General features: G+C 53.7%; 51 protein-coding genes and 1 pseudogene (2 of these 52 only partly in view). 34 read left to right on the top strand and 18 right to left on the bottom strand.

The annotated features are described in order from the left end of the window. Nucleotides 1-873: the 5' portion of a glutathione S-transferase family protein gene (locus ACZZ0G_RS17100; protein WP_463556913.1), read on the bottom strand. Its footprint begins 63 nt before the window's first position; the window shows 873 of its 936 coding nt (coding positions 1-873); its start codon is at nucleotides 871-873; the stop codon falls past the left edge of the window. Nucleotides 874-1,105: 232 nt separating this feature from the next. Here ACZZ0G_RS17100 and ACZZ0G_RS17095 point away from each other — a divergent pair, with 232 nt between their 5' ends. Genes ACZZ0G_RS17095 through ACZZ0G_RS17080 form a run of 4 tightly spaced genes read left to right on the top strand, consistent with a single transcriptional unit; the run spans nucleotide 1,106 to nucleotide 6,226 of the window. Further along, on the top strand, nucleotides 1,106-2,257 hold the full coding sequence (locus ACZZ0G_RS17095; RefSeq protein ID WP_463556912.1) for a tyrosine-type recombinase/integrase: 1,152 nt from the start codon (nucleotides 1,106-1,108) through the stop codon (nucleotides 2,255-2,257). Beyond that, complete coding sequence (locus ACZZ0G_RS17090; protein WP_463556911.1) at nucleotides 2,254-3,921, top strand: hypothetical protein; 1,668 nt, start codon at nucleotides 2,254-2,256, stop codon at nucleotides 3,919-3,921. The genes ACZZ0G_RS17095 and ACZZ0G_RS17090 overlap by 4 nt, the downstream gene beginning before the upstream one ends. Next, on the top strand, nucleotides 3,918-5,801 hold the full coding sequence (locus ACZZ0G_RS17085; protein WP_463556910.1) for a site-specific integrase: 1,884 nt from the start codon (nucleotides 3,918-3,920) through the stop codon (nucleotides 5,799-5,801). Before ACZZ0G_RS17090 ends, ACZZ0G_RS17085 begins: the two co-directional genes overlap by 4 nt. After that, on the top strand, nucleotides 5,798-6,226 hold the full coding sequence (locus tag ACZZ0G_RS17080; protein WP_463556909.1) for a TetR family transcriptional regulator: 429 nt from the start codon (nucleotides 5,798-5,800) through the stop codon (nucleotides 6,224-6,226). The genes ACZZ0G_RS17085 and ACZZ0G_RS17080 overlap by 4 nt, the downstream gene beginning before the upstream one ends. A 125-nt stretch (nucleotides 6,227-6,351) precedes the next feature. On the opposite strand, the gene ACZZ0G_RS17075 is transcribed toward ACZZ0G_RS17080, so the two are convergent. Together ACZZ0G_RS17075 and ACZZ0G_RS17070 are read right to left on the bottom strand one after the other, a co-directional pair. Then, complete coding sequence (locus ACZZ0G_RS17075; protein WP_463556908.1) at nucleotides 6,352-7,179, bottom strand: hypothetical protein; 828 nt, start codon at nucleotides 7,177-7,179, stop codon at nucleotides 6,352-6,354. Nucleotides 7,180-7,285: 106 nt separating this feature from the next. After that, the gene (locus tag ACZZ0G_RS17070; protein ID WP_463556907.1) at nucleotides 7,286-7,579 is read right to left on the bottom strand and encodes a hypothetical protein; all 294 of its coding nucleotides are present in this window, start codon (nucleotides 7,577-7,579) and stop codon (nucleotides 7,286-7,288) included. Nucleotides 7,580-7,683: 104 nt separating this feature from the next. Here ACZZ0G_RS17070 and ACZZ0G_RS17065 point away from each other — a divergent pair, with 104 nt between their 5' ends. From ACZZ0G_RS17065 to ACZZ0G_RS17045, 5 genes are all read left to right on the top strand, one after another. Continuing rightward, nucleotides 7,684-7,899, top strand: a complete 216-nt coding sequence (locus tag ACZZ0G_RS17065; protein ID WP_463556906.1) for a hypothetical protein — start codon at nucleotides 7,684-7,686, stop codon at nucleotides 7,897-7,899. Between the two features lie 405 nt (nucleotides 7,900-8,304). After that, nucleotides 8,305-11,670, top strand: a complete 3,366-nt coding sequence (locus ACZZ0G_RS17060; RefSeq protein WP_463556905.1) for a histidine kinase — start codon at nucleotides 8,305-8,307, stop codon at nucleotides 11,668-11,670. Next, nucleotides 11,618-12,058: a response regulator gene (locus ACZZ0G_RS17055; RefSeq protein ID WP_463556904.1), complete on the top strand. Its 441-nt coding sequence runs from the start codon at nucleotides 11,618-11,620 to the stop codon at nucleotides 12,056-12,058. The genes ACZZ0G_RS17060 and ACZZ0G_RS17055 overlap by 53 nt, the downstream gene beginning before the upstream one ends. Nucleotides 12,059-12,071: 13 nt before the next feature. Further along, the gene (locus tag ACZZ0G_RS17050) at nucleotides 12,072-13,235 is read left to right on the top strand and encodes a hypothetical protein (RefSeq protein ID WP_463556903.1); all 1,164 of its coding nucleotides are present in this window, start codon (nucleotides 12,072-12,074) and stop codon (nucleotides 13,233-13,235) included. 267 nt (nucleotides 13,236-13,502) lie between these two features. Further along, a complete protein-coding gene (locus ACZZ0G_RS17045; RefSeq protein WP_463556902.1) occupies nucleotides 13,503-13,991 on the top strand; it encodes a hypothetical protein in 489 nt (162 codons plus the stop codon). A 319-nt stretch (nucleotides 13,992-14,310) separates the two neighbouring features. Here the strand turns inward: ACZZ0G_RS17045 and ACZZ0G_RS17040 are convergent, their stop codons facing one another. The 4 genes from ACZZ0G_RS17040 to ACZZ0G_RS17025 all read right to left on the bottom strand — a co-directional run bounded on the left by ACZZ0G_RS17040 (nucleotide 14,311) and on the right by ACZZ0G_RS17025 (nucleotide 17,305). Continuing rightward, complete coding sequence (locus ACZZ0G_RS17040) at nucleotides 14,311-14,613, bottom strand: GIY-YIG nuclease family protein (RefSeq protein WP_463556901.1); 303 nt, start codon at nucleotides 14,611-14,613, stop codon at nucleotides 14,311-14,313. Nucleotides 14,614-14,652: 39 nt separating this feature from the next. Next, entirely contained in the window at nucleotides 14,653-15,123 is a 471-nt protein-coding gene (locus ACZZ0G_RS17035) for a nuclear transport factor 2 family protein (protein WP_077571232.1), read from the bottom strand. Nucleotides 15,124-15,360: 237 nt separating this feature from the next. After that, nucleotides 15,361-16,656, bottom strand: coding sequence for a CynX/NimT family MFS transporter (locus ACZZ0G_RS17030; RefSeq protein WP_463556900.1), 1,296 nt, complete (start codon nucleotides 16,654-16,656; stop codon nucleotides 15,361-15,363). Beyond that, the gene (locus ACZZ0G_RS17025; RefSeq protein ID WP_463556899.1) at nucleotides 16,646-17,305 is read right to left on the bottom strand and encodes a FadR/GntR family transcriptional regulator; all 660 of its coding nucleotides are present in this window, start codon (nucleotides 17,303-17,305) and stop codon (nucleotides 16,646-16,648) included. Before ACZZ0G_RS17025 ends, ACZZ0G_RS17030 begins: the two co-directional genes overlap by 11 nt. 166 nt (nucleotides 17,306-17,471) lie before the next feature. Between ACZZ0G_RS17025 and ACZZ0G_RS17020 the strand changes: the two genes are divergently transcribed. Beyond that, complete coding sequence (locus ACZZ0G_RS17020; RefSeq protein ID WP_463556898.1) at nucleotides 17,472-17,783, top strand: type II toxin-antitoxin system MqsR family toxin; 312 nt, start codon at nucleotides 17,472-17,474, stop codon at nucleotides 17,781-17,783. Beyond that, nucleotides 17,780-18,265, top strand: a complete 486-nt coding sequence (locus ACZZ0G_RS17015; protein WP_134174754.1) for a type II TA system antitoxin MqsA family protein — start codon at nucleotides 17,780-17,782, stop codon at nucleotides 18,263-18,265. The genes ACZZ0G_RS17020 and ACZZ0G_RS17015 overlap by 4 nt, the downstream gene beginning before the upstream one ends. A 52-nt stretch (nucleotides 18,266-18,317) precedes the next feature. Here the strand turns inward: ACZZ0G_RS17015 and ACZZ0G_RS17010 are convergent, their stop codons facing one another. The 4 genes from ACZZ0G_RS17010 to ACZZ0G_RS16995 form a co-directional block, all read right to left on the bottom strand. Further along, nucleotides 18,318-19,082: an amino acid ABC transporter ATP-binding protein gene (locus ACZZ0G_RS17010; RefSeq protein WP_008080191.1), complete on the bottom strand. Its 765-nt coding sequence runs from the start codon at nucleotides 19,080-19,082 to the stop codon at nucleotides 18,318-18,320. 13 nt (nucleotides 19,083-19,095) lie between these two features. Then, nucleotides 19,096-20,190: an amino acid ABC transporter permease gene (locus ACZZ0G_RS17005; RefSeq protein WP_007949911.1), complete on the bottom strand. Its 1,095-nt coding sequence runs from the start codon at nucleotides 20,188-20,190 to the stop codon at nucleotides 19,096-19,098. A 10-nt stretch (nucleotides 20,191-20,200) separates the two neighbouring features. Further along, the gene (locus ACZZ0G_RS17000) at nucleotides 20,201-21,382 is read right to left on the bottom strand and encodes an amino acid ABC transporter permease (RefSeq protein WP_134174752.1); all 1,182 of its coding nucleotides are present in this window, start codon (nucleotides 21,380-21,382) and stop codon (nucleotides 20,201-20,203) included. 66 nt (nucleotides 21,383-21,448) lie between these two features. Beyond that, entirely contained in the window at nucleotides 21,449-22,480 is a 1,032-nt protein-coding gene (locus ACZZ0G_RS16995) for an amino acid ABC transporter substrate-binding protein (protein WP_007914328.1), read from the bottom strand. Nucleotides 22,481-22,948: 468 nt separating this feature from the next. Between ACZZ0G_RS16995 and ACZZ0G_RS16990 the strand changes: the two genes are divergently transcribed. The 5 genes from ACZZ0G_RS16990 (at nucleotide 22,949) to ACZZ0G_RS16970 (ending at nucleotide 28,260) form a co-directional block, all read left to right on the top strand. Beyond that, complete coding sequence (locus tag ACZZ0G_RS16990) at nucleotides 22,949-23,605, top strand: alpha/beta hydrolase (RefSeq protein WP_463556897.1); 657 nt, start codon at nucleotides 22,949-22,951, stop codon at nucleotides 23,603-23,605. A gap of 97 nt (nucleotides 23,606-23,702) precedes the next feature. Then, nucleotides 23,703-25,181 carry an ATP-dependent RNA helicase RhlB gene (gene rhlB, locus ACZZ0G_RS16985; protein ID WP_463556896.1) on the top strand — a complete coding sequence of 493 codons (1,479 nt, stop codon included), beginning with the start codon at nucleotides 23,703-23,705 and terminating at the stop codon, nucleotides 25,179-25,181. Nucleotides 25,182-25,317: 136 nt separating this feature from the next. Further along, nucleotides 25,318-26,262, top strand: a complete 945-nt coding sequence (locus tag ACZZ0G_RS16980; protein WP_463556895.1) for an ornithine cyclodeaminase family protein — start codon at nucleotides 25,318-25,320, stop codon at nucleotides 26,260-26,262. Nucleotides 26,263-26,412: 150 nt separating this feature from the next. Then, on the top strand, nucleotides 26,413-27,540 hold the full coding sequence (locus ACZZ0G_RS16975; RefSeq protein ID WP_463556894.1) for an NAD(P)/FAD-dependent oxidoreductase: 1,128 nt from the start codon (nucleotides 26,413-26,415) through the stop codon (nucleotides 27,538-27,540). Between the two features lie 93 nt (nucleotides 27,541-27,633). After that, on the top strand, nucleotides 27,634-28,260 hold the full coding sequence (locus ACZZ0G_RS16970; RefSeq protein ID WP_463556893.1) for a helix-turn-helix transcriptional regulator: 627 nt from the start codon (nucleotides 27,634-27,636) through the stop codon (nucleotides 28,258-28,260). Between the two features lie 107 nt (nucleotides 28,261-28,367). On the opposite strand, the gene ACZZ0G_RS16965 is transcribed toward ACZZ0G_RS16970, so the two are convergent. The 5 genes and pseudogenes from ACZZ0G_RS16965 to ACZZ0G_RS16945 all read right to left on the bottom strand — a co-directional run. Next, nucleotides 28,368-29,144 (bottom strand): ABC transporter substrate-binding protein, encoded by a 777-nt coding sequence (locus ACZZ0G_RS16965; protein ID WP_463556892.1) that lies wholly within the window; start codon nucleotides 29,142-29,144, stop codon nucleotides 28,368-28,370. A 284-nt stretch (nucleotides 29,145-29,428) separates the two neighbouring features. Continuing rightward, on the bottom strand, nucleotides 29,429-29,881 hold the full coding sequence (gene moaE, locus ACZZ0G_RS16960; protein WP_016771590.1) for a molybdopterin synthase catalytic subunit MoaE: 453 nt from the start codon (nucleotides 29,879-29,881) through the stop codon (nucleotides 29,429-29,431). A gap of 3 nt (nucleotides 29,882-29,884) precedes the next feature. Next, nucleotides 29,885-30,127: a MoaD/ThiS family protein gene (locus tag ACZZ0G_RS16955; RefSeq protein ID WP_016985014.1), complete on the bottom strand. Its 243-nt coding sequence runs from the start codon at nucleotides 30,125-30,127 to the stop codon at nucleotides 29,885-29,887. After that, nucleotides 30,124-30,597, bottom strand: a complete 474-nt coding sequence (gene moaC, locus ACZZ0G_RS16950; protein ID WP_016985015.1) for a cyclic pyranopterin monophosphate synthase MoaC — start codon at nucleotides 30,595-30,597, stop codon at nucleotides 30,124-30,126. Before moaC ends, ACZZ0G_RS16955 begins: the two co-directional genes overlap by 4 nt. A gap of 187 nt (nucleotides 30,598-30,784) precedes the next feature. Beyond that, nucleotides 30,785-31,045: pseudogene (locus ACZZ0G_RS16945) on the bottom strand (PhoH family protein); the annotation flags it as partial. Nucleotides 31,046-31,525: 480 nt separating this feature from the next. Between ACZZ0G_RS16945 and ACZZ0G_RS16940 the strand changes: the two are divergent. The 5 genes from ACZZ0G_RS16940 to ACZZ0G_RS16920 all read left to right on the top strand — a co-directional run bounded on the left by ACZZ0G_RS16940 (nucleotide 31,526) and on the right by ACZZ0G_RS16920 (nucleotide 37,276). Beyond that, nucleotides 31,526-32,638, top strand: coding sequence for a SagB/ThcOx family dehydrogenase (locus ACZZ0G_RS16940; RefSeq protein WP_463556891.1), 1,113 nt, complete (start codon nucleotides 31,526-31,528; stop codon nucleotides 32,636-32,638). A gap of 24 nt (nucleotides 32,639-32,662) precedes the next feature. Further along, nucleotides 32,663-33,424 (top strand): hypothetical protein, encoded by a 762-nt coding sequence (locus ACZZ0G_RS16935; RefSeq protein WP_463556890.1) that lies wholly within the window; start codon nucleotides 32,663-32,665, stop codon nucleotides 33,422-33,424. Between the two features lie 140 nt (nucleotides 33,425-33,564). Next, entirely contained in the window at nucleotides 33,565-34,497 is a 933-nt protein-coding gene (locus tag ACZZ0G_RS16930) for a class I SAM-dependent methyltransferase (protein ID WP_463556889.1), read from the top strand. Next, nucleotides 34,494-36,056, top strand: a complete 1,563-nt coding sequence (locus ACZZ0G_RS16925) for a carbamoyltransferase C-terminal domain-containing protein (RefSeq protein WP_463556888.1) — start codon at nucleotides 34,494-34,496, stop codon at nucleotides 36,054-36,056. Before ACZZ0G_RS16930 ends, ACZZ0G_RS16925 begins: the two co-directional genes overlap by 4 nt. Further along, entirely contained in the window at nucleotides 36,053-37,276 is a 1,224-nt protein-coding gene (locus ACZZ0G_RS16920) for an MFS transporter (RefSeq protein ID WP_463556887.1), read from the top strand. The genes ACZZ0G_RS16925 and ACZZ0G_RS16920 overlap by 4 nt, the downstream gene beginning before the upstream one ends. A 192-nt stretch (nucleotides 37,277-37,468) precedes the next feature. On the opposite strand, the gene ACZZ0G_RS16915 is transcribed toward ACZZ0G_RS16920, so the two are convergent. After that, entirely contained in the window at nucleotides 37,469-38,863 is a 1,395-nt protein-coding gene (locus ACZZ0G_RS16915) for a PhoH family protein (protein ID WP_463556886.1), read from the bottom strand. Between the two features lie 337 nt (nucleotides 38,864-39,200). After that, complete coding sequence (locus ACZZ0G_RS16910; protein WP_463556885.1) at nucleotides 39,201-40,325, bottom strand: polysaccharide deacetylase family protein; 1,125 nt, start codon at nucleotides 40,323-40,325, stop codon at nucleotides 39,201-39,203. A gap of 327 nt (nucleotides 40,326-40,652) precedes the next feature. Here ACZZ0G_RS16910 and yaaA point away from each other — a divergent pair, with 327 nt between their 5' ends. The 13 genes from yaaA to ACZZ0G_RS16845 all read left to right on the top strand — a co-directional run. Further along, nucleotides 40,653-41,432, top strand: coding sequence for a peroxide stress protein YaaA (gene yaaA, locus ACZZ0G_RS16905; RefSeq protein ID WP_463556884.1), 780 nt, complete (start codon nucleotides 40,653-40,655; stop codon nucleotides 41,430-41,432). 810 nt (nucleotides 41,433-42,242) lie between these two features. After that, the gene (locus tag ACZZ0G_RS16900; RefSeq protein WP_008087506.1) at nucleotides 42,243-43,559 is read left to right on the top strand and encodes a nucleotide sugar dehydrogenase; all 1,317 of its coding nucleotides are present in this window, start codon (nucleotides 42,243-42,245) and stop codon (nucleotides 43,557-43,559) included. Nucleotides 43,560-43,657: 98 nt separating this feature from the next. Further along, nucleotides 43,658-45,139 (top strand): mannuronan synthase, encoded by a 1,482-nt coding sequence (gene alg8, locus ACZZ0G_RS16895; protein ID WP_463556883.1) that lies wholly within the window; start codon nucleotides 43,658-43,660, stop codon nucleotides 45,137-45,139. A gap of 35 nt (nucleotides 45,140-45,174) precedes the next feature. Then, nucleotides 45,175-46,344: a PilZ domain-containing protein gene (locus tag ACZZ0G_RS16890; protein WP_463556882.1), complete on the top strand. Its 1,170-nt coding sequence runs from the start codon at nucleotides 45,175-45,177 to the stop codon at nucleotides 46,342-46,344. A 9-nt stretch (nucleotides 46,345-46,353) separates the two neighbouring features. Next, entirely contained in the window at nucleotides 46,354-47,865 is a 1,512-nt protein-coding gene (gene algK / locus ACZZ0G_RS16885; RefSeq protein ID WP_463556881.1) for an alginate biosynthesis TPR repeat lipoprotein AlgK, read from the top strand. After that, nucleotides 47,862-49,343, top strand: a complete 1,482-nt coding sequence (locus tag ACZZ0G_RS16880; protein WP_463556880.1) for an alginate export family protein — start codon at nucleotides 47,862-47,864, stop codon at nucleotides 49,341-49,343. The genes algK and ACZZ0G_RS16880 overlap by 4 nt, the downstream gene beginning before the upstream one ends. Nucleotides 49,344-49,369: 26 nt before the next feature. Next, nucleotides 49,370-50,956, top strand: coding sequence for a mannuronan 5-epimerase AlgG (algG, locus tag ACZZ0G_RS16875; RefSeq protein ID WP_463556879.1), 1,587 nt, complete (start codon nucleotides 49,370-49,372; stop codon nucleotides 50,954-50,956). A 10-nt stretch (nucleotides 50,957-50,966) separates the two neighbouring features. Continuing rightward, nucleotides 50,967-52,427: an alginate O-acetyltransferase gene (locus ACZZ0G_RS16870; protein ID WP_273914216.1), complete on the top strand. Its 1,461-nt coding sequence runs from the start codon at nucleotides 50,967-50,969 to the stop codon at nucleotides 52,425-52,427. A gap of 8 nt (nucleotides 52,428-52,435) precedes the next feature. Next, nucleotides 52,436-53,560, top strand: a complete 1,125-nt coding sequence (locus ACZZ0G_RS16865) for a mannuronate-specific alginate lyase (RefSeq protein WP_463556878.1) — start codon at nucleotides 52,436-52,438, stop codon at nucleotides 53,558-53,560. 382 nt (nucleotides 53,561-53,942) lie between these two features. Beyond that, nucleotides 53,943-55,508, top strand: coding sequence for an MBOAT family O-acyltransferase (locus ACZZ0G_RS16860; protein ID WP_463556877.1), 1,566 nt, complete (start codon nucleotides 53,943-53,945; stop codon nucleotides 55,506-55,508). Nucleotides 55,509-55,518: 10 nt separating this feature from the next. Beyond that, a complete protein-coding gene (locus tag ACZZ0G_RS16855; RefSeq protein WP_463556876.1) occupies nucleotides 55,519-56,694 on the top strand; it encodes an alginate O-acetyltransferase in 1,176 nt (391 codons plus the stop codon). A 14-nt stretch (nucleotides 56,695-56,708) separates the two neighbouring features. Next, nucleotides 56,709-57,365, top strand: coding sequence for an alginate O-acetyltransferase AlgF (locus ACZZ0G_RS16850; RefSeq protein WP_003221835.1), 657 nt, complete (start codon nucleotides 56,709-56,711; stop codon nucleotides 57,363-57,365). Nucleotides 57,366-57,467: 102 nt separating this feature from the next. Beyond that, a protein-coding gene (locus ACZZ0G_RS16845) for a mannose-1-phosphate guanylyltransferase/mannose-6-phosphate isomerase (RefSeq protein WP_463556875.1) crosses the window boundary here: on the top strand, nucleotides 57,468-57,671 show its 5' portion. 1,248 nt of this gene lie beyond the right edge of the window; the window shows 204 of its 1,452 coding nt (coding positions 1-204); it begins with the start codon at nucleotides 57,468-57,470; its stop codon lies beyond the right edge, outside the window.

The following is a 57,671-nucleotide window of genomic DNA, read 5'->3' as shown; positions in this document are numbered from 1 at the left end:
GTCTTCGCGACGAATGATCAACTCTTCACTGCCGGCAAACAGCAACTCACCCACCACCGGATCAACCCCGTAATCCGTCGCGGCAATCGCCACCTGCTGACCAGCCTTGAATCCATTCGGATCTACGAACTGCTCGTCTGGCAATCCCGCCGGTGTCGCATTGCGTGCAACTTCCAGCGCCTCTTCCGAAGTCATCGCACTCGCCGCGCCATGGCCAAAGCCCAGCACTCGGCCCAACCAGGCCGCAACAGCCGGATACTCATCCACCAGCGGTGCCGTGACATGAGTTGCTTTCAGGAACCACATGGGATGCGCCAGGGCAAAGTCGGCAATCGACGGTTCGCCGAACAGGAAGTCGCCCTGCTCGCGCTGCAACTGCTGCTCCAGGCGAGCCATGATCGTCGGCCATTGATGTTTGGCTTGTTCGACAGACAACCGCGTGGCGCTGCCACCACTGAACAGACCGGCGCGGTCGGCAATAAAAGCCTTGATCGCTTCCGGCGGCAACTTGGCGAAACGCACCGCCACCGACTCCGGCTGGAACACCAGACTCACCGCATGTTGAAACACCACCGAATCAGCCCAAGTGGCAAAACTCGCGGAGGTGAACTCCTGACCTTCAGGGAAGAACGCCGGCAACGCCTTTTCCTGCTCCAGACGACGGGCGATCAGCGAAGTGTCGCAATAGATGTCAGCGCCAATCTGCAGCACCGGTGTCTTGCGGTAGCCACCGGTCAGAGCCGTCAGATCCGGTTTCGGCATTACCGGCGAGATATGCACCGAGCGCCACGACAAGCCTTTGAAGCCCAGCAGCAGGCGGGCCTTCTCGGCAAATGGGGAGGTCGGGTAATGATGCAGAATCAACTCGGACATGCTCGGCTCCGCCGCTCAGAAAGTGAGCTGGCAGCTTAGCGTGCATTTGCTTAGCAGCCTACAGATCTGCCTGATGATCTGACACCTTGCAGGCGTTAAATTCGCACTATATTAGGTTTTACAGCTGAGCGGCTCGCAGCTTCAGATGGCGATTTACGGAAGATGAGATAGCGCTGAGTCCGTTAAAGCACGATAAAAAGGCCGGAGTCTGCGTCATTGCGGGGAATTGCGGATGGAGCTTGTAACATCAAAGAAGAATTTAGTAATCGCAGGGCAACCATACGAGGGCTTCCCTATTCTTCTTTGGAGCTCGATGGAGAGTTGCGTTCCGGTAAATAAATTTTTTCGCCACTACCTGCTCCGCGGCGCAATAGGATCTAAGCGTTCGTGGCTTAGCATCGGGCGCGCCCTCTACGATTTCTTCAGTTTCCTTCAAGCGCATGAATTGGACTGGCGCGATGTTGATCGTGGCGAGGCGAAGAGCCTAGTGGCAGCCTATCGGGACTATTGCCTGATGACGTGCAAATTAGCACTCACCACCACTCGTCAGCGGCTGACTTATATCTGCAAATTCTACGAGTACGCCCTAAAAGAGGGGTGGGTGAAACGACGTCCCTTTGCTCTTGAAGAACGCACCGTAAGGCGCAAACCAGGCTTCTTAGCACATCTCGATACTAATGGTGGCAGGGTCATGGCGAACAACGTGATGCCCCGAACTGACAGGACTCTGCCAAAGTTCCTTCATATATCCGAAATACAATCACTACTGGCCGCAACGGAAAACCCACATCACCGAATGATGATGCGACTGGCTCTACATACTGGCTTGCGCCGTGAAGAAATCGCCTCCTTCCCGCTCGCCTATGTCTTCGATCCGGACAAGGCCAAAGGAACCGAGCGCAACATTCGAATTCGGCTCGATCCGTTCGATGGCAGCGGCATGGTGACCAAAGGTAGTAAGTCGCGAACTATTTTCGTCAGCAGGCAGTTCATGGGCGAACTCTATCGCTATATGACGAAGATGCGAGGTGAGCGCTCATTGGTAAACAACCGCTCGCCACAATCGCTGTTCCTCAACCATTGTGGAAAATCCTATAGTGCCGACGGCAAGAGCCTCAACCGGATAATTAAAATTTGCGGAAAACGGGCTGGAATTAACGTCCATATGCACATGCTCCGGCATTCATACGCAACCCATACCTTAGTCAGCCTCCAGCGCAACCCTGCGAGCGGGCTAGAGCCATTGGTATTTGTTCAACGCCAACTTGGGCACAGTTCAATCCAAACGACCATGGTTTACCTTCACTTAGTAAACGAAATGGCAGACGAGGCAGTGTTGGCGTATGACGATGAACTGAACGCGTTGGCGGAGGCTCTACTATGAGCAAACGCAAAGTTTTTACTAAGACCGACATAGGCGTCCCCGAGATCGATCATACCCACGATTTGAAAGGGAATGTGGTTATTTTGTCCGATGTAGTACCTCCTACCAACACCCGAGTTAAATTCGGAAGAAACGCCTCAAGTCGTCGTAGTTTTGATTTTGCTCGTTGGTACGGCGTAGGCATTGACCCCATTACCTACGCATGCCAACGCCAGGTTGAGCGCTTCTTAGTTGGCCAAGAAGGCGCTCCCACCCGAAGCAGCGTGGCCAACATTTGTCACGCGGGACTAAACAAATTCCTCGAATTTTGCGCATTACGCAGTAGCGCTCTTTGCCGTAATTTGGCCTTATCCGACGTCAATCGAAACTTGATTGATGGTTTTCTCGCTCACTTAGCACTGCAAACTGTAGTTGTTATTACACAGAAAACTTATTACACAAAAACCAAGTCGGTGTTGGTAGCCCTGGGACAGCGCGGGCTAATACCTCTGGTCATCTCCGGTGATGATGCAACCTTTCCGCGTAGCCCCTTTCCTAACAGCAATCGCACAGCGAAGGGCGAAAGTGCGCTGAGCAAACGTGAGCGGCAAGAATTTATCGTTGCATTGCAGCAGGCTATAAAACCTATATGGGACGAAGATGTTACAGTAACCGGAGAACTCTTAGCCTACGCGCTTCTGATCGTGGCGCTGTTCACAGGACGCAATACCACGCCATTATTGGAAATGGACCGCAACTGCCTACGTCCACATCCTAAAGCTAATATGGTCTTCCTAGTCCTATGGAAACGGCGTGGCTATAATACTAGTAAGGTGGCTCTCCGCACCGCGTCAACCGAACGTAATTTGGAGTTTACACCTAGCATTAGAACTAATGTAGAGCAATTGATTCGCCGAGTCATGGTTCTAACTGAATACCTCGATGAAGAAGCCCCCAACGACCTCAAAGGTCGAGTATGGCTGTATCGAAGTCGGCGTGATAAGCAGGTCACTGCGTTGATTGAAGAGGTTTTGAGAGCCTCGATAATTCGACTTGTAAAGAAGCATAATTTAAAAAATGCCGATGGAAATCCATTGCACGTCAATATCTCACGCCTGCGTAAAACGTTTGCCAACCGCATTTTCGAGATAGCCAATGGCGATTTAGCAATTACCGCCGCCAGTCTCGGCAATACTTCTCAGGTGACAGATCAAAGTTATTTATCGGTCGGCGAAAATGCTCGCTGTAACTGGAAATTCATGGGCGAGATACTTGTCCAGGAGTTGCTAACCGAAAGAATCGGCTCCACCTACAAAGATACTCCTATGGGGCGCTGTACAGATCCCGTAGAAGGTCAATATGCACCAAAGCGTGAAGGTGCTACCTGCATGAACTTCATGAACTGTCTTCGTTGTAAACATTACGCAATAACAGCTGAAGATTTGTACAAGTTATTCAGCTTCTATTTTCGCGTCCTGGCGGAGCGATCACGCATGGACAAGCGACGCTGGGCGCGAGAGTACGCCCATATCCCCCGTTTGATTGATCACTACATCGTTGCTGAGGGTCTTCGGCGTGGCACTTTCAATACAGTAGCCGTGGAGGCAGCCCGTGAGCGCGCGCGAATCACGCCGCATCCATTCTGGTCGGTTGATCTAATCGATAGCCTGGAGGTGTTTGCATGAACGACGACATGTTGGCGAAACCTTGGGGAAACCTTGCTATCCAGCCGGAAGATGTGCGCGAAACCCGAAAATCCGATCTCGATGCCCTAATCATCAGCGCTATTCAAGTCGATGAGCGTTGGGTCATCCTTAGTCGCTATGAGGATGACATTTGGCAGCTAACCGGATTTACCACCAATGTGACTATCAACAAAACACGTCTTAACTTTAATACTATGCCTCCGGCGTTTCGGGCATTGATGAAAGCAATTATTTACCGTTATCTACGGCGCGGACGCCGAAGTGCAGATCAGCCAAAAGGCAGTATGGTTAGACAACTTTTTACCGACGCAAGGCCATTTTTTCGTTACTTGGAGCAGCAGGGAATAGATCATTTTGGAGCGGTGCCCCCCCTTATATGCGCATCCTATGTGGCTGCCAGCAAAGCGCAATTACAAACCAGAGGGTCCACATGTAAACCCCTATCGGCGCGTGCGCTTCAAGCACGCTTCGTCGCAGTTGAGGCGCTCTATGAACTAAGCCAGTACACAAACGACAGGATGCTGGAGCACCCATGGCCCGACACCTCCGCGAAACAAATGGCGGGGCTTATCGGTAGTTCACAGGGAGGCTTGACCCCGCTAATTCCCGACGATGTATTCTGCACTCTATTCAAGCGGGCCTACGAAAAAATTGAGAATGGCAAGCAACTGCTTGAACTTCGTGACACCCTGTATGAGGTCGCGTTACGACGACAATCGCAATCAACCGCGTCCATCAATCAAGCTAAGAACCGCCGTCTACAGATACTAGGTTGGGAAGGTGGCCTAAGATCCTTAAACAGAGCACTAATCGACCTGCGAACGGCATGCTACATAGTTCTGGCTAGTACATCAGGCTGCCGCCAACATGAGTTGACGAATCTCCAACTTGGAGCCTCCCACCGCACTGAAGACGATGATGGCAATATCTATCACTGGATGCGCTCACGGTCAGAAAAAACATATGTCGGAATCCATAACTGGATGATACCGGAGGCCGCTGTGCGTGCGCTGCGCATGATGGAGCGATGGTGCGCACCTTATCAGACCGTTATCGCAACCGAGATTCTGCAGAGACGCCGTGCAAACCCTCGTGACCCGCAAATAACCGAGGCACAAAAGCATCGCCATGCACTCTTTCTTAGCGAACATCACAGATTGGGCAATCACGTGAGGACGCTAACAAATGTGGCCCTGGGGATGAATCTGAAAACGTTTGCCAAGGATTGCGGACTGAGCTGGGATCTCGCTAGCCACCAATTTCGCCGCAAGTTCGCCAACTACGCTGCGCACAGCCGCTTCGGCGACTTACGTTACCTCAAAGAGCATTTCGCTCACTGGACACTGGACATGACCTTGGGCTATGCCTATGACGACAGTTGCGGACAGCAATTAGATCTTGAGCTTTACGCAGACGTCCAAGATGAGATGGAGGATATAAAACTAGGTGTCGTAAACAACTGGCTAGAAAATACACCCCTAGCCGGGAACTACGGCCGCTCTATAGAGCAATGGCGTCGAGACCCGAAAAATCTATTGATCTATAAGGATCGTGCCTCGATGGTGAAGTCCATTGCCGAGAGTACTGCAATTCGAAGCAACGGCCACGCTTATTGCACCGCGGACAATGACGGATGCATAGGCAATACTCTTGAGCGAACACGATGCGCGAACTGCAACAACGCCGTAATCGAACCACGTCACGCAGTAATTTATCAGCGACTCTACGATGATCTTAAAGAGCTGCTGCATTGCCAGAGCATTGGTGAGAGCGGGCGCCTCCGAGTTGAGCGCGACCTTAATCGGTGCCGCGACGTGCTTATTCATCTGGGAGTTAAACCGGAACTATTAAGCATATGAAACCCATAACTTATTCCGCAAAACACAAACAGGCAGAAGATCGAGAGAAAGATCTTAAACTCGCCCTCCTGCGTATTCGAAAGGGTCGTTCGCGTAATAATGAAACCAAGGTGACTATCGCCGCAGTTGCTCGCGAGGCGGGAGTATCCGCAGCGTTGATCCACAACTATTACCCACGCATCGCCGAGGCCATTCGCGAGGCCCAGAGTAACACCATTGAATCCATGCGTAATAAAAAGCAGCGAGACTTAATTGCCGAATGCGAGAAATCAGCCAACTACCGTCAAGAGATTAACGAACTGCGGACAAAGGTCGCCCTTCTCGCATCCATAAATGAAGTTCTATTGGACGAGAATCGCGCCCTTAAAGAAAAAATGACCGAGCTTACAGTTGCAAATCTAAAACTTAGATGCCCCTCTACTTGACCCTCCCTTTCAACCACGCGGGAAAATGCCGTTGGCATACGAACAACCATTTTTGAAGCGCACTACTGAAACTTTAGAACAAAATCATGGAATTTCATACAGCATGAATAATCCTGCGATAGACATTACCCCCAGAATCCACTCTCAATCTTAACCAAATTTTCAAACACCTCCATCTCATAACCAGATATCACCGCAGCACGGGGGTTTAGCCCACCATATTTTATAGAAGGCTTGCTCAACCAGCGCTCCGCGAGCTCTTGATTGCCGAACACATACAAAGTGCGCCTTAAAAGCGAGCTTTCAATTTCATTTATAACTTTTGGATTACGACCTAAAACCACAATCGATGCTCGAACATAAAGTGAAAAAAAATCATAGAAAGAAGCACCACGTTTATTTGATGCTGATTGCAGTAATTGCGATTGAACCTTCCCACAAAAAAGGGTTGCGGGAAACTCCCCGCCCTGAATAAGAGTTAATGCCGAGTACAAACTCGCTAAAACCCATCCTAAAGGAATAATTTTCAGCCGCTCATTAAGAGAAATGTAAACATAGACAGCACGCTGTATCGGACAGACTATACTTCCCGACCTCACTATATAAAACCTTATCGCATCTACTACCTCAGCTTTACCGTCGACCAAAAACCCATCCAAATACCCATAGATTTCCGCTTCACCAGTAAACTTCAAAACCTTCAAATAAAGCCTTGTTACCTCCTCTAAATAATCATCCCCATCCACCCCTTCAAGTGCGTTAGCGGACATGCTTGAAAAGTTGGAGCAGCCACAATAAAAACTAAAATCTCCCTCCTTAACCAAAGAAGAATTACTTCTAGGATTCACAGCCTTATCGATCCACAATCCTCCCACCTCGATACTAATTTCGCGCAGAACTTCCAATCTGCGTGTAACCATCGAATCTGAAAAAAACCCGAATTCATACTTCATACATGACCTCCTTGCTAAAGCAAAACAAAGCAAAAATATCCGAAAATATGAAAGTGATTTTTAAAATTGCAAATTAATACACAGTATACCTAAACATATAGGCTTTTCAAAAAACGTCTCCAAAATACGCAATCCAAAGTTCCTCGAACTGATATTGCATTTTATCGATCTGACGTGCGCACTCCGCCCATGGGACAAGATTACATTGTATTTTTTTGCGCCAAGGGATTGCCGCTAATAGCCTGGAGTCAAAGAAACCTTCGAAATTCACTGCAAGCAACACCAGTACGCTCAGCGTACTCATGCACGGTACATCTACGGTTGCGTGATAAACTGTTTGATTTACGGCAACCAATTGTTTTTTATAGATATTATTTAAACAACTCAAAACCTCTGCCATAGATACGTCGCTTGACGTGATGCAAGTTCGAAAATAATTTGCTCTAATCTGGTGAAATCGGAGTCGGCTTGCCCCCTCTCCTCGGCTTGAATGGAATCGACAGCATGCACAGCGAATACTCACTGACCGACGTTTTAGAAAGGATCTATCACAATCAACTCGCGCTAGAAGCGGCTCTCATGGAACTCACCCTATGGGTGGAGCGACGAGAGCCAGGAGACGTCGGTGAAAACGTGCGGGCATCGTTAGATACCATTGGTGAAAATGCAGGCTATATCAAGCAAGGGTTGGCACGTCTAAGGGGCCTAGAATCGCGCTAATCACCCGCTGCAACCATTACCTTGAAATGCACTGGGAGTGCCAGGAGGCATAGGTGTCAAAACCTTGGCAACCCGTATCACGCTCTCGTCACCCAGTTTTGTAATGTAATGCGTTACGCTTTTGTGGTACGGACCCCATGGCCATGCCACAGCCTGCAGTTCAGATCTCAGCCCAAGATATACCGGTGTCATTAGCTACAGGCGCCTGACGCTCACATCACAACATCAATGTGCCATCAAAGCCGTTTGGGTGTAATCTAACAGTAGGCGTGATTGCTGCAATGGATATCAAACTGAGATCTGCATTTTGCAGAAGTTTAGAACAGAAAAATTTACTATCGACAAAAATTTTGTCGATAGTATACATTTTTCACAACTTGCATATGCTCTAGGGACTTTTATAAATTGGCTAAGAAAAAAGTTAAAATAAAATCCCGCACAAGGATATCAAGCGACCCCAACATCTACATGAGACGGCATGGCGAAACAATGGCTAACGTTGGGTACAGAATTGTAACTCAACTCAAAACACTTAGCGACGCCCGCAGACTTGATCAGATTCTAGAGCTCTCCAAGAGCAAACAACTGCCATCCATGCTAGTCCCAATTTACCAAAGTAAGAATCACTACCATATAGTGAGTGTCAAAAATCATGTTTCTCAAGAAAACTATATTTATTGGGCTTTAGGCTTATTTCATAGATGCGCTACAGAACTTAAAAACTTTAACGAAGCACGCATAAACTTTAATGCTGAACTGCTAGCAGGACACGCAAATAATGCACTGGACTACCTGAGCAAAGCAGACGCCATCAGTATTAGTTGGTGGGCAATAGAAAACAAAGTCCACATTTTAAAAGAGTTAAACAGAGAATCTGTTAAAGAATACATCCAAAACATCAAGGATAGCTTTCCCAACCATGATGTCTCCAGCAGAATTAAAGAAATTCTGCTAATGTCTGAAAGCAGTTCTATTGGAGTTTTTGCGGGAATCTTAGATTCACAACTCAATGAGTACCGAGCCTCGGGAATTGAAAGCGCCATAGAATATGGCGCTGTTATTTCGTGCATGCAACTACCTATCTCGTTCGACCCAGATAGAAGGCTGACGCTAGATCAACTATACCTTTACCGGATGGAATCAGTAATTGATCAATATATACTTTTCAAAACAATAATATCAGAAATTTATTTAAAAGATGGCAAGATTGACACATTCCTTATAGAAAAGATTCGAAACCTTGCTGATCTTCTCGATGATGAAGAACTCAAAAGCTTGATCGTAGATAATAGTTCAACTACAGACGACCAACTGCATCCAACAATGCTTAAAATAGTGGATGACTATACTCACGGTGCTTACGACAACGTAATCAATTCAGTCGTCGATCTTATAAATCAAAGATCGCAGATACCTGTAGGACTAATAGAGATATTTGCAAGATCAAAGCTTTACAACAATGACCGCTCCGAGAAAACCTTATACGACCATCTATCTAATAGCTTTGCAAGCATCCTTATGCTTGAATCGAATAGTGATGAGCGGATTGAATATTTACATAAGATGTGCGTTAAATTTCGAAATGAATTGTGGTCAAAGTCGTTGATGTTCCATCTTTCGTGCGTACTAGAGGAAGTTGTTGATAGCTCCGTGATAGAGCTGAGTAGAAAGGATACACGCGCGCTAGGGCCTTTCAATACGCCTAAAGCAAACTCTCAAAATCACACGCTAAGAGTGGTACTTGACTCACGCGCAGACCAAATTCCGATTGAAAGAACAATCAGGCACCAACACGACGCACAGTCAGTCAGGGACCTAGATCGCACCCAGTTCCCGATTTTATCAGACTTCCTTAAAGTTCAGTCGAGACAATATAAAAATACCAAAAGCTGGATGAAGCTAATTAACTTCGCCATCGACAACTACTTTCTAAACAAATTTTCCTTTTATCATCTCCCCATGAATGTCATCTGCCGAGAGGTTTCTGACTTAGAAAAATCTGACAATGCGACTATGATTTCATGCCTGATAATATTGGACATTTATGGCAAAGAGATAAATGGCGCATACGACGAGATAAAATCCGAGTTATTCGTTGACCTACTAGATGCGAACAGCACACATAAACCAACAGACTTATTTGACACAAATAATATAGGCAAGAACGAAGCTTACTACCTAAGGAATATTTGCATATCATCTCAGCTAGACAATGTCGGTGCTTACAAAAACAATGATGAAGTAATCCATGAACGCGTCGCCATACTAGATAAATTAATTCTAACCTTCCCCAGCGACAGTGAAGAGCTCAAATTGGAGAAGGATAAGGTTCTCGAAACTTTATTCTCAGACAAACTTAGAGCAAAAATTGAAACTGGCAAACTTTTTGTAGACGTACAAGCGCTAGAGACGCATAGAAAACAATCATATAAAACTCTCTTTGAGCAAGCAAAGTCCATCGAAGGGGGCACCGTACTTGACCCTATAAACTTAAAAGAAGATATCAACAGACACTCTGCTGATATTCTAGAAATCACAGCCGACAATTCTGGCCTGCCTAGGGCTGTCACTTCCAACGAAAAAACAAGCATTTTATATAAGATATTTAACAATACCGCCAGAGACTTTGCCCTAAATGAAAATTACGGTCTCGATAAATATCTCAGTGCAGAAATCAGACACACTGTATTCATTACACAACTTAGAGCATGTTTCGAAAAAGCACACTTGATTACGGTGGAAAAAAAAGGCGACTACTTGCCCAATATTTTTTGGGATGACAAATACTCCTACCTATCAACGCCCATCAAAGATGAGGTTGATCAGCACTTTAAAGATTTTTCAAGAAATATAGATGCAATACTTAAGAAAACAAATAATTTTTTTAGAGTAACCGTTGATGGCTTCGGAATTGACGAATATATCTTTGATTTCTCGGCGTACTATCACCGTCTAGTTGAGATCTCTAAGCTAATTGATGCGCACAGTAACTTTGAAAGTTTTTTCAATGCTTTGATTGACTTTATGTGGGAGCTGTCTGCTGAGCATGCAAAAAAAGCGCAAACGCTAATCAACGATACTCTTCACCCCCAAATACTTAACGAAATTCAGCTCCTTGAAAATAAAATAACTTTAACCAAGGCTGGCGCCCCTATGGGCGAATTGATGCAAGAGATTAAGAATTGCAGATCCAACTTCAGCAAGGAAATAGAATTAGTTCTTAATTGGTTTCGATTCGTGGGAGCAGATGGAGCAAATACTCTTGAAAAATTGGCTGTAGTCGTTGACGCATCAGTAACTTCTTTTAAATCAATTTACAGCCATAAAGGCGCACAAATTGACTTTAACCAACCGAGAAAAGAACTCACCTTAAACTATCGCGAAAGCCGATCACTTTTTATTGCATTATTCACTGCAATAGAAAACGCGGTAAAGTATCGTAAATCAAACTCAATTGTGAGTATCGACTGCTATTCTGAAGAAAGAAAGGAAATCATAAAAATAACAAACCTTATAGAACCTGAAACATTTGGCGATAGAAATGAGTTCATGACCAAACACAGGTCGACCTGGAACGAAAAAAACTCTAATCTAAGTAGAGAGGAAGGTGGTAGTGGACTTTATAAAATCTACAACCTCCTACACAATTCCTCCCCAGGATTTTCGTTCGATATCAACATAGATGAGAATAAATTCTACGCAATAGTGGAGCTGAAGCATGAAAGTTTTAATAATAGAAGACAACCACCTGAAGAGAGAAAAGATATTTGATTATCTTACACAAGAGTTTGAGGTTGAGATATTTGAGGCAGCCTCCTATAACAGCGGCCTTGCCATAGCTACTGAGCGACAGTTCGACTTTATAGTCTTGGATATGAGCATGCCGACCTTTGATCGGACAGATACCGATAGGGGCGGGCGTTTTAGGACTTTGGCAGGAAAAGACATCGTCACTAGATTAAAAAAACTTAATCGCTTGAGTCCCTTCGCTGTATTGACTGGATATACAGACTTTAGTGACGAAACAAAAAACCTTAACATTGATGAAATCAATGACTTACTAGCAGTTATGGGAGATTATTATAAAGGGATAGTTTTTTTTGATTCAACAAACTCGGTGTGGAAAGAAAAGCTTTCAGGGATCATAGAGCGCTTATAAATTGATAAAAATTTTGATTGTTGACGACAGTGAAACAAGAGTTGAATTAATCGTAGACTTCATAGAAAAGGCCCATCCTCCAGGCTCACTCTATATTAAAGTCTGCGGCTCCTCTGATTTGGCACGTCAAGAGCTACTTGAGCATTTCGACCTTCTTGTACTAGATGTTCTATTACCGAAAAAGGTTGAAGGGACTCCATCGGCGGTGAATAGCACAAAGCTCCTTTCAGACATATGCGATCCGAATAAAAAGTATATTCGACCATCTCTTACAGTGGGACTTACAGCGGATATTGAGTACCTACAGAAGCATCAAGGGGAGTTTCAAAAGAACGCTATAGTTGTTTTAGATGGTTCAGTATCTAATATTGACTGGCTTGATACTTTAGGGGAGCAGATACAAAGCCTTATAGGTGCTAAAAGAAAAATTGTTCGTCAAGAGGTAGATAGACTGTTAATTACAATTCATGGCATCAGAACTTTTGGAAAATGGCAAGAAGCGTTAGGCAGTTCGATGCAAGCCTATTCCAGGGATTTTGAGTTTGTAGATGTAAAATATGGTTTTTATGACATTGTTTCTTTTGCGATACCGTATTTAAGAAATCGGAAAGCAAAGCAAGCATCACGACAGGTAATATCGGCTTTAGAAGCCAATCCAAGCAAACAGGTCTATATCGTCGCTCATAGCTTTGGTACATATGTCTTGCTGGAAGCGCTAAAAACAATCAAAACGCCAGAAGTAGTAAAATGCGTCATAATGTGCGGCAGCCCCCTACCTCATAATACTGACATTAGCCACATATTAAGATGTTCAAAAATAACTATAAATGAATGCGGTATCAACGATGCAGTTCTATTATCCTCTAGGTTACTGCTTTGGGGCACGGGAGACGCTGGTAGAGTAGGATTCAGAACTCAACACTCACGAAAGTTTATGAATCGTTACTATAAGGGCGGACATTCTTTATATTTTGAAGACTATGAAAACTCTTCTTTCTACAATAGGTTTTGGACGGAAACGTTGACATTGGACGTTTCGCCTATACCTCACGATGACCGTAAGCCCTACTTTGGGCACGACCTTGTTGACCTTGCTGTAAAAGTAATAACCATAATAAAACCATTGTTTTACATTGGCGGTGCAGCTGCGATAATTTACGCTTTAACTATGCGATAAACTTTAGAACAATTAAACAATATATCGTTATGAGATATTACATGCGTTCCCTTACGCCATAGTATTTAGTAAACTCACTACCCTCAAAGTGGCTGGTCGTTTTAGAATAGACACGCTTCTCAGTATGGTTACCGAGCAGCACTGAGCTTAGAAGCTCACTAATCGCTGGCGAGAGAATCAATAGCGAAGTACACGTTAAGCTTTCCGCAGACTCGCCTCATATAAAATTAGTTATATACACTCTCAAGCTAACCATGGATATGCAAGATGCTTAAGATACCCACACTTGATTCAAACACTATTTGCGCTCAAATAAAGCTCGCAGAAGACATGCTATTGGTAACTCAAATGGAACTAAAAAATGTGCAATATCAGATGGTTGAAGCCAAGGCAGATGAGCTGAGAGCGAAAGCTTTAATTGAATTCCTTGAGCGCACTGATGAACGGAAAGACAACTTGTATGCGTTTAGTTCATTTCGAGACAATTACATGTCCGCTGGTTTCGGCGGGATTAAAGTCGAGGAGTTAGACGAACACATGGACTACCTCAACCTAGTTATTTCCAATGCCCGCTCGAAAGAAATTGAAGTGCAGAACTTAGAAAATATGGAGATCTTGCTTAAAAAGGATATCGACCAATTGAGAACGGTTGCTAGCGTAGGCTTCAGGAGTTATTACAACTATCTGGCAGTGAAAGACATTTGGTGGGGAAAGAGTGCGCTATGCAATCCTCATAGATACTCCCGGGCGACCTGAGATAGTTTCCGTCTTAGCGAAGTTTGACTTCCTGTCTAGAACTGTGAAAAAGGCATACCATCCAGCTCAATCTTTGCAGAGTCCGTTTGCGGTCGGCAACTCCTTCGCGCAGGTCATGGGGTAGAACATTCTGTGTTTGAGCGTCGTACCATATCAATATGTCGGTGAGTTTCGTACTACCACGCATCCACCGTCGGAGGATTTAATATTTCATTCTTCACAAAAAAAGTCACAAAATACCAGTCTACTCAACCTTCTGATTTGCTTAATTAAATTTATAACTAACTGTTAACGAGGCACCAGAACTGATGGGAACCAATCAGTCAGATTGATAAGACGCCACCAGACATTCCTTGGCGCCTTTCCTGAGTTTTTTGATCAGGCGTTCCTGACGCAACGCATCGCTTTTATCGCGGCACAGTTCGGTATAGACCAGCGCCATGGCCGGGCTGGAGAGGAAGAACCGTGCGCCTTTGCCGCTTTGGTGCTTGGCGAAGCGGCGCACCGGGTCGTCGCTGATCCCGCAATACAACGAGCCATTGGCGGCACGCACGAGGTAAACGAACCAGGACTTGCTCACGGGTTCGGCAACTTCGACAGATTTTTCGCTAAGGCTGGTCACTTCGGGATCAAGGCGTGTAGGAAACAGGCGGCGATCTTATCAGCGACCGGCCTGAAATGCCTTCAGTCCCTTCAACGCCTGGGCACGCACGGCGTTGCGCACCAGCGGCGTCCAGCCCAGCAACAGGCCTTTGAAACCCAGGGCCTGACGCGACCAGCGCCACAGATCGAAGTGATCGTGGTGCTCGCAGATCTTGCCGTCACGGAAGACGAAACGGGCCTGGATATCGTTGATAACGATATTGCCGGTCTGGCTGAACAGGTAGGTCGCGACCCAATGCGCGCCGCCGCTGCGCTCATCGGCGCGGACATTATCGAAAGTCAGCGAGAAGTCCTTGGCACGGGTGGTGAGCATGCGCCACATATCGCCGGCATCGCGCCCGCGCAGTTCACCGAAGGCCGGATCACTGAACACCACGTCATCGGTGTAGCAGGCGGCCATGGCTTCGGCGTCCAGGCGCTGGAAGGCCTGGTAGAAGCGGGTGATCAACGCGGCGTGGGCTTCACTCATGGGCAAACTCCAAAATAGGTACAGAGTGCCAGCACCATAATCTGCAATGCGCAGAAACACTATCGGCATTCGCACGACGAATACCACGCAAGATTTAAAGCACCGCAAAAACTGTGGGAGCGAGCTTGCTCGCGAAGAGGCCGGCACATTCAACATGATCTGTGCCTGAACCACCGTCTTCGCGAGCAAGCTCGCTCCCACATTGGATATCACTGCCCCAAAAAAAACGGCTACGTGTCAGATTTTTTCGCTTTGCACTTGCACGTACAACGCACGCCCGGCACCGAGGCCGGCGAGGATCGCACCGGTGCCAATGATGCCGAAGATCCAGCCCACGGCATTCCAGCCGCCGGTCCAGTCATGCACCACGCCAACGGCGAACGGCCCCATCGACGCCAGCGTGTAACCGAACCCCTGAGACATGCTCGACAGGTTCGCCGCGACATGGGAATCCCGCGAACGCAGCACGATCAACGTCAACGCCAGACTGAACGTACCGCCCTGCCCCAGTCCCAGCAGAATCGCCCAGCCCCACAATCCTTCGATCGGCGCATACAGGCAGCCGAACAGACCGCCGAGGGTCAGCGCCATGACCACGACGATGGCCAGACGCTGATCCTTGCCACGCGTCGCCAGCCACGGTGCGGCCAAAGAACTTGCGAGCTGGATGATCACCGATCCGGACAACACCAGGCCGGCCTGGGTTGGCGTCAGGCCGCGACCAATCAGGATCGACGGCAACCAACCGAACACGATGTAGGCCAGTGACGATTGCAGGCCCATGTACAAGGTCACCTGCCAGGCAAGCGGATCACGCAGCAGCCCGCGCACGCGATAGGCAACATTGTGAGCGCCGTGTTTCTGGCCGATTTGCGGCAGCCAGAACACCGCCGCAACCAGCGCCGGAATCACCCAGAAACCCAGGCCCATCGCCCAGCTACCACCGAAGTGCTCACTCAGCGGCACACTGGAACCGGCCGCCATCGCCGCGCCCAGACACAACGCCATGGTGTAGACGCCGGTCATGGTGCCGGCGTGTTTGGCGAAGTCGCGCTTGACGATGCCCGGCAGCAGAACACCGATGATGCCGATGCTCGCGCCGCCCAATACGCTGCCGGCGAACAGACCGATTTCACCGAAGTTGCTGCGCAAAATGATCCCGCCGGCCAGTGCCAGCAGAATTCCGAGCACTACGCGTTCAGCACCGAAACGCCGCGCCAGAATCGGTGCCAGTGGGGCGAACAAGCCGAGGCACAGCACCGGCAACGTGGTCAGCAAACCGGCTTGAGCTGCCGACAAGCCGAGGCTTTTCGACACGTCGCTGAGCAACGGCGCCATGCTCGACAGGGCCGGGCGCAAATTCAGCGCGACCAGAATCAAGCCCAGCAGCAACAGCCAGGGCCGGCGCACCAGCGGATGGCTCTGTTGGACTTGTTCATCATCAGCCTCGGCGTCGATTAGCAGTTCTGCCGTGCGCTTGGGGGTTGCGGCTATCTCACTGCGGGACATGGATTTCTCGGTTTCAAGGTTCATTGATCAACTGCCTCGATAAAGCTTTGGCCCGTTCCGGGTCGCGTTGCTCGACCGCATCGAGCAACTCGATGTGCAGGTCGAAGACTTCCTGACGGCGCGGGACGATGTTCAGGGTCTGGCGCAATTGCGCGCCGACGATGCTGGAGAAATAGCGATACAACTCGCTGAGGGTCGGGTTGTGCGCGGCGTCGACCAAGCGACGGTGGAACACCAGATCGCAGGCGATATAGGTGTCGAGGTCGCCGTGGTAGTGACTGCCGCTGGTGCCAAGTGCTTCACGCAATGCGGCGAGGTCTTCGTCGGTGCGGCGCAATGCTGCCAGGCCGATCGCCTCGACTTCGAGGATGTGGCGCGTTTCCCGCGCCTGTTCCAGCGAGCAGCGGGACAAAGCTTTGAGCGTGTCGAGGGGATCGACCACTGCGCGCAGGTAACTGCCGTCGCCCTGGCGAATCTCGATCAGCCCGGAAAACGCCAGCACGCGCATGGCTTCGCGCACGGTGTTGCGGCTGATGCCCAGCTCGGCGCACAGCTCAGGTTCGGTCGGCAAACGCTCACCAACCTGCCAGGCACCGCAATTGATGCGCTGACGAAGCTGATCCAAGGCCTGATCGACCAAGGATCGCTTAACGAGTGGAGAAATGTCTGACATAGGAATCGCCCTTTCATCCAATCATAGGATGAATTTTCCGACATGTTAGTCAGACACGTGTAGGACGGCAACCACCTAGGGTCAATCGGAGACACATGGAGCGGCATTTTCGATTGGTCAAAATTACCCTTTAAGGGTAATTTCAGGGACAGGGTTTTGGTTTCTTATGGAAAAGAACACACCCCATTACGAGCTGGCGGTGATCAAGGCTGACGTCAGGCGACTTGGCTGGAGGGCTTTCACTCACACAGCAAGAAAAACGGGTACTGCACTCAAACTCACTCTCGAAGAGATGCAAGAAATCGTTCTCAAACTGCAGCGCAGCATGTTGTACAAATCGATGACGACTTATGACGATCACCGTATTTGGCAAGACGTCTATCACATCCAATCACATGGTTTGGAGTTTTACATCAAGGTGTCATATCACTGCGACAGGCGCCCACCCGTAATCTCTTTCAAGGAGAACCATTCATGAATACGCAGCAGTGTGTCAGTTGCGGCGCCCCGGAAGGCATGGTGCATTTCAAGGGTCGAGGCGAAACCGTGAGCGCCAAGGGAATGGAGCGTCGGATCGACGATTTGTCGGGCTGGGAGTGCCAAAAGTGCGGTGAGGTCGAATTGGACGATGAGTGCGGGCAGCGGTATTCCGACGCATGCGATGAACTCGTTATCGCCTGTAGAAAAATGGTAGGTGACGAAATGAAAAAGATCCGTCGCAAACTGCACCTGACGCAAAAGGAAACGGTGCAATTGCTTTCAGGGGGCGGGCACAACGCATTTTCACGATACGAACGCGGCGAGGTACTTCCGCCGAAAGCATTGATGCTGCTCATGCGTCTGCTGGATCGCTATCCACACTTGCTCGCCGACGCGAGAGTCTTGGCCGAAGGGGCTGATTTGAGAGGCGCTTTCAAGTTCACTGAGCACAAAGAACAAGAACCTCTCACCGCCTCCTGACCCATAAAAAACAAACCCGGCACAAGGCCGGGTTTGATCTACACACAAACCATCAATGCAAAATCTGACTCAAGAACAACTTCGTCCGCTCATTCTGCGGGTTATCGAAGAAGTCATTCGGCGCCGCCTGCTCAACGATTTCACCCTTGTCCATGAAGATCACGCGGTTGGCCACGGTGCGGGCAAAGCCCATCTCGTGAGTCACGCAGAGCATGGTCATGCCGTCTTCAGCCAGACCGATCATGGTGTCGAGTACTTCTTTCACCATCTCTGGGTCGAGCGCGGAAGTCGGTTCATCGAACAGCATGATTTTCGGCTTCATGCACAGGGCCCGGGCAATCGCCACACGCTGTTGCTGACCACCGGACAGTTGCCCCGGGAATTTATGCGCCTGCTCTGGAATGCGGACGCGTTCCAGGTAGTGCATGGCGATTTCCTCGGCCTTGCGCTTGGGCATCTTGCGTACCCACATCGGTGCCAGCGTGCAGTTCTGCAAAATGGTCAGGTGCGGGAACAGGTTGAAGTGCTGGAACACCATGCCGACTTCGCGGCGGATCGCTTCGATCTGCTTGAGGTCGTTGGTCAGTTCCACGCCGTCGACGACGATGCGGCCCTGCTGGTGTTCTTCCAGACGATTGAGGCAACGAATCGTCGTCGATTTGCCGGAACCCGACGGGCCGCACAGGACGATACGTTCGCCCTGTTTGACGTTGAGGTTGATGTCTTTCAGCACGTGGAACTGGCCGTACCACTTGTTGACGCCCTGCATCTGAATAATGCCTTCAGGGCCCACTGGCTTTTTGATTGCTTCGCTCATTTACAGAGAACTCCTAACGCTTGTGGCCAGTGTCGAGCTTGCGTTCCAGATGCATGGAATAGCGCGACATACCAAAACAGAAAATCCAGAACACCAGGGCGGCGAACACGTAGCCTTCGGTGGCCATGCCCAGCCATTTCGGATCGGCAGCGGCTTGCTTGACGCTGTTGAGCAGGTCAAACAGGCCGATGATGATCACCAGACTGGTGTCCTTGAACAGCGCAATGAAGGTGTTGACGATGCCGGGGATCACCAGCTTCAGGGCTTGCGGCAGAATCACCAGGCCCATCGAACGCCAGTAACCGAGGCCCATCGCTGCGGCCGCTTCGTACTGACCTTTGGGGATCGCTTGCAGACCGCCGCGCACCACCTCAGCGACATAGGCCGACTGGAACAGGATCACGCCGATCAGTGCCCGCAGCAGTTTGTCGAAGTTCATGCCTTCAGGCAGGAACAGCGGCAGCATCACCGAGGACATGAACAGCACGGTGATCAACGGCACGCCGCGCCAGAATTCGATGAAAGTCACGCAGACCACCCGAATCGCCGGCATGTTCGAGCGGCGACCGAGCGCCAGCACAATCCCCAGCGGCAACGCACCGGCGATACCGACCGTGGCGATGACCAGGGTCAGCATCAGGCCGCCCCACTGGCTTGTCGCCACCGGGGTCAGACCGAAACCGCCGTGCAGCAGGGTGAAGGCAATGATCGGGTACAGCACCAGAAAGCTCAGCCCGTAGATCGCTTTACGCGGCACGCGGGAGATGAACAGCGGTGCTGCGCCGATGACCGCCAGCCACACGGTCAGGTCGACGCGCCAGCGCAGCTCCGTCGGGTAGTAGCCGTACATGAACTGGCCGAATCGCTGCTGAATGAACACCCAGCAGGCGCCTTCCTTGGTGCAGTCGGCGCGCGTGGTACCGACCCAGTTGGCATCGACAATCGCCCAACTGAGGATCGGTGGCACCACGAGGTAGATCAGGTAGAACGCAAACAGGGTCAGCAGGGTGTTGAGCCAGCTGGAGAACATGTTCGCGCGCATCCACGCCACCACGCCGATGCTGCTGTTCGGTGGGGGCATGTCAGGTTTGAAAGTATGAGTACTCATGCGCTTTTCCTTACCGCTCGATCAGCGCAATGCGCTTGTTGTACCAGTTCATCAGCAGGGAAATGCTGATACTGATCGCCAGGTAAACGCTCATGGTGATGGCAATCACCTCGATCGCCTGACCGGTCTGGTTGAGCACGGTGCCGGCGAACAGCGAAACCATTTCCGGATAACCGATACCGGCGGCCAGCGAGGAGTTTTTCGCCAGGTTGAGGTATTGGCTGGTCAGCGGCGGAATGATCACGCGCAGAGCTTGCGGGATGATCACCTTGCGCAGGGTCGGGCCGTTGCGCAGGCCGAGCGAACGCGCCGCTTCGGTCTGGCCGTGGCTGACCGACTTGATCCCGGAGCGCACGATCTCAGCGATGAACGCTGCGGTGTACACCGTCAGGGCGAGGGTCAAGGCGAGCAGCTCCGGGATCAGCACCCAGCCACCGACGAAGTTGAAACCTTTGAGCTCGGGCATTTCCCAGTGCAGCGGAGCGCCGAAGATCAATGCGCACAAGGTCGGGATCACCAGCAGAATCGCCAGGCCCACCCAGAACTTGTGGAACGGCACGCCGGTTTCTTCAAAGCGCTTGTTGGCCCAGCGGGTCATCAGCACGATGCCGACGATGGCCACCACGATACTGATCACGAACGCCCAGAAACCATCAGCCGCCAGCGCGGCCGGCATGTTCAGGCCTCGACTGCTGACAAAGAAAGTGTCGCCGAAGTTGTGGCTGTTGCGCGGCCCCGGCATGGTCAGGAATACCGCGAAGTACCAGAACAGGATTTGCAGCAGCGGCGGAATGTTGCGGAACACTTCCACATACACGGTCGCCAGTTTGCTGATGATCCAGTTCTGCGACAGCCGCGCCACACCGATGATGAAACCGAGGATCGTCGCCAGAACCACGCCGATCACCGTCACCAACAGGGTGTTGAGCAGACCGATGACAAAGACGCGGGCATAGCTGTCCGCTTCGGTGTAGTCGATCAGGTGTTGAGCGATGCCGAATCCGGCACTGCGCTCCAGAAAGTCGAAACCGGAGGTAATGCCCCGGTGCTGAAGGTTGGTTTGCGTGTTGTCGAACAAGTACCAGCCCAGCGAGACCACCGCCACGATGGTGATGATCTGGAATAGCCACGCACGCACTCGTGGATCGCTGAGGCTGAGCCTCTGCTTTGGTGCGCCGATTGAATTTTGCATGAAGTGCCCCGGAAAAAATGGAACAAGAACATCACCCGGCGGTTGGCCCGCCGGGTGATAGAACCATTAGCGCACTGGTGGTGCGTACTGAATGCCGCCGTTGTTCCACAGGGCGTTCAGACCACGGTCGATCTCCAGCGGAGTGCTCTTGCCGAGGTTTTTCTCGAAGATTTCGCCGTAGTTGCCGACCTGTTTGACGATCTGCACAACCCAGTCTTTCGGCAGTTTCAGGTCTTTGCCGTATTCGCCGTCAGCGCCGAGCATACGGGCAACGTCCGGGTTCTTGGTCGACTTGGCTTCAGCTTCGACGTTCTTCGAAGTGATGCCGGCTTCTTCGGTGTTGAGCAGCGCGTAACCAACCCAACGCACGATGGCCAGCCACTCGTCATCGCCGTTACGTACGACCGGGCCCAGTGGTTCTTTGGAAATGGTTTCCGGCAGAACCACGTAGTCCTTCGGCGATGCCAGCTTGGAGCGCTGGGCGAACAGCTGGGACTTGTCGGAGGTCAGCACGTCGCAACGACCGGATTCCAGCGACTTGGCGCTTTCATCGGAGGTGTCGAAAGTGATCGGGGTGTATTTCAGACCGTTGCCACGGAAGTAGTCGGAAACGTTCAGCTCGGTGGTAGTACCGGCCTGGATGCAGATGGTTGCACCGTCCAGCTCTTTGGCACTTTTCACGCCCAGCTTGTTGTTCACCAGGAAGCCGATGCCGTCGTAGTAGGTAATGAAGCCCGGGAATTTCAAGCCCATGCCCGCGTCACGCGAACTGGTCATGGTGGTGTTGCGCGACAGGATGTCGATCTCGCCCGATTGCAGCGCGGTGAAGCGCTCCTTGGCGTTCAACTGACTGAATTTGACTTTGGTCGCGTCGCCGAATACGGCAGCGGCCACAGCGCGGCAGACGTCAGCGTCGATCCCGAGGATCTTGCCGGTCGCGTCCGGTACCGAGAAGCCCGGCAGACCGTCGCTCACGCCACACTGCACGAAACCTTTCTTCTGCACTGCATCCAGGGTTGCACCCGCCTGAGCGAACCCGCTGACGCCGAGTACTGTTGCTGCAGTCACGATCGCCAGGGTGGATTTCAACATCTTCATTCAAACCTCCAGTTTTGCTCTTGTTGTGTCGGAGCTTGAGTCCAGTCGCACCCTTTTGAGGCGTTGTTGACCCGTGTTGGCTTTTTTTGGGGTCAACCGACGTCAGGACCTTCGCTATGAGTCTTTCAGGAGAAAATCCACATCATGGACAACTCACTTCTCACCAATCGGCCGAACGGGCTGTAGCCCTTTCACGTTCGCTGCGCCCGTAGCGGCCATTGGCGAACATCCATCACCGGATTCTTTGCAATCCCGTCGCGGGTCGTACACTGATAGTGTTACCGCCCACGCAAGATCGGTTGCACGGTTCAAGCCATAGCAAAGCCCGTACCACACCGCTCACCGAATCGATTCGGCGACAGGTCAATAGCAAAACTTGTAACCTTGCGACATCTTCTTAACGGATCCACCGGACGCGCACTCGAATCACGCACTTAATGAGAGCGCCCGCACATTTTTGGAGCAGACATGACCGAGCCCTTGATTCTTCAGCCTGTTAAGCCCGCAGACGCCTGCGTGATCTGGCTGCACGGCCTCGGCGCCGATCGCTACGACTTCCTGCCGGTGGCCGAAGCGTTGCAGGAAAGCCTGTTGAGCACGCGCTTCGTACTGCCGCAGGCGCCGACCCTTCCAGTGACGATAAATGGCGGATATGCCATGCCGAGCTGGTACGACATCAAAGCCATGAGCCCGGCGCGCGCGATTGACCGTGACCAGTTGGAAGCGTCGGCGGATCGCATCATTCAATTGATCGAAAACGAGCGCGCCAGCGGAATAGACGCTTCGCGGATTTTCCTCGCCGGTTTTTCCCAGGGTGGCGCCGTCGTGTTGCACAGTGCATTTGTGAAATGGCAGGGGCCATTGGGCGGCGTGCTGGCATTGTCGACGTATGCGCCAACGTTCACTGACGAGATGGAGCTTTCGGCCAGTCAGCAGCGGATTCCTGCGCTTTGCCTGCACGGTCAGTTCGATGGCGTCGTGCAGAACTCCATGGGCCGCAGCGCCTACGAGCATTTGAAGAAGCATGGTGTCACCGTGACATGGCAGGAATACCCAATGGAGCACGAAGTGTTACCCGAGGAAATTCGCGACATCGGTGTCTGGTTGAGCGAACGCCTGAGCTAAGCGTCAAGATTAAAATCGCCCTTTGATCCCTCCTACTACGCCGCGCCCGTTTCTTGCATTACACTGGCCGGCGTACATTCCTTAACCAATTGATGAGATGACCGTGCTCAAAGCACTCAAGAAGATGTTCGGTAAAAGCGAGGCTGAGCAGCTCGCGCCAGTTCCCAGTGCGCCGTCGCACGCCCCCGGTCATCGCAGCGATGCCCCACAGGCCGACCGCCCCGCTCCCGTAGCGGCACCGAAGCAAGCACCAACACCCGCTCCGGCCGCGCTTATCGCCGCCGAGCCCGCACGCAGCGAAGCGCCGAAACCGGCCAGACCACGCCGCGAACCGAAGCCCAAGGCCCCGGTCATTCCGTGGAAACTCGAAGATTTCGTCGTCGAGCCACAGGAAGGCAAAACCCGCTTTCACGATTTCAAGCTGTCTCCAGAACTGATGCACGCCATCCAGGATCTGGGCTTTCCTTATTGCACGCCGATTCAGGCGCAGGTGCTGGGTTTCACCCTCGCCGGCAAAGACGCCATCGGTCGCGCGCAGACCGGTACCGGCAAGACCGCCGCGTTCCTGATCTCGATCATCACCCAACTGCTGCAAACGCCGCCGCCGAAAGAACGCTACATGGGTGAACCCCGTGCGCTGATCATCGCGCCGACCCGCGAGCTGGTGGTGCAGATCGCCAAAGATGCTGCCGACCTGACGAAATACACCGGCCTCAACGTCATGACGTTTGTGGGCGGCATGGACTTTGACAAACAGCTCAAGCACCTCGAAGCGCGCCACTGCGACATTCTCGTCGCCACCCCCGGCCGCCTGCTCGACTTCAACCAGCGCGGCGACGTGCATCTGGACATGGTCGAAGTGATGGTGCTGGACGAAGCCGACCGCATGCTCGACATGGGTTTCATCCCGCAAGTCCGCCAGATCATTCGTCAGACGCCGCCGAAGTCCGAACGCCAGACCCTGCTGTTCTCCGCGACCTTCACTGAAGACGTGATGAACCTCGCCAAGCAGTGGACGACCGATCCGTCAATTGTGGAAATCGAAGTCACCAACGTCGCCAGCGAAAACGTCGAGCAACACATCTACGCCGTGGCCGGGGCCGACAAGTACAAACTGCTCTACAACCTGGTCAACGATAATGGCTGGGAGCGGGTGATGGTCTTCGCCAACCGCAAGGACGAAGTCCGCCGCATCGAAGAGCGTCTGGTGCGCGACGGTGTGAACGCTGCGCAGTTGTCCGGCGACGTGCCGCAACACAAACGCATCAAGACTCTGGAAGGTTTCCGCGAAGGCAAGATTCGCGTACTGGTCGCCACCGATGTCGCCGGTCGCGGCATCCACATCGACGGCATCAGCCACGTGATCAACTTCACCCTGCCGGAAGTCCCGGACGACTACGTGCACCGCATCGGCCGGACCGGTCGTGCGGGCGCCGATGGCGTGTCGATCAGCTTCGCCGGTGAGGACGATTCCTACCAGTTGCCGTCCATCGAAGAAAAGCTCGGTCGCAAGATCAGCTGTGAAACGCCACCGACGCATCTGTTGCGTGCGGTAGAGCGCAAGCGTCCGCAGTAAGCGACGTTTAAAAGAAAAGCGCAGCCGGCAACGGACTGCGCTTTTTTTTCGCCCGGCGTTTCATCAGGTGCTTGCGAGAGAAAACAAAAAGTCCATAATGGACAAATAAGTTTATATTTCGTTTTCGGAGCCTGATATGTCCAGTACGCCCTACGTGATCGACCAGCATCGGGCCCGCGAGTTGCTGGCGCGCATCGATGTGCCGCAGATCCTGCGCAAGCTGTTCCGAGATCTTGCGGCGGGTAACGCCGTGCAACCGGTGCAGCAACTGGTGGAGTTTCCGCAAGGTGCCGGCGACTTAATCAATTACCTGGGTGTGCTGGCCGAGGACGGCGTGTACGGTGTGAAGACCTCCCCCTACATCGTTCGTGAGCAAGGTCCGCTGGTGACGGCGTGGACGCTCTTGATGTCGATGAAAACCGGTCAACCGCTGCTGCTCTGTGATGCCGCTGAACTGACCACCGCGCGTACTGCCGCGACCACCGCTGTGGCGGTCGACACCCTCGCGCCGCTGAATGCCACGCGACTGGCGATCATTGGCAGCGGCAAGATTGCCCAAGCGCATCTGCATTATGTGAAAGCGTTGCGTGACTGGCAGAGCATCAGTTTGTACTCGCCAAGCCTGGTCGAAGACGCTCAAGCCCAAGCGCTGTTGAAAGCCATCACACCTGAACTGCAGATCGCCAACAGCCGTGAAGCCGCCATCGCCGAAGCCGACGTGATCATGCTCTGCACTTCGTCTGCAGGCCCTGTGATCGATCCGGCCGCGTTGAGCAAACCGGCCCTGATCACCTCGATCAGCACCAACGCCCCACGCGCCCACGAAGTGCCGCCGCAGAGCCTCAACGACATGCAGGTGTTCTGCGACTATCGTCTGACCACGCCAGGGTCGGCGGGTGAGATGTTGATTGCCAGTGAACAGCATGGCTGGGGCAAGGATTCGATTGTTGGCGACCTCGCCGACCTGCTCAGCGAGAAAGTGCAGCGCCCCGATTACGACCGTCACGTGTTTTTCCGCTCCATCGGCCTGGGCCTGGAAGACATAGCCCTCGCCAATGCGGTTTATCACTTGACTCACTAACACCACAAATCCCCTGTGGGAGCGAGCCTGCTCGCGAATGCGGTCTGACATTCACCGAAGATGTCGACTGATATACCGCTTTCGCGAGCAGGCTCGCTCCCACAGGGGACTAGCGAACGCCTTGATATTGCGTCCCCACTGGAGAACTTCATGAGCCAGGCAGATTTCATCATCATCGGCGGCGGGATTGCCGGCGCTTCCAGCGGTTTCTGGCTGTCGCCGTACGGCAAAGTGATCGTGCTCGAACGTGAATCACACCCGGCCTATCACTCCACCGGCCGCTCCGCCGCACTGTTCACTGCCGCGTACGGCACACCGCAAGTGCGTGCACTGACCCAGGCCAGCCGAGCGTTTTTCGACAACCCGCCAAGTGGCTTCTGTGAACATCCATTGCTGACCCCGCGCGGCGAAATGACCGTCGATTTCACCGGTGACCCCGCTGAACTCAACAACCAATACCTCAGCGCCAAAGCCACCGTGCCGGAAATGCAACTGCTCAGCGCCGATGAAGCCTGCGCGCGGCTGCCGATCCTGCGTCGGGAAAAAGTCCATGGCGCGATCTACGACCCGAGCGCCAGCGACATCGACACCGATGCTTTGCATCAGGGTTATCTGCGCGGGATCCGCCGTAACCACGGCGAAGTGCACACCGATTGCGAAGTACTCGGCTTGAACCGCGACGCCAACGGTCTCTGGCACGTACAAACCAACGACCAGACCTTCACCGCGCCAGTGATCATCAATGCCGCCGGTGCCTGGGCCGACAAGATCGGTGCACTGGCCGGCGCCAAACCGCTGGGTCTGCAACCGAAACGCCGCGCCGCATTTATCTTCGCCGGCCCGGAAGGCGTCGACATTCATCGCTGGCCGATGCTGGTCAGCCTCGACGAATCCTTCTATATGAAGCCCGACGCCGGCATGTTCCTCGGTTCACCGGCCAACGCCGACCCGGTCGAACCTCACGACGTGCAGCCGGAAGAACTGGACATTGCCATGGGCATCTACCAGATCGAAGAAGCCACCACGCTGACCATCCGCCGTCCAACCCGCACCTGGGCCGGGCTGCGCAGTTTCGTCGGCGACGGTGATCTGCTCAGCGGTTTCGATCGGCAGGTGCCAGGATTGTTCTGGGTCGCGGCACAGGGTGGTTACGGCATCCAGACTTCGCCAGCGATGGGCCAGGCCAGCGCCGCTCTGGTACGTGGTGAGCCGCTGCCCGAGCATCTGCGCGATTTCGGCCTGAGCAGCGCCATGCTCTCCCCTGCTCGCCTCGCCTGATCGTCCCTGTGGATGACGCGCCCAACGGATTGCGGCACACTCGCAGCGCCTCCTGATCACGGGGGCGTTGACGCTGCCTGGAGCTCCACTGTCATGACCGCCCCTGAATTCGACCCGGCGCTGGATAACTTCCGCGCCATCGCCGATGCCATCGCCACGCTGTTCTTTCCCCACGCCGAAGTGGTGCTGCACGACCTGCGCACGCAGAAGGTTGACTACATTGCCAACAACCTGTCCAAACGTGAGATCGGCGACGACTCGTCACTGGAAGACATGCTCAGCGAGGATGTCAGCGACCGCAATATCGGTCCGTACGAGAAGCTCAATTGGGATGGCCAGAAGATTCGCAGCCTGAGCAGCGTCCTGCGCGACAACGAAGGTCTGCCGCTGGCGGTGCTGTGCATCAATCTGAATATTTCGCTGTTCGAGAATGCCAAGGCCGCGCTGGACCTGTTCCTGTCGCCGAGCAAACTGATCCCGCAACCGGACTCACTGTTTCGCGATGACTGGCAGGAACGCATCAACACCTTCCTGCACGCCTGGCTGCGCGAGCGGCAATTGAGCCTGAATGTGCTGACCCGCGATCACAAGCGTGAACTGGTGCTGGCGCTGCACGCCGAGGGCGCGTTCAAGGGCAAGAGCGCCTCGAACTATGTGGCCAATGTGCTGAACATGGGGCGAGCGACGGTGTACAAGCATTTGAAGGAAATGAAGGGCTAGAAATTTGCGGTGACCGATCTGGCCCCATCGCTGGCAAGCCAGCTCCCACAGGTTTTGTGTACGCCGCTAATCCCTGTGGGAGCTGGCTTGCCAGCGATGGCGGACTATCAGTCGCCGTAGATATCAGACTTGAAATACTTCTCGGAAATCTTCTGGTACTCGCCACTCGCGCGAATGCCATCAATCGCGCCATTCAACTGGCTGACCAGTTCGGCATTGCCCTTGCGCACTGCAATCCCCGCACCCTCGCCGACGTATTTCGGATCCTTCAACTCAGGCCCGACAAACGCATAGCCCTTGCCGCGTGGCATCGTCAAAAAGTCATTCAACGGAATGGTGTCGGCAAAGATCGCATCGAGGCGTCCCGCCGCCAGGTCCATGTAGATCTCTTCGTTGTTGCTGTAACGCTTGACGTTAATGCCCTTCGGCTCGAACACCTCGGTGGCGTAACGATCGGTGGTGGTCGCGCGCTGCACGCCAACGTTCTTGCCCTTGAGGCTGGCGTATTGATCGTCAACGCTGGCGCCTTCTTTCATCACCAGGCGCGACGAGGTGAAGTAGTACTTGTGGGTGAAATCCACCGACTTCTTGCGGTCTTCGTTGATGGTCATCGACGACAGCGCCATGTCGATCTTCTTCACTTTCAGCGAAGGAATCAGACCGTCGAACTCACCTTCTACCCACACGCACTTGACCTTCATCTGCGCGCACAGGGCGTTGCCGATGTCGTAGTCGAAACCGACGATTTCGCCTTTGTCGGTTTTCGAGGCGAATGGCGGATAAGCGGCTTCGATGCCGATGCGCAGGGTTTGCTCAGCGGCGAACACGCTGGCCGAGGCCAACAGGCTGAGGGCCAGACCAGTGATGAGGGGAAGTTTCTTCATGTTCGTTCTCTCGCGGGTTGTTGTTGGTTTGGCAAGATGAAGAAGAGCAGCTGCGAGCGGGGAGCTACGAGCGGCAAGATTGAAGCTTTTTTGTACTTGTAAATCCATATTGGACTTATAGGTACAAGTCGTCAATCAGGGAGAAGAGAGTGTCTGCGGGGTTTTGGGTGTTGCAGATGGCCTCTTCGCGAGCAAGCTCGCTCCCACATTGGATTTGTGAACGACACAGATCCAATGTGGGAGCGAGCTTGCTCGCGAAGGCTTACTGAAGGGCGCTAGAGAACTTACTTCTTCCAGCGATCCGCAGCGGCATGATCACTGTCGCGCCCCTCCACCCAACGCGGCCCGTCACTGGTGTTTTCTTTCTTCCAGAACGGTGCGCGGGTTTTCAGGTAATCCATGACAAAGGCGCAGGCATCGAACGCGGCCTGGCGATGGGCGCTGGCGGCGCCGACGAATACGATCGGCTCGCCCGGCTCCAGCGCGCCGATGCGATGCAACACTTCCAGCTTCAGCAATGGCCAGCGCTGTTCGGCTTCAACAGCAATTTTGCCGAGGGCTTTTTCGGTCATGCCCGGATAGTGCTCAAGGAACATCCCCGCTACATCCAGTCCGTCGTTGAAGTCGCGCACGTAGCCGACAAAACTCACCACCGCACCGACGCCGACGTTGGCCGCGTGCATCGCGTTGACTTCAGCGCCCGGATCGAATGGCGTGGCCTGCACACGAATCGCCATGGCTCAGCCTCCGGTCACGGTAGGGAAAAACGCCACCTCGTCGCCATCGACCACCGGCTCGTCGAGCTGACAGAGGTCTTCGTTGCGTGCGCACATCAGGTTCTGTTCGCTCAGCACCTCAGCGCCATCCCGCTGCGCCAGCAATGCACGCACGTCATCGACAGTGGCGAAATCACCTTCAACCTTCACCGAATCGACGCCCAGCGCTTCACGATAACGGGCAAAAAACTTCACGGTCAGGTTCATGGCTGCTCCGCTTGAAAGTGCCCGCTCTTGCCGCCGACTTTCTCCAGCAGACGCACGCTTTCGATGGTCATGCCGCGATCGACGGCTTTACACATGTCGTAGATGGTCAGGGCGGCGACGCTGGCGGCGGTCAGCGCTTCCATTTCGACGCCGGTCTGCCCGGACAGCTTGCAGCGGGCGACAATGCGTACGGTGTCTTCGCCGTCGGCGCTGAGTTCGACTTTGACGCCAGTGAGCATCAGCGGATGGCACAGGGGAATCAGATCGCTGGTTTTCTTCGCCGCCTGAATGCCGGCAATGCGCGCCACGGCAAACACATCACCCTTGGGATGGCCGCCGCTGACGATCATCTGCAGCGTTTCGGGGAGCATGCGCACCAGCGCTTGGGCCGTCGCCTCACGGAACGTCACGGCTTTTTCGGTGACGTCGACCATGTTGGCGCGACCTTGGGAATCGAGATGAGTCAGCACGGGGGCCTCCTTGAGGCAGCTGCGAGCGGCAAGCTACAAGCGGCAAGTGAAAAGCGCAGTAGTCTGCAGGTATGGAATGGCAGCATTTAAGCAGTTGCAAGCATTAAGCGGCAAGCTACAAGGGCATGAGAGAAACACTCCCTACGCTTGTAACTTGCCGCTTATAGCTTGGAGCTGTTAGCTGCTTTTAGAGATGGGTTTCGGCGTATTCAGCCAGAATCGAGCGAGGCACCCCTTGCAGGGTGATGTGCACCCCGTTGGGGAAATCCTTGAAGCGTTCGGTCAGGTAGGTCAGCCCGGAGCTGGTCGCGGACAGGTAAGGGGTGTCGATCTGTGCGAGGTTGCCCAGGCACACCACTTTCGAACCGGCACCGGCACCGGCACCGGCACGGGTGATGATGGTTTTCATCTGGTGCGGGGTGAGGTTCTGGCATTCGTCGATCAGGATTCTCCTCCTGTTGGCCAATTTGCTTTGGAATTGGCTGACGCCGCCCCCAAAGAAGCCATTACGTAACTAAATACTACCGATTAAGACTTCCTCAGAATGCATCGAAGCGAATGTAGTTGAAGTGTATATCTGCAATAACTTGATTAACTTAGTAAAATAGTTACCAGTAGGAATTCAGTGTAAGACTCATCAACCGCCAAGCAACGAACCATCCTACAAGCCCAGTTATTGACTAGCAAATACAACGCGACTAGCTTCGTAAATGAAGTCCTTCGACTTCAATCCAAACAGACTAAAACTCAAGAGGTTCTTATTATGCGCAAAGCTAATCTGCAAACTCGATTAACAGCTCTTTCCAATAACGCTTACAACATCCTGATTACACCGGCAAAACCCGAATCAAAACTGGTCAGTTAATTTCGGCCAATGCCGAGGGAGCCACCAGACTCCCTCGGCATAATTTTTACGGAGCACGTGGAGATGAATGAGTTCAAAGTTAATGAAAACCTGACAATCACCTTGAATGAAGGAATTTTCGGATTATGGAACCTGGAAACAGGTGAGCAGTACGAAATATTCGAACGACGCTATCTTGACAGAATTTTCGAACTCAACGAATTAGTTGGTATGCCTTATACATCGAAACCCGAGGATGGAATACTGATTGAAGCAGAAATATTACTAATAGGCGAAAAAGCTGAACAGTATAAAAATACCCAAAAAGCTAATGGTCCTTGGGGTTGGGACCCTATTTCAAAAATATTTCATCTTGGAAGCAAGCACAACTTTCCGAGCGACCTGACAAACACTGAAGAAAACAATGAGATAGGCTATGTGAACTTCTGCGAAAGCATCGCAGAAAGCGCCCCAAACCTCGACATTGAACGAGAAGGAGAGTTAATCAAACTCCCGCCTTGGAACATCAACGTAATTGACACTTATAGCCTAAAGAAAGCCTTATGGCAGAGGACAACAAGTCGAAATTTCAATGGTGAGTCCGTGCCACTGGAAATTGTATCTAATATTTTATTCACTACTTTCGGAAATATTCACGGCGACTCACATAAAAAAAATCTCGCTGAGCGCGGTATTTCAACTGTTGGCTATCGTAGATCCTCACCAAGTGCCGGGTGCTTGCAAGCAACCGAGGCATACTTGATTGCTTTAAATGTTAGTAATCTAGAGAGAGGGATTTATCACTATAGGTCCCACCAGCACGTGTTAACAAAATTGGATAGTGGAATAAACGCCGACCTAACACAGATATTATGTCATCAAAACTTCGCAGTGGAAGCAGCCTTTCTAATAGTAATGAGTTCGCGATTTGATAAGCTTTGGTGGAAATACCCACATTCACGTGCTTATCGATCAGCTTTAATGGACGTTGGACATTTATCTCAGACATTCAATCTTGTAGCCACAGCTCACAAACTTAACACCTGGCTAACCGGATACTTTATAGACAACCTACTAAATGAACTTATAAAGATTGACGGATTCAATGAACATTCGTTATTTGTTTTAGCCGGCGGACATGGCCTGCAAGATCCTCTTAGTCCCGGAGTCGCGAAACTTTTGAAGGCAGTAAAATAAAACAAACCAGCCTTAGGTGCTCGCATGCACGATGATACGTTGAGAAAAAAAGAATACTCCGAAAAAATCAGAGAAATGGCGGATTTTAATTTTAAAAACAACGAGCTTCAAGAAGCTGCACGGCTATACGAATTGAGTATTAAGAACGATTCAAAAAACGTAAAAGCGTTGAACAATTTTGCGGCTTTATGCGAAGAACTGGGTGAAAAAAATAAATCAGAACGCCTTTACAGGCTGGCTTGCGACTTACCAGGAGCTTCAGCAGCGGACAAACTTAAGTTTCATCAAAACCTAGCATCCATACAAGAAAAAAATGGAAAAAAAAATGCTGCACTTTGGACATACCAATCAGCCGCAAAAATAGAAGGCTTCACAGAAAGCAGAGTTGCCTTTAACTATCTTGAATTACTTCAGGCGGTCCACCTGACCTCATTTGATGCGGCAACATTCGCCAGCCTATTGGCACTTTTTAACACAGAAGGAATAGACGATGACGCACTAGCCCGAGTGTATTTTTCACAACTGGCACTCAAAATTGAAAAAATAACACGTACAAAAGAAGACTACGCCATACTAGCTCTGGACATAATCGAATCAGATCCAATTGCATTAGAGTTTTTAAGTAGCAGACTAATTTCTAACCACATCATAGATGGGAACCATTATAAGCATAAGAAAAAAACTTATAGATTCCATAATCAGCAACAACTACAAACCGACACACCAAATCTTCCTCCGCGCCCTAAAAAAACAATGCAAATTAAATGGTTTTATCTACCTGACTGACAAAGAAGAGATGTCAAACGTTGAAAAACTAAAAGACAAATACCTAAAAGAGTCGCCAGCAATAAAAATTGCCGCAAAGTTAATACTGGAAACTTACCCGGGCGAACACTCTAAAAACCCATTAAAAAACAAAAACCATTTTGATTGCCAGATCACTCAAAAAAAAAAACAAAGAAACTACACTCCCCGCCATCCTGGAAAGTGAAACTCCTATCCAGAGTTTTTATGAATCCAATCCGTATCCAACCTGGACATCCAAACCAAAACATTCTGAATCGACACTAGATGAGCTTTTCAAAAAGCTAAACCTAAAGCAAGCACCACCAAGCAACAACATATTAGTCGCAGGATGTGGAACTGGGCGTCACGCAATTCAACTCGCCTTAACTTACCCACACACACAAATCTTAGGGCTGGATATCAGCAAAGCAAGTTTGCAATATGCCACACAAAAGAGAGACGAATATAACATTCAAAACTTGAAATTCATCTGCGGCGACATAAGTAATATTCCCTCTCTAAATTTGAAATTCAGCCTAATTGAGTGCATTGGAGTTCTGCATCACTTACAAGATCCTTTGAAAGGATGCGAAGCAATTCTCTCAGCACTCGAAAATGGTGGCATTGCTAAAATAGGACTGTATAGCACACACGCTAGAATTCCTATTGCAGACTTGGCCAACCTTGCGTCTAAAAACGAAATACTCTACGCACCCTGCAATTTAGAAAAAATACGAAATTTATCAATTCAAAACTACAAATACAAAAGAACAAGAGAAATAGTTAATTCACAAGATTTCTTTAGTAGAAGTGGATGCATGGATTTACTTTTCAACCCTCTAGAGAAAACGTTCACAACCCGTGACATTCACTCACTTATAAGAACTTTAGACTGTGAGTTTGCAGGCTTTGAAAAGGAAGAACAAAACAAATCCCCTGCATTTATAAAATTCAACGAGCATTCGAACATGGGCTCTTTTTTTGGCGCTTGGGAGTTATTCGAAACCCTTAACCCAAATTTTTTCAGTGAAATGTACCTATTCTGGTTAAAACCCATAAGGAAACAACAATGAAAATACTAGGCATAAACACGGGTCATGACGGGCACATATGTCTCATTGAAAATGGAAAATTAGTTTTCAGCCATGAGTCGGAAAAGAATGGCGGCAATAGGTACGCTCCGCTTTCCCTGAGTTCAGCAATAACCCACGCCGTTCAAAACATAGAAGATCTCGACGCAATCGCTGTAAGCGGATGGGCTGAAGGTATGGACCCCAGAAATCACCCAACTGAAGGCGGTTATCTTGGCTTGGATGTCGAACAATCAATCTGTACTTTCGGTGGAAGAAATATAGCGTGGGTAAACTGCAGCCATGAAATATCACATATATTCTCCTCTTATGCCCTGTCCCCATATGCGGACAAAACATCGTGCTACGTATTACTTTGGGAAGGCTTCATAGGCAATTTTTATAAAATCAACCCTGACATGTCGATTCAAACTATAGGCAATATTCTGCAAGGACCAGGCCTTCGCTATGCATTTACCTTCGGCTTAGCCGATCCAACTTTTAATTTGAAAAAAGGATATTGCAGACTCGGTGACGCGGGAAAAATGATGGCATTAGCTGCATTTGGAACAAATGGTGAACCAGATGCATTTGAGTCAACGGTTATTGACTACATAATGAACTGCGAATCGGCAATAGACACACTCAACAAACTTGACCTAAAAGATAGCGGTTATTACAACATAGGCGTCAACACAACGAAATTTTGCAACCTGGCAAGAAAACTATCAGACAAGCTTTTTAACGAGTTTTATGATTTCATCAGTACACATATTACAGAAAAGCTTCCGCTTTTAATTGCAGGCGGCTGTGGCTTGAACTGTGATTGGAACAAAAAATGGGAAACCTCCGAATTATTCGACGGGGTTTTTATTCCACCTTGCACAAATGACACTGGTGTCGGCATCGGGGCGTCCGCCATTGCCCAAAATTTATTAACTGGTAAAGCAAAACTTGAATGGTCCGTATATTCAGGACAAACTTTTATCTTCAACCCCACAAAAAACTCCTCATTTTCACCAAGTCCATTGGTACTCGAACATGTGTGCGAAGCGCTTATTGCTGGAGAGATTATTTGTTGGGTACAGGGAAATTGTGAAATAGGCCCGAGAGCCCTCGGCAATAGATCAATAATAGCGGCACCATTTTCTGCAAAAACAACTGAAAAGCTTAACTCCATAAAAAAAAGAGAACACTATCGCCCAGTAGCACCTATCTGCATAGAGGAAGATGCCAAGCTTTACTTTGACAACTGCACTCAAAGCAAATTCATGCTGTCATTTCATCATGTAATTGACAAACGACTTAAAGCAATTACCCATATCGATGGAACAGCAAGAGTTCAGACCGTCAGCCCTCAAGACAACATTAAAATGTACAAGCTACTACTGGAGTTCAAAAAACAGTCGGGCGTCAGCGTCCTTTGCAATACCTCGCTGAATTTCAAAGGCAAAGGTTTTATAAACAAACTCTCAGATCTTGAGTTATTTTGCTCAACCAACAATATATCCACATTTGTTGTAGATGACGTAATGTACCACACCAAGGAGATAGCGCAGTGAGCGTTCCCCACGTGAAAGGGTACGGTTATTTATGTGGAGTGAGATTTAGTAGTTCCGTAACACTCTGGGTAGACTTCATTTTAATCTTTACTGTACTTACATTCGCATATGACGCTTCCCCACAAACCTTGGGATATGCAGCGGCGCTGTACGGCTTACCAGCACTTTTCCTGGGGCCATTAATAGGTACGTTAGCAGACCATACTAGTCCTATAAAATTTTTACTAATAAGCTTCACCTTTAGATTTATCGTTGCATGCCTTTTATTTGGAGCGAGTTCTGAATCTGTTTTCTTAACATTAGTCTTCCTTAAGGGTGTATCGAACCTTGGATCTGGTGCGGCAGAAATTATCTTGACGAGGAAGCTTCTCACAAACAAAGACCTGATCAGTAATATTTCACTAATCACGGTTATGGATCAATTTATCAAGGTCTGCTCACCTTTAACTGCAGGTGTTATTGCAAGCATGTCAGATAAAGCGTATGGCTTTTTAATTTCCGCGCTTTTTTCACTGGCAGGGATATTCTGCCTGATTTTTCTTTCTATGAGTAACCGCCAAAAAAACATACACACATCTGATAAGCGGTCCTTTGGGAGCTTAAAGGCCTTGAAAGTATTACTAAGCTCCGGCCCATCCACACAACTATTTTTTATCTGTGCCTTAATCCAATCTGCTGTACTGGGATGCTATGACTCGCTGCTGAGTCTGCATATAAAAAACCTGGGGCTCGACGAATACGTATTTGGAGTTGTCGTTAGCTCTACCGCACTAGGTGGAATTATTGCAGGCTTGAGCTTTAAATTAGTTTACCCTCACAAAATTTTCTTCTGCTCAACGTTCTCCCTATTTACATTCGGTGTGATGGTAGTAATAGCGGGACTATTAAAGGAACCTGGCAATCTGACAACACTAGCATTACTAATACTAGTATTTTCCATTGCTGGATATGCCTATGGATTGACATCTTTAGGGTTTGGCGTAACTCTTCAGAAATACTGCCCTCTATCTAATCTGGGAACAGTATCAGCTTCCAGCCGCAGTTTGATGTTGATATTTATGATTGCAGGACCAATTTTTGGGGCATGGCTTTCAACGTTCTTGTCAATCGGAGGTGTTCTTGTTTCTTCAGGTGCCAGTGCCATATTGCTAGGTGCGTTTTTACACATAAAATACCGCGACATTTTTTCCGCAGAGACAAGTCGCATCATCAACGAATAAATAGTTACACCCCCCCTAAACTTTACTGCCTTGGTTTTGCAAACGTGGAGGATTGTAAATTTAGATTTTTAAAATATACAGATAATAGCCTTCAAAAGGGCCGTTAGGAGTACAAGCAAGTTTAATACTAGATAAAGGCAGCGGGTAAAAACCGGGCGGCTTTGCGGCCGCCCGGTTTTGGTGGTGATGCGGTTATAGATGGGTTTCGGCGTATTCAGCCAGAATCGAGCGAGGCACCCCTTGCAGGGTGATGTGCACACCGTTGGGGAAATCCTTGAAGCGTTCGGTCAGGTAGGTCAGCCCGGAACTGGTCGCGGACAGGTAAGGGGTGTCGATCTGTGCGAGGTTGCCCAGGCACACCACTTTCGAACCGGCACCGGCACGGGTGATGATGGTTTTCATCTGGTGCGGGGTGAGGTTCTGGCATTCGTCGATCAGGATCAGGCTCTGCTGGAAGCTGCGACCACGAATGTAGTTGAGCGATTTGAACTGCAACGGCACTTTGCTGAGGATGTAGTCGACGCTGCCATGGGTGTTTTCGTCATCCATGTGCAAGGCTTCGAGGTTGTCGGTGATGGCGCCCAGCCAAGGTTCCATTTTTTCCGCTTCGGTACCGGGCAGGAAGCCGATCTCCTGATCCAGACCCTGCACGCTGCGGGTGGCAATGATGCGGCGATAACGTTTGCTGACCATGGTCTGCTCGATCGCAGCGGCCAGCGCCAGAATGGTTTTACCGGAGCCGGCGGCACCGGAGAGATTGACCAGATGAATGTCCGGGTCGAGCAGCGCATACAGCGCGAGGCTCTGATAAATGTCGCGTGGCTTGAGCCCCCACGCCTCTTGGTGCAGCAGCGGTTCCTGGTGCAGATCGAGAATCAGCAGGCGGTCTTCTTCAATCTCCTTGATCCAGCCGACGAAGCCCTGTTCATCGATGATGAATTCGTTGATGTGCACCGCCGGCAGGTTGTCGATCAGTTGCACTTGATGCCAGGTGCGGCCGTGGTCCTGACGGGTTTCGACCTTGCTCACGCGGTCCCAGAAGGAGCCGGTCATGTTGTGGTAGCCGTTGGGCAACAGGGACACGTCGTCGACCAGTTGGTCGGTGCTGTAGTCCTCGGACGCAATACCGCAAGCGCGCGCCTTGAGGCGCATGTTGATGTCTTTGGTAACCAGCACCACCGGTTTTTTCGGGTCGCGGGCGTGCAGGTCGATCAGTTGGTTGATGATTTTATTGTCGTTCAGGTGCTCGGGCAGAATCAGGTTCGATTCAGCCTGCTTGCTCATCAGAATTGACAGCAAGCCCTTCGGCCCGCCCTTGCCGCGCTGGATCGGCACGCCCAGTTCGACATCTTCCGGAGAAGCATCGCCCAAGGTCTTGTCGATCAGCCGGATGGCCTGACGGCATTCAGCGGCCACGCTGTGATGCCCGCTCTTGAGCTTGTCCAGCTCTTCAAGCACGGTCATCGGGATTGCGACGTGGTGTTCTTCGAAATTCAGCAGGGCGTTTGGATCGTGAATCAATACGTTGGTATCGAGTACATACAGGATTGGCTGGTTGGAGGAAGGGCTACGTCCGTGATCATCCATACTCGGTCACCTTTGTCAGAGCCAGTAGACGCAATACCTGGGCGGTGCTGCGCCTCGAAGTGACTGCCGAAATCTCACCTGCGGAGATTCAAGTGACTGCAAACAAACGGGTCTTGGAAGACGCCACCTGTGTTGCAGGTTTCGGCGGTCTGTCTTCGTAATACTCCAAAACCGATGACATAAAAAAGTACTTTGACGGTTTTTTTAAGTTTATTTTGCAAAGTGACGAAAAGCCCTTGGCGGACTCCCTCGACACCGTTAGAGTCGGAAGTCCACCTGCTGCAAATCCCCTGAAAAAATCACCCCAAGCCCAATGTTTCCGGGCTTTTAGCGTTTCTCAGCGAAACGCGTCCTGACAGTCTTCCCAACCGATGCCGCTTTGCGCGGTTTGCGTGATCAGCCACGGCAACGAGGTCTTCACCGCGTCCTGCTTCATGTTGAAATTGATCACCCCGTGGCGCCACAACAGCATCAGGGTCAGCACCCGTTGCGCACTCGGCCCACCCTTGAGTTTGCCAGCGCCGTCCTGGGCATCGATGTCCCACAGCGCCACTTGCAGGCCCTGAGTGTTGAAGAAGCCTTGTGCATCACTGCGGCGCTGGCCTTCCGGCGGACGGAACAGCGGCACGTAGTTTTCCGGCAACTTGTTCTTCACCAGATCAGCGCTGCGCCGCACCGAATCCTGCCAGTCCTGCCAGTGGCTGTGGGAACGGAACTCCCAACCCTGCACGCCGACGCACTGTTTCGAGAAACCGGTTTGCAGGCTGCTGACCGAACGATCGGCCAGTCGCGCCTGAATATCCTTGCCCAACACGAAGAACGTGCCGCTGAGTTTGGACTTGCGCAGGTACTCGGTGAGCCAGTCAGTGTTGTCCGGTTGCAGGTTGGCGGCGCTGTCGAAGGTCAGCAGAAACAGCCGGTCGTGCATCTCGTCGCCGTTGCGCTCGTAGTCGCCGAAACGATCGAACTCGTTGCTGGTCTGCGGCGACAGCGCGGCCTTGCGCATCAACTCGTCCAGATACTGCAAATGGAAGATCCGGCTCGGCTCGGCCCACTTGGTGTAATAGCTGTCGTCGCTGACCACGAACTTGGCGGCCTGCTCGCGCAGGGTCGGCAAGTCTTCGACGAGGAAACAGAACGAGGCGTCCTGATCGCAACTCTGCTGGGCGTAGTTGTAGTTGGCCAGCAGCCGCTGCCAGAGGCGCTGGCGCAGGCTGTTGACCGCGTCGATATTGACCGTGCGCAGGCCCAGACGTTGAGCCAACGCGGTCTCGTCCATCGACTCGGTGCCGAGCAGACCACGGGCGAACATGAGGATTTCTGCCCGGGACGCCACATCAAACAGCGTCGGATTGCTGAGCTGCTCAGGCCAGGTGCTGCGATCCAGCGTCGCCACATCACCCGGCGCCGCCACGGCACCGAAGCTCAACAGCCACGCGGTGAATAAAAGAACAATGCGCAAAAGGGATGTCTCCATAACAAAACCCGCGCGGCACTATAGCTGATGTGCAAGGTTGAAGGACGCCACCCTCACCCCAGCCCTCTCTCAGAGGGAGAGGGAGCTGACCGAGTATCCCTTTCGATATCCGCCAATCTGAACTACCGAGTCGAACTCAAATGTTGAAATCAACGAAGATCGGCTCCCTCTCCCTCTGGGAGAGGGCTGGGGTGAGGGAGCAATCCACCAGCCGTCGCAAATGCCAGCACTTACACCTGCCTATAACCCCCATAGCTGGAGTCAACACCGACAACCCCCTAGAATCGCCCCACGATTAAAGGAGACGACTTCATGCTGATGGTGATTTCCCCCGCCAAGACCCTCGATTACGAAACACCGCCGGCGACCCAGCGCTTCACTCAGCCGCAATACCTCGACCACTCTCAGGAACTGATCCAGCAACTGCGCGACCTGACGCCTGCGCAGATCAGCGAACTGATGCACGTGTCGGACAAGATCGGCGGGCTCAACGCCGCACGCTTCGGCAGCTGGACGCCAGCGTTCACCCCGGAAAACGCCAAGCAGGCGCTGCTCGCCTTCAAGGGCGACGTGTATACCGGTCTCGACGCGCAGTCCTTCAGCGAAGCCGATTTTGACTACGCGCAAAAACACCTGCGCATGCTCTCCGGCCTCTATGGCCTGCTGCGCCCGCTCGACCTGATGCAACCGTACCGCCTGGAGATGGGCACCAAACTGGCCAATGCCCGTGGCAAAGACCTTTATGCCTTCTGGGGCACGCGCATCAGCGAATGGCTGAACGAAGCGCTGGCCGATCAGGGCGACGACGTGCTGCTCAACCTCGCCTCCAACGAGTACTTCTCGGCGGTTAAACGCACGGCGTTGAATGCGCGGATCATCAACACCGAGTTCAAGGATCAGAAGAACGGCCAGTACAAGATCATCAGCTTCTACGCGAAAAAGGCCCGAGGCCTGATGAGCCGTTTCGTGATCCAGGAAAAAATCAACGATCCGGCACTGCTCAAACAATTCGATGTGCAGGGTTATCGCTACAGCGCCGAGCAGTCGAAACCCGACAATCTGGTGTTTTTGCGCGACCACGCCCCCGAATAAAGCATGCCCAATGCACGACTCTTTCTATAAAGAGTCGTGCAGCTCGCACGATGTCAAAGAAACCCCGCCTGTTTTCGCCATTTTTATGGCGCCAAAAAATACTCCCTGTCTTTTCTAAGATTAGTTTCACTCGACACTGATCATTTTTTTCAGTAGTGGCACCTGATTTTTTTCACCGTAGTGGCACAAAACTATCTAACGTGATTATTCGCCTGTTATTAAAGGTCGAAAACGAAAGTGCTATCAAATTGAGACCAGTGCCATCTCCGACAATATTTCAAGAAATTTCAGGTTTCTCGATGAGCGGACAGGAACTTCGTCCAAATGCATAGCTCATACCACCGGTAACGATTCTCGCCGAGTTTGTACGAGATAACTTACGCAGAGCAGATAGCCATGTAACCAAGTTGTCACAGCAACTTGCCTAGATGACTAACTAGTCTCAAAACAGACGATGGACAGGAGATACGCACCATTTATATCCCCTATAAAGGCCATGGCCGCGCCCCGATAAACGTGCTCGCCTGAGCACCCAACCGCTTGATTTACGGGACTTTCATCCTGACATCGAGCGCGCAAGACGATTGCACAAGAGTCTTCTCAAAGGAAGATCGGCTGCATAACAGGGCAAGTCATAACAACAAGGCCTGGTTGCGCACATCTTGAGTGCACTTATTTAGACACTCGAAACTTAGTATGCCTGCACACGGCATTGTGGCGCCTGTGTGCCGCACTTTCGAGTGCACTAATGAACGCTGAACACCATTAACTCCGGCCCTCTAAGGCCTGATATATACAGAGGTAATTGCGATGCGCATCAGCATATTTGGTTTGGGTTACGTTGGCGCAGTATGTGCCGGTTGCCTGTCTGCACGGGGCCATGACGTGGTTGGCGTCGATGTTGCCAAAGACAAGATCGACATGATTAACGCCGGCAAATCCCCCATTGTTGAACCGGGCCTGGGCGAACTTCTGCAACAGGGTATCCAGACCGGTCGTCTGCGTGGCACGACCAACTTCGCCGAAGCGATTCGTGACACTGACTTGTCGATGATCTGTGTCGGCACGCCGAGCAAAAAGAACGGCGACCTCGAACTGAACTACATCGAAGCGGTATGCCGCGAGATCGGTTTTGTCCTGCGTGAAAAAACCACCCGCCACACCATCGTCGTGCGCAGCACCGTGCTGCCGGGCACCGTGGCCAACGTGGTGATCCCGATTCTCGAAGACTGCTCGGGCAAGAAGGCCGGCGTCGACTTCGGCGTTGCGGTCAACCCTGAGTTCCTGCGTGAATCCACCGCGATCGCCGACTACGACCTGCCACCGATGACTGTCATCGGCGAGTTCGACAAAGCTTCGGGTGATGTTCTGCAATCGCTGTACGAAGAACTCGACGCGCCGATCATCCGCAAGGACATCGCCGTTGCCGAGATGATCAAGTACACCTGCAACGTCTGGCACGCGACCAAAGTGACCTTCGCCAACGAGATCGGCAACATCGCCAAAGCGGTCGGCGTCGATGGCCGTGAAGTGATGGAAGTGGTCTGCCAGGACAAGACCCTCAACCTGTCCCAGTACTACATGCGCCCGGGCTTCGCCTTCGGCGGTTCGTGCCTGCCGAAAGACGTGCGCGCCCTGACCTACCGCGCCGGTTCCCTGGACGTCGAAGCGCCGCTGCTCAACTCGCTGATGCGCAGCAACGAATCGCAAGTGCAGAACGCCTTCGACATCGTTGAAAGCCACGACAAACGCAAAGTCGCCCTGCTCGGCCTGAGCTTCAAGGCCGGCACCGACGACCTGCGTGAAAGCCCGCTGGTGGAACTGGCCGAAATGCTGATCGGCAAGGGTTACGACCTGAGCATCTACGACAGCAACGTCGAGTACGCCCGTGTTCACGGCGCGAACAAGGACTACATCGAGTCGAAAATCCCGCACGTGTCGTCCCTGCTCAACGCGGACTTCGATTCGGTGATCGACAACTCCGACGTGATCATCCTCGGCAACCGCGACGAGAAATTCCGTGCGCTGGCCCAGCAAGCGCCGCACGGCAAGCAGGTCATCGACCTGGTCGGCTTCATGGCCAAAGCCACCGACGCCGGTACGCGCACCGAGGGTATCTGCTGGTAACGCAGCGCCAAGCGACAAGCCTCGAGCTGCAAGCCAAAGCGTCTTACTTGCAGCTTGAAGCTTGCAGCTCGAAGCCTCTCTTACCTTGGATGACGTCGATGACCAAGCTCAAACATATCTTTCTGCAATCCGCCGGCTGGCTGTTGTTTTTAAGCCTGCTGATGGGCCTGGCCTTGATGCTGCCCACGTCCACATTCGACTCCGAGTCGAAGGACTTCATTTTCCTGATTGGCGCCGTAGGTATCTGGCGCTACTCGATGGGTGCAACGCACTTTGTGCGCGGCATGATTTTTCTCTACATCGTTTACCCGCACCTGCGCCGCAAAGTGCGCAAGCTGGGTAAGGCGGCGGACCCGTCGCATGTGTTCCTGATGGTCACCAGTTTCCGTATCGACGCGCTGACCACCGCGCAGGTCTACAGCTCGGTGATCCGCGAAGCCATCGACTGCGAACTGCCGACCACCGTGGTCTGCTCGATCGTGGAAATGTCCGATGAGCTGCTGGTCAAGGCGCTGTGGGCGCGGATGAATCCGCCAGAACGTGTGAAGCTCGACTTCGTGCGCATTCCCGGCACCGGCAAACGTGATGGCCTGGCCTATGGTTTCCGCGCGATCTCCCGTCACCTGCCGGACGACCGCGCCGTAGTGGCCGTGATCGATGGCGATACCGTGCTCGGCGAAGGCACCGTGCGCAAGACCGTGCCGTGGTTCCAGCTGTTCGGCAACGTCGGCGGCCTGACCACCAACGAATTCTGCGAAGTGCGCGGCGGCTACATCATGAGCGAATGGCACAAGCTGCGCTTCGCCCAGCGCCACATCAACATGTGCTCGATGGCCCTGTCCAAACGCGTGCTGACCATGACCGGGCGTATGTCGGTGTTCCGCGCCACCGTGGTGACCAACCCGGAATTCATCGCCGACGTTGAAAGCGACTCGCTGCAACACTGGCGCCTGGGCCGTTTCAAGTTTTTGACCGGCGACGACAAGTCGAGCTGGTTCAGCCTGATGCGCCTCGGCTACGACACCTTCTACGTGCCTGACGCGGCGATCAACACCGTTGAACACCCGCCGGAAAAGAGCTTCATCAAGGCCAGCCGCAAGCTGATGTTCCGTTGGTACGGCAACAACCTGCGCCAGAATTCGCGAGCGCTGGGCCTGGGTGTGAAACGCCTCGGCGCCTTCACCTCAGTGGTGCTGTTCGACCAGCGCGTATCGATGTGGACGTCCTTGCTCGGCCTGACCGTGGCGATCATCGCCAGCTTCAAATACGGCACCGCGTTCATCCTCGTTTACCTGCTGTGGATCGGCATCACCCGCCTGATCCTGACCTTGCTGTTGTCGTGTTCCGGTCACCGCATCGGCCCGGCTTACCCAGCGATTCTCTATTACAACCAGATCGTCGGTGCGCTGGTGAAGATCTACGTGTTCTTCCGCCTCGACCAACAATCCTGGACACGCCAACCCACATCCCTGACCCGTGATCTCGCCAGCTTTCAACGTTGGTTCAACACCTGGTCGTCTCGGACCATGACCTTCTCCGCCGGCAGCATTTTCGTCGCCGTGCTGCTGATGATGGTCTGACCCGCCCCTATTGAATTAACAAGGAAATCGCCCCTATGAATACCGCCGTCAACGCCAACGTAGTGCATGAATCCGAAGCCCAGCGCCAACACGCCCGCGTGAAAATCCCGGCCAAACTGCGCTTCTTCGGTCCAGACCGGACGCCGGTCGAAGCACGGGTCATCGACCTGTCTGCCGGTGGTCTGGCGTTTAACGCCGGGCAAATGCCACTGACCATTGGCCAGGTGTACAAGGCGCGTCTGCAATTCGTCATCGACAACCTCGGCATCGCCATGGACGTTGAACTGCAAGTGCGCTCCTTCGACCGCCAGACCGGCCGCGCCGGCTGCCAGTTCCAAAACCTCGAGCCGCAGGATATTTCCACCCTGCGCCACTTGATCACTTCGCACCTGGCCGGCGACATCGTCAGCATCGGCGAAGTGCTGGCGACCCTGCAGCGCGACAACTTCACCAAGGCGCGCAAGGTCAAGGACGGCGGCTCCGGCATGACCCCGTTCGGACGACTGAAAGCAGTGACCTTCAGCGCCGGTATCTTTGCGGTCGGTCTGGTGGCGGCGGGCTTCATTTTCAAATCGGTGTACGGCATGTACTTCGTCAGCCACGCGCAGGCCGGTCTGGTCAGCGTGCCGGGGATGAACATCACCATGCCGCGCGACGGCACCGTGCAAAGCCTGATCAAGTCCGATGGCGTTGCGGCGAAAGGCGCGCCACTGGCGACCTTCAGCACCAGCATGCTCGACGTGCTCAAGGGCCATCTGGAAGAAGATCAACTGTCGCCGGCCAAGGTTGAAGAACTGTTCGGCAAGCAAATGACCGGCACCCTGACCTCGCCATGCGATTGCACCGTGGCCCAGCAACTGGTGGCTGACGGGCAATACGCGAGCAAGGGCGACGTGATCTTCCAGTTGGTGCCGCGCAACACCCAGGCCACCGTCGATGCACGCTTCTCCTATCGCCAGTTCGGCGATGTGCGTCCAGGTACCCCGGTGAGCTTCCAGATTGCCGGCGAAGACAAGACCCGCACCGGCAAGATCGTCAGCAGCACCAGCCTGAAAAGCGCCGATCTGTCCTCCGACATCCGCGTGCAGATCCAGCCTGACGAGCCGCTCGACAGCAGCCTCGCCGGTCGCCCGGTGGAAGTGAACAGCGACCGTGGCCCGAACCTGAACTGGCTGATCGACAAAGCCATGGCTGCCGGTCTTTAAGTCGAGGACATGCCTGTGACTACTCCACCCATCTCAAGCACACCACAAACCCTGTGGGAGCGAGCTTGCTCGCGAATGCATTCTGACATTCAGCCTAAGTGCCGACTGACACACCGCTTTCGCGAGCAAGCTCGCTCCCACATGGGTTCAGTGTGCGCATTGGCATTGGCGGTGAGCCTGGCCGGTTGCGCCGGCCTGCCCGATCAGCGTTTGGCCAACGAAGCGCTGAAGCGTGGTGACACCGCCACCGCCGCGCAGAATTATCAGCAACTGGCCGATCTGGGTTACAGCGAAGCGCAAGTTGGTCTCGCCGATATCCAGGTCGACAGCCGCGATCCTGCGCAAATGAAACAGGCCGAGGCGACTTACCGCGCCGCCGCCAGTGTTTCGCCGCGTGCCCAGGCACGTCTTGGCCGCTTGCTGGTGGCCAAACCGGGTTCCACCGAAGCCGAACACCACGAAGCCGAAAGCCTGCTGAAAAAAGCCGCCGCCAATGGCGAAGGCAACACGTTGATCCCGCTGGCGATGCTCTACCTGCAATACCCGCACAGCTTCCCCAACATCAACGCCCAGCAGCAGATCGATCAGTGGCGCAAATCCGGCTACCCCGAAGCGGGTCTGGCCCAGGTGCTGCTGTATCGCACTCAGGGCACCTACGATCAGCACCTGGATGACGTGGAAAAGATCTGCAAAGCCGCGCTCAACACCACCGACATCTGCTACGTCGAACTGGCCACCGTGTACCAGAAACGCGCCCAGCCTGAGCAACAAGCCGAGCTGATCAAACAGATGCAGGCCGGTTACAGCCGTGGCACCGTCACCGCGCAGCGCGTCGATTCCGTGGCCCGTGTGCTGGCCGATTCGACCCTCGGCAAGCCTGACGAAAAAACCGCGCAGTCGTTGCTTGAGCCGATCGCTCCCGGCTACCCGGCATCGTGGGTGACCCTCGCACAACTGCTCTACGACTACCCGGAACTGGGCGACGTCGACCAGATGATGAAGTACCTCGACAATGGCCGTGCCGCCGACCAGCCGCGCGCCGAGCTGTTGCTGGGCAAGCTCTACTACGAAGGAAAAATGGTTCCGGCTGACGCGAAAGTCGCCGAAGAACATTTCCAGAAAGCCGTTGGCCGTGAAGTCGCCGCCAACTACTACCTCGGCCAGATCTATCGCCGTGGCTACCTCGGCAAGGTCTACCCGCAGAAGGCTCTCGACCACTTGCTGACCGCTGCGCGTAACGGCCAGAACAGCGCCGACTTCGCCATCGCCCAGCTGTTCTCCCAAGGCAAGGGCACCAAGCCCGACCCGCTCAACGCCTACGTGTTCAGCCAATTGGCCAAGGCGCAAAACACTCCGCAAGCCGATGAGCTGGCGACCACCCTCGCCGCGCAATTGCCGCCCGAGCGTATGGCCGAAGCGCAACGTCTGCTGCAACAAGAGCAAGCCAGCCGTGGCGCTCTGAACCAGAACACGCTGCAACTGCACGCCCTGCAAGAAGAAGACGGCGAGGAAAAATTATGAAGTTGAATCCATTCGTGAAGGCCGGCATTGGCCTTTCGTTCGCGCTGATCTGGTCTTGCCCGACACTGGCCGCGATGACTGAAACCAAGAACTTTGGCCTCGAAGTGAAAGTCACCGGCCAGTCCGAAGACGACCGCGACCTCGGTACCGCCAAGGGCGGTGACGTCAACGGCGTCGGCCTTGACCTGCGTCCATGGATCTACGGCGAAAGCGGCGCGTGGAGTGCCTACGCCATGGGCCAGGCCGTAACCTCGACCGACATCATTGAAACCGACACCCTGCAACAATCCGACGGTGAACAAGCCACCGACAACGGTGATCGCAAAACCAAGAAAAACTACCTGGCGATGCGCGAGTTCTGGGTTGGTTACAGCGGCCTCACGCCTTACCCGGGCGAGATGCTCAAGTTCGGTCGCCAGCGCCTGCGCAACGACGACGGCCAGTGGCGCGACACCAACATCGAAGCGCTGAACTGGACCTTCGACACCACCCTGCTGCGTGCCAACGCCGGTGTTGCCGAACGCTTCAGCGAATACCGCACCGACTTGAAAGAGCTGGCGCCGAAAGACAAGGATCGCCTGCACGCCTACGCCGACGCCGCTTACCAGTGGACGCCGGGGCAATGGGTCGGGATTCGCGGTCACCACACCCACGATGACGGCAAACTCGATTACGCCGAACCGGGCGTCCCGCGCGACTCGCTGGACAAGACCGAGAACGGCGACATCAGCTGGATCGGCCTGACCGCCGACAGCGACGCCTACAACTGGCGCAACACCAACACCGTCAACTACTGGGGCAGCATCACCGGCATGAGCGGCGACCGCGACACGGTCAACGCCTTGAATGCCGATGGTTCGCGCCCGGCGCAAGCCAAGCGCAGCGATGACGTCAACGGTTGGGCCACCGACATCGGTGTGCGTCTGCGCCTCGATCCGCAATGGCAAGTCGGCGGTGCCTATGCCCGTGCCAGCGCCGATTACGAGCAGAACGGTCTGGAAAGCAACCGCTCCAACTACACCGGTACCCGCTCGCGGGTGCACCGTTTCGGCGAAGCCTTCCGTGGCGAAATGAACAATATGCAGACCGCGACCCTGTTCGGTTCGTGGATGGTCAACGACGAGTACGACGCCAGCCTGATCTACCACAAGTTCTGGCGTGTCGACGGCAACAAGCCGGTGGGCAGCAACGGCATCAACGCCGTGAAAAACAACACCGATGACGCCACCGGCGCAATCCTTTCCAGCACTTCGCTGCCGCTTGAAGACGGCAACAAGGACCTGGGTCAGGAGATGGACCTGGTCGTCACCAAGTACTTCAAGCAAGGCCTGTTGCCGGCGGCGTTGAGCCAGTCGATCGATGAGCCTTCGGCCCTCGTGCGCTTCCGTGGCGGTGTGTTCAAACCGGGCGATGCCTACGGCAAGCAGGTTGATTCGTACATGCACCGCGCGTTCATCGACGTGATCTGGCGCTTCTGATGCAAACCGCCAAGGGAGTGCCCGACATGATCAGCACCAGGATAGGCTCACTCAGCCTGCTGGCCGGCGCGATGCTGCTGGCCAGCGCCGGCGCCTTCGCCAACGTGGAGCCGACGGCGCCGCAACCGGCCAAGCCGGCCACCGTGGCCAAAGAACTGCAACAGGCAAAGACCTACACCGTCAGCAGCGCGCCGACCGACGCGCTGAATCTGGCCGCGCCAAAACTGCCCGACCTCTCCGGCTTCACCGCCGAAGCCGCTGCGGCGAAGATCGTCCGCAGCAAACCGGGCAAGATCAGCGTGCGCCGGATGATGCAGGAAGACGCGCTGAAGGACTTCATCGGCGGCGACAACAAGATGGCCGAATGGGTAGTGCGTCAGCACGGTATCCCGCAGGCGATCTTCGTCGACGACGGCTACATGAACCTCAAGGATCTGGCGCAGAAACTGCCCAAGCAGTATTTCAGCGAGACCTCGCCGGGCGTGTATCTGTCGAAGCTGCCGATCGTTGTCGGTCGTAAAGGCATCCTCGAAATCGATGGCCAGACCCAGGAATTGCGCCTGTCGCAAGAAGCCGGCTCATTCCTGGTCAACGACGGTCAGCTCTTCGTGCGTGACACCAAGATCACTGGCTGGCGCGAAAAGGACAACGGCCCGGCAACCTTCCGTTCGCCGAAGGAATTCCGTCCGTTCCTGCTCGCCTGGGGCGGCACCGAGACCTACATCGTCAACAGCAAGATGGCCAGCTTCGGCTACGCCAACAGTAAGTCGTACGGCGTGAGTATTTCCCAGTACACGCCGAACATGGCCAAGGTGCTCAAGCGCCCTGAGCCGACCGGCTGGATCGTCGGCTCCGAGTTCTCTGACATGTGGTACGGCTTCTACTGCTACGAGACCCGCGACTTCGTGGTCAAGGGCAACACCTACAAAGACAACATCGTCTACGGCATCGACCCGCACGACCGTTCCCACGGCCTGATCATTGCCGAGAACACTGTGCACGGCACGAAGAAGAAGCACGGGATCATTATTTCCCGTGAGGTCAACGACAGCTTCATCTTCAACAACAAGAGCTTCGACAACCACCTCTCGGGCCTGGTGATCGACCGTAACAGCGTCAACAACATCATTGCCTACAACGAGATCTACAAGAACCACACCGACGGCATCACCCTCTATGAGTCCGCCGACAATTTGCTGTGGGGCAACAAGGTCATCAGCAACAAGCGCCACGGCATCCGTATTCGTAACAGCGTGAACATCCGCCTCTACGAAAACGTCGCCATGGCCAACGGCCTGACCGGCGTTTACGGCCACATCAAGGACCTGAGCGACACCGACCGTGACATCAAACTCGACCCGTTCGATGCGCAAGTGTCGCTGATCGTCGTTGGCGGTGAACTGGCGGCCAATGGCAGCGGCCCGCTGTCGATCGATTCACCGTTGAGTGTCGAGCTGTATCGCGTGTCGATGCTGGCGCCGACCAAATCCAGCGGCATCAGCTTCAACGGCATCCTCGGCGAGCGCCAGGATGAAATTCTCGACCTGCTGGTGCGCCAGCAGAAAGCCGTGCTGATCGACCCTGTCGAACGCCAGACCGAAATGCAGGACTGAGGATAATTTTATGCACCCACACTTGATCAAATTACTCAGCCTGTCGGCCCTGACCGTGGGCATTCTCGCGGCCAGCAACGGCGCCCGTGCCGATGAAGGCGCTGCCGCCACGCCGCCAAAGTTCAGCGCCGAACCGTGCTGCAACCTGTGCCCGGCGGCGCATGACGCGAAGAACTACACCACGCGTTATCAGCAGAACTTCACCACGCTGGTGCAGGCGCAAGGCGACTGGCTGTTCCGGACTCAGGAAGATTTGCGCACCGAGTTCAACACCACCCCCGCCGGCTACAAACGTCTGCAACAACTGCACGATGCGTTCAAAGCCAAAGGCGTCGAACTGGTGATTGTTTATCAGCCAACCCGTGGTCTGGTGAATCGCAACAAGCTCAACCCGCAGGAAAAAGCCGCGTTCGATTACGAGAAAGCGCTGGGCAACTACAAGACCATGCTCGGCCGTTTCGCCAAAATGGGTTACGTCGTGCCGGACCTGTCGCCGCTGACCAACGAATCTCTGCCGGACACCCTGCCCGCCCACGATTTCTACTTCCGCGGCGACCAACACTGGACGCCATACGGTGCACAGCGCACGGCGAAAATCGTCGCCGAGAAGGTCAAGCAGATCCCGGCCTTCGCCGACGTGCCCAAGCGTGAATTCGAAACCAAACGCTCCGGGCGCATGGGCAAGACCGGCACTCTGCACAACATGGCCGGGCAACTCTGCGGCACCAGTTACGCGATCCAGTACATGGATCAGTTCACCACCGAGCCTAAGGGCGAAGCGGGTGATGGCGACCTGTTCGGTGATTCCGGCAACCCGCAAATCACCCTCGTCGGTACTTCGCACAGCGGCAAGAACTACAACTTCGCCGGCTTCCTCGAAGAAGCCATCGGCGCCGACATTCTCAACGTCGCCTTCCCTGGCGGCGGTCTGGAAGGTTCGATGTTGCAGTACCTGGGCAGCGACGAATTCCAGAAGACTCCGCCGAAGATTCTTATCTGGGAATTCTCGCCGCTGTACCGCCTCGACCAGGAAACCATCTATCGCCAGATGATGTCCCTTCTCGACAACGGCTGCGAAGGCAAAGACGCGCAAATGTCCGCGAGCACCACGCTCAAGCCGGGCAGCAAACAAGAACTGCTGGTCAACAGCAAGAACCTGAACCTGCAGAACAGCAGCCATCAGGTCGACATCCGCTTCGCCGACCCTTCGGTGAAAACCCTGCAAGCCACCCTCTGGTACATGAACGGTCGCCACGAGGACATCAAGATCGAGAAACCGGAAACCTCCGACACCGACGGTCGTTTCGCCTTTGAGCTGCGCACGGACGAAGACTGGGCCTCGCAAAACTTGCTGGCAGTCGAAGTCCAGGGCCCGGAAGCGGGCACCGCGCCGCAGAAAGTCGAAGCGAAAATCTGCAAACGCAACGTATTCCCGGGCGCTGGGCAACAAACCGCTCAGGTCGGGCAATGAGGTCTGCTATGCGAAACTCGAAACTGAAAACTCTTTTAGCGCCGACGCTGCTGAGCCTGGCGATGTTCGCCGGGGCGACTCAGGCCGCCGCGCCACTGCGTCCACCCCAGGGCTATTTCGCGCCTGTGGATAAATTCAAGACCGGTGACAAAAGCGAAGGCTGCGATGCGATGCCGACGCCGTACACCGGGCCGCTGCAATTTCGCAGCAAATACGAAGGTTCGGACAAGGCCCGCGCGACACTGAACGTGAAGTCGGAAAAAGCCTTCCGCGACACCACCAAAGACATCACCACGCTGGAACGCGGCACCGCCAAACGGGTGATGCAGTTCATGCGCGACGGTCGTCCGGAACAGCTCGACTGCACGCTGAACTGGCTGGCTACTTGGGCTCGGGCGGATGCACTGATGTCGAAAGACTTCAACCACACCGGCAAGTCGATGCGCAAATGGGCGCTGGGCAGCATGGCCTCTTCGTACATTCGCCTGAAGTTCTCCGACTCGCATCCGCTGGCGCAGCATCAGCAGGAAGCGCAGGTGATCGAGGCGTGGTTCAGCAAAATGGCCGATCAGGTCGTCAGCGATTGGGACAACCTGCCGCTGGAAAAAACCAACAACCACTCGTACTGGGCCGCATGGTCGGTGATGGCGACGTCGGTCGCGACCAACCGCCGCGATCTGTTTGACTGGGCGGTGAAGGAATACAAGGTCGGCGTCAATCAAGTCGATGCCGACGGTTTCCTGCCGAACGAACTCAAGCGCCAGCAACGCGCCCTCGCCTATCACAACTACGCCCTGCCGCCGCTGGCGATGATCGCCAGTTTTGCCCAGGTCAACGGGGTCGATTTGCGTCAGGAAAACAACGGTGCGCTGAAGCGTCTCGGAGATCGGGTGTTGTCGGGGGTGAAAGACCCGGATGAATTCGAGAAGAAGAACGGCAAAGAGCAGGACATGACCGATTTGAAAGAGGACATGAAATTCGCCTGGCTCGAACCGTTCTGCACGCTCTACACCTGTGCGCCTGATGTGATCGAGAAGAAGCACGGCATGCAGCCGTTCAAGACTTTCCGCCTCGGTGGGGATCTGACCAAGGTCTATGACCCGTCGCATGAAAAGGGCAACAAAGGCTCATGAAGCAAAAGCCCCTCACCCTAACCCTCTCCCGGAGGGAGAGGGGACTGATCGAGGTGGCTGTGCGAGTTACGCCGAAATGAAATATCGAGTTGATCTCAGGCGTTGAAAAACAACCGAGATCAGGCTGCACAGAAATACCGGGCCGATCTCAGGTGTTGAAAAACAATCGAGATCAGGCTGCACAGAAATACCGGGTCGATCTCCATTTTTGAGAACCATGGAGATCAGGCTCCCTCTCCCTCCGGGAGAGGGCGGGGGGTGAGGGGCGCGGTCTGAAGGCCTCCCCGAAACCTCAAGCAGACACGCATCACCCCTCCACGACCACGGGGGGTTTGGGGGGGCTTTGGCCCTTGACTGTTGGTTCAAACATGGAGAGATCGGGATGGTATTTTCATCCAACGTGTTCCTGTTTCTGTTCTTGCCGATCTTTCTCGGCTTGTACTACTTGAGCGGGCAACGCTATCGCAATTTGCTGCTGCTGATCGCCAGCTACGTGTTCTACGCCTGGTGGCGTGTGGACTTCCTCGCGCTGTTCGCTGCGGTCACGCTGTGGAACTACTGGATCGGCCTAAAAGTCGGTGCCGCCGGTGTCAGAACCAAACCGGCGCAGCGCTGGCTGTTGCTCGGTGTCGCAGTCGACCTGTGCATCCTCGGCTACTTCAAGTACGCCAACTTCGGCGTCGACAGCATCAACGCGATTATGACCTCGGTCGGACTTGAGCCGTTCATCCTGACCCACGTGCTGCTGCCGATCGGTATCTCGTTCTACATTTTCGAATCGATCAGCTACATCATCGACGTGTATCGCGGCGACACCCCGGCCACGCGCAACCTGATCGACTTCGCCGCCTTCGTAGCGATCTTCCCGCACTTGATTGCCGGCCCGGTTCTGCGTTTCCGCGACCTCGCCGACCAGTTCAACAACCGCACGCACACCCTCGACAAGTTCTCCGAGGGCTGCACACGGTTCATGCAGGGTTTCATCAAAAAGGTCTTTATCGCCGACACCCTCGCGGTGGTCGCTGACCATTGTTTCGCCCTGCAAAACCCGACCACCGGTGACGCGTGGCTCGGCGCGCTGGCGTACACCGCGCAGCTGTATTTCGACTTCTCCGGTTACAGCGACATGGCGATTGGTCTGGGCTTGATGATGGGTTTCCGCTTCATGGAAAACTTCAAACAGCCGTACATCAGCCAGTCGATCACCGAGTTCTGGCGCCGCTGGCACATCAGCCTGTCGACCTGGCTGCGTGACTATCTGTACATCACCCTCGGCGGTAACCGTAAAGGCACGCTGATGACCTATCGCAACCTGTTCCTGACCATGCTCCTCGGTGGTCTGTGGCACGGCGCGAACATCACGTACATCGTCTGGGGCGCCTGGCACGGCATGTGGCTGGCGATTGAAAAAGCGCTGGGCCTGAACACCTCGCCGCGCAGCCTCAACCCGATCCGCTGGGCGCTGACCTTCCTGCTCGTGGTCATGGGCTGGGTGATCTTCCGTGCCGAAAACCTGCACGTTGCCGGGCGCATGTACGGCGCGATGTTCAGCTTCGGCGACTGGTCGCTGTCGGAACTCAATCAAGCCAGCCTCACCGGTCTGCAAGTGGCGACTCTGGTTGTGGCGTACGTGACGCTGGCGTTCTTCGGCCTGCGCGATCTGTACACCAACCAGCCGCCAGCCAAGAGCAAACCTGAAGTCAACGTCGAGGCCAACGGCCCTGCCACCGCGACTCCGGGAATGATCAAGGCAGCGCCTGGCGAAAACCCGGCGAGCATCCACGAGCCTGGCTACACCGTCGGCGTCGAAGCCCAGGTGCAACCGGCCTACTGGAGCGCGGACTGGTCGCGCTATGTGATGCGCGGCCTGATCCTGCTGCTGTTCATCGCCTCGATTCTCAAACTCTCGGCGCAAAGCTTCTCGCCGTTCCTTTACTTCCAGTTCTGAGGGATCTGACATGACCCGCTCATTACGCATCTTCTACATTGCCCTGTTCCTGGTGACCCTGTTGGTCTTGGGTCTGTGGTCGGTTCGCAGCTTCTTCGGCTTCAGCACCAATGCCGATGCGACGGTGCTCAACGGTCGCTGGACCAAGGCTGTGGAAACGCACTACGACGATGAATTCCCGATCAAGCGTCTGGGCACCAACCTCTGGGCCGCGCTGGATTTCAAACTGTTCAACGAAGGTCGTCCGGGCGTGGTGCTCGGTCGCGATCAGTGGTTGTACAGCGATGAGGAATTCAACCCGATCGTCAACGAAGAGCTGAACCTGCAAGGCAACTACGCGCTGGTCGAAGGCGTGCGCCAGACCCTGAAAGACAAAGGCGTGAAACTGGTGATGGCGATCGTGCCGGCCAAGGTTCGTCTGTACCCGGAGCATCTGGGTGAAGTGAAACCGGCGAGCATTCACGAAAATCTCTATCAGGATTTCCATGCTCGTGTAGCCGCCGACAAGATCCTCGCCCCTGACTTGCTCAAGCCGTTCCAACAGGCCAAGCAAAGTGGTCAGCAAGTGTTCCTGCGCACCGATACGCACTGGACGCCGGAAGGCGCGGAGATCGCGGCGAACACCCTGGCGAAAACCATCGCCGACAAGTTCCCGCTCAGCGGCGAGCCGCAGCGCTTCGTTACCACGCCAGCGGAAAAGGTCACGCACAAGGGTGATCTGCGCTTGTTCCTGCCGCTCGATCCGCTGTTTGAAAACCTGATGCCGGCGCAAGAGCCACTGCAAAAGCGCAACACCGTCGCGGCTGGCGATCAGCCTGCCGGTGACGACGCGCTGTTCGCCAGCAATGAAGTGCCGGTGGCACTGGTCGGCACCAGCTACAGCGCCAACCCCAACTGGAACTTCGTCGGTGCCCTGAAACAAGCGCTGCACAGCGACGTGGTGAGCTACGCCGAAGACGGCCACGGCCCGATCCTGCCGATGCTCAGCTACCTGAAAAGCGATGACTTCAAGAACAGCCCGCCACAGGTGCTGATCTGGGAGTTTCCTGAACGATATCTGCCTGTGAACAACGAAATCGGCGACGCCGACCCGCAGTGGGTCGCAGAGCTTAAACAAGCCGGCGCGCGCCAACAAAACGTAGCAATCAACACTAAATCCGAGACGCCCGATCGGGCGCAAAACTGAAAGAGAGGTACACCATGACTTTCACTACTACTCCTCGTCGTCTCGCAAAACGCATTGCACTGGTTGCAGGTTTGAGCGTGCTGTCGGTTCAAGCTTTCGCCGGTGGCGACGCTGCACTTTACGGCCCGACCGCACCGAAAGGCTCGACCTTCGTGCGTGTCTACAACGCCAGCAACGCTGAAGTCAGCGCCACTGTCGGCAGCACCAACCTGAGCGACGTTGCGCCACTGGCCAGCAGCGACTTCAGCTTTATGCCGGGCGGTGATTACAGCGCCAAGGTCGGCAGCCAGACCCTGCCGGTGAAACTCGCTGGCGACCACTACTACACCCTGGTCAACAACGCTTCCGGCGCGCCGCAACTGATCGAAGAACCGCCGTTCAAGAACAAGCAGAAATCCCTGGTGCGCGTGCAGAACCTCAGCGACAAGCCGCTGACCCTGAAGACCGCCGACGGCAAGACCGACGTGGTGCCGAACGTGGCCGCCAAGGGCCGTGGCGAACGTGAAATCAACCCGGTGAAAGTCAGCCTGGCGCTGTACGAAGGTGACAAGAAAGTCGGCGACGTAAAACCGGTCGCCCTGGAGCGCGGTGAAGCGGCGGTGCTGTACGTCACCGGCAGCGGCAGCAGCCTGTCGCCAGTCTGGGTAAAACGCCCGGTATCGACTCGCTAATCGCTCGAGCTATCAGCTACAAGCCTCAAGCTGCAAGTGAAGTGCTTCTAACTCGCCACTTGCAGCTTGCAGCTCTCAACTGCATTTTATGGAGTAAACAATATGATTCCGGTGATCTTGTCAGGTGGTAGCGGTTCACGTCTTTGGCCGCTTTCGCGTAAGCAGTTCCCTAAGCAATTCCTCGCCCTGACCGGCGAACACACGCTGTTCCAGCAGACTCTCGAACGCCTGGTGTTCGAAGGCATGGACACCCCGATCGTGGTCTGCAACAAGGATCACCGCTTTATCGTCAACGAGCAGTTGGCC

It is taken from the genome of Pseudomonas sp. AC169 (assembly GCF_979258515.1).
The sequence above is the reverse complement of the archived record's forward strand: the minus strand, read 5'-3'. Positions and strand labels throughout refer to the sequence as shown.

Excerpts from the sequence above, each read along its gene's own strand:
- ACZZ0G_RS17095 (WP_463556912.1), top strand. The coding sequence starts at position 1,106 with ATGGAGCTTGTAACATCAAAGAAGAATTTAGTAATCGCAGGGCAACCA.
- ACZZ0G_RS17090 (WP_463556911.1), top strand. The coding sequence starts at position 2,254 with ATGAGCAAACGCAAAGTTTTTACTAAGACCGACATAGGCGTCCCCGAG.
- ACZZ0G_RS17085 (WP_463556910.1), top strand. The coding sequence starts at position 3,918 with ATGAACGACGACATGTTGGCGAAACCTTGGGGAAACCTTGCTATCCAG.
- ACZZ0G_RS17080 (WP_463556909.1), top strand. The coding sequence starts at position 5,798 with ATGAAACCCATAACTTATTCCGCAAAACACAAACAGGCAGAAGATCGA.
- ACZZ0G_RS17075 (WP_463556908.1), bottom strand. The coding sequence starts at position 7,179 with ATGAAGTATGAATTCGGGTTTTTTTCAGATTCGATGGTTACACGCAGA.
- ACZZ0G_RS17070 (WP_463556907.1), bottom strand. The coding sequence starts at position 7,579 with ATGGCAGAGGTTTTGAGTTGTTTAAATAATATCTATAAAAAACAATTG.
- ACZZ0G_RS17065 (WP_463556906.1), top strand. The coding sequence starts at position 7,684 with ATGCACAGCGAATACTCACTGACCGACGTTTTAGAAAGGATCTATCAC.
- ACZZ0G_RS17055 (WP_463556904.1), top strand. The coding sequence starts at position 11,618 with ATGAAAGTTTTAATAATAGAAGACAACCACCTGAAGAGAGAAAAGATA.
- ACZZ0G_RS17045 (WP_463556902.1), top strand. The coding sequence starts at position 13,503 with ATGCTTAAGATACCCACACTTGATTCAAACACTATTTGCGCTCAAATA.
- ACZZ0G_RS17035 (WP_077571232.1), bottom strand. The coding sequence starts at position 15,123 with ATGAGTGAAGCCCACGCCGCGTTGATCACCCGCTTCTACCAGGCCTTC.
- ACZZ0G_RS17030 (WP_463556900.1), bottom strand. The coding sequence starts at position 16,656 with ATGAACCTTGAAACCGAGAAATCCATGTCCCGCAGTGAGATAGCCGCA.
- ACZZ0G_RS17025 (WP_463556899.1), bottom strand. The coding sequence starts at position 17,305 with ATGTCAGACATTTCTCCACTCGTTAAGCGATCCTTGGTCGATCAGGCC.
- ACZZ0G_RS17020 (WP_463556898.1), top strand. The coding sequence starts at position 17,472 with ATGGAAAAGAACACACCCCATTACGAGCTGGCGGTGATCAAGGCTGAC.
- ACZZ0G_RS17015 (WP_134174754.1), top strand. The coding sequence starts at position 17,780 with ATGAATACGCAGCAGTGTGTCAGTTGCGGCGCCCCGGAAGGCATGGTG.
- ACZZ0G_RS17010 (WP_008080191.1), bottom strand. The coding sequence starts at position 19,082 with ATGAGCGAAGCAATCAAAAAGCCAGTGGGCCCTGAAGGCATTATTCAG.
- ACZZ0G_RS17005 (WP_007949911.1), bottom strand. The coding sequence starts at position 20,190 with ATGAGTACTCATACTTTCAAACCTGACATGCCCCCACCGAACAGCAGC.
- ACZZ0G_RS17000 (WP_134174752.1), bottom strand. The coding sequence starts at position 21,382 with ATGCAAAATTCAATCGGCGCACCAAAGCAGAGGCTCAGCCTCAGCGAT.
- ACZZ0G_RS16995 (WP_007914328.1), bottom strand. The coding sequence starts at position 22,480 with ATGAAGATGTTGAAATCCACCCTGGCGATCGTGACTGCAGCAACAGTA.
- ACZZ0G_RS16990 (WP_463556897.1), top strand. The coding sequence starts at position 22,949 with ATGACCGAGCCCTTGATTCTTCAGCCTGTTAAGCCCGCAGACGCCTGC.
- rhlB (WP_463556896.1), top strand. The coding sequence starts at position 23,703 with ATGACCGTGCTCAAAGCACTCAAGAAGATGTTCGGTAAAAGCGAGGCT.
- ACZZ0G_RS16980 (WP_463556895.1), top strand. The coding sequence starts at position 25,318 with ATGTCCAGTACGCCCTACGTGATCGACCAGCATCGGGCCCGCGAGTTG.
- ACZZ0G_RS16975 (WP_463556894.1), top strand. The coding sequence starts at position 26,413 with ATGAGCCAGGCAGATTTCATCATCATCGGCGGCGGGATTGCCGGCGCT.
- ACZZ0G_RS16970 (WP_463556893.1), top strand. The coding sequence starts at position 27,634 with ATGACCGCCCCTGAATTCGACCCGGCGCTGGATAACTTCCGCGCCATC.
- ACZZ0G_RS16965 (WP_463556892.1), bottom strand. The coding sequence starts at position 29,144 with ATGAAGAAACTTCCCCTCATCACTGGTCTGGCCCTCAGCCTGTTGGCC.
- moaE (WP_016771590.1), bottom strand. The coding sequence starts at position 29,881 with ATGGCGATTCGTGTGCAGGCCACGCCATTCGATCCGGGCGCTGAAGTC.
- ACZZ0G_RS16955 (WP_016985014.1), bottom strand. The coding sequence starts at position 30,127 with ATGAACCTGACCGTGAAGTTTTTTGCCCGTTATCGTGAAGCGCTGGGC.
- ACZZ0G_RS16940 (WP_463556891.1), top strand. The coding sequence starts at position 31,526 with ATGAATGAGTTCAAAGTTAATGAAAACCTGACAATCACCTTGAATGAA.
- ACZZ0G_RS16935 (WP_463556890.1), top strand. The coding sequence starts at position 32,663 with ATGCACGATGATACGTTGAGAAAAAAAGAATACTCCGAAAAAATCAGA.
- ACZZ0G_RS16925 (WP_463556888.1), top strand. The coding sequence starts at position 34,494 with ATGAAAATACTAGGCATAAACACGGGTCATGACGGGCACATATGTCTC.
- ACZZ0G_RS16915 (WP_463556886.1), bottom strand. The coding sequence starts at position 38,863 with ATGGATGATCACGGACGTAGCCCTTCCTCCAACCAGCCAATCCTGTAT.
- yaaA (WP_463556884.1), top strand. The coding sequence starts at position 40,653 with ATGCTGATGGTGATTTCCCCCGCCAAGACCCTCGATTACGAAACACCG.
- ACZZ0G_RS16900 (WP_008087506.1), top strand. The coding sequence starts at position 42,243 with ATGCGCATCAGCATATTTGGTTTGGGTTACGTTGGCGCAGTATGTGCC.
- alg8 (WP_463556883.1), top strand. The coding sequence starts at position 43,658 with ATGACCAAGCTCAAACATATCTTTCTGCAATCCGCCGGCTGGCTGTTG.
- ACZZ0G_RS16890 (WP_463556882.1), top strand. The coding sequence starts at position 45,175 with ATGAATACCGCCGTCAACGCCAACGTAGTGCATGAATCCGAAGCCCAG.
- algK (WP_463556881.1), top strand. The coding sequence starts at position 46,354 with ATGCCTGTGACTACTCCACCCATCTCAAGCACACCACAAACCCTGTGG.
- ACZZ0G_RS16880 (WP_463556880.1), top strand. The coding sequence starts at position 47,862 with ATGAAGTTGAATCCATTCGTGAAGGCCGGCATTGGCCTTTCGTTCGCG.
- algG (WP_463556879.1), top strand. The coding sequence starts at position 49,370 with ATGATCAGCACCAGGATAGGCTCACTCAGCCTGCTGGCCGGCGCGATG.
- ACZZ0G_RS16870 (WP_273914216.1), top strand. The coding sequence starts at position 50,967 with ATGCACCCACACTTGATCAAATTACTCAGCCTGTCGGCCCTGACCGTG.
- ACZZ0G_RS16865 (WP_463556878.1), top strand. The coding sequence starts at position 52,436 with ATGCGAAACTCGAAACTGAAAACTCTTTTAGCGCCGACGCTGCTGAGC.
- ACZZ0G_RS16860 (WP_463556877.1), top strand. The coding sequence starts at position 53,943 with ATGGTATTTTCATCCAACGTGTTCCTGTTTCTGTTCTTGCCGATCTTT.
- ACZZ0G_RS16855 (WP_463556876.1), top strand. The coding sequence starts at position 55,519 with ATGACCCGCTCATTACGCATCTTCTACATTGCCCTGTTCCTGGTGACC.
- ACZZ0G_RS16850 (WP_003221835.1), top strand. The coding sequence starts at position 56,709 with ATGACTTTCACTACTACTCCTCGTCGTCTCGCAAAACGCATTGCACTG.